The 56,335-nt window shown below is 69.1% G+C and carries 52 protein-coding genes, 4 tRNA genes and 1 pseudogene (1 of these 57 cut by a window edge); 34 read left to right on the top strand and 23 right to left on the bottom strand.

The genetic code is table 11. The annotated features are described in order from the left end of the window. The 10 genes and pseudogenes from E1J50_RS03685 to E1J50_RS03640 form a co-directional block, all read right to left on the bottom strand. Window positions 1–69, bottom strand: partial view of an MFS transporter gene (locus tag E1J50_RS03685; protein ID WP_132250516.1) — the start only. Its footprint begins 1,104 nt before the window's first position; 69 of the gene's 1,173 nt are visible here — the first part of the coding sequence; the start codon lies at window positions 67–69; its stop codon lies off the left edge, out of view. 93 nt (window positions 70–162) lie between these two features. Then, window positions 163–918: an NUDIX hydrolase gene (locus tag E1J50_RS03680; protein ID WP_132250514.1), complete on the bottom strand. Its 756-nt coding sequence runs from the start codon at window positions 916–918 to the stop codon at window positions 163–165. Then, window positions 863–1,345: a DUF983 domain-containing protein gene (locus E1J50_RS03675; protein ID WP_132250512.1), complete on the bottom strand. Its 483-nt coding sequence runs from the start codon at window positions 1,343–1,345 to the stop codon at window positions 863–865. The genes E1J50_RS03680 and E1J50_RS03675 overlap by 56 nt, the downstream gene beginning before the upstream one ends. A 134-nt stretch (window positions 1,346–1,479) precedes the next feature. Further along, window positions 1,480–3,783, bottom strand: a complete 2,304-nt coding sequence (gene rnr, locus E1J50_RS03670) for a ribonuclease R (RefSeq protein WP_132250510.1) — start codon at window positions 3,781–3,783, stop codon at window positions 1,480–1,482. A 136-nt stretch (window positions 3,784–3,919) separates the two neighbouring features. Next, window positions 3,920–4,267 (bottom strand): hypothetical protein, encoded by a 348-nt coding sequence (locus E1J50_RS03665; protein ID WP_245516414.1) that lies wholly within the window; start codon window positions 4,265–4,267, stop codon window positions 3,920–3,922. Window positions 4,268–4,331: 64 nt separating this feature from the next. After that, window positions 4,332–4,910 carry an NADPH-dependent FMN reductase gene (locus E1J50_RS03660; RefSeq protein ID WP_132250508.1) on the bottom strand — a complete coding sequence of 193 codons (579 nt, stop codon included), beginning with the start codon at window positions 4,908–4,910 and terminating at the stop codon, window positions 4,332–4,334. Window positions 4,911–5,386: 476 nt separating this feature from the next. Next, on the bottom strand, window positions 5,387–6,079 hold the full coding sequence (locus E1J50_RS03655; RefSeq protein ID WP_132250506.1) for an alpha/beta hydrolase family protein: 693 nt from the start codon (window positions 6,077–6,079) through the stop codon (window positions 5,387–5,389). 27 nt (window positions 6,080–6,106) lie between these two features. Continuing rightward, window positions 6,107–6,340, bottom strand: coding sequence for a hypothetical protein (locus tag E1J50_RS03650; RefSeq protein ID WP_132250504.1), 234 nt, complete (start codon window positions 6,338–6,340; stop codon window positions 6,107–6,109). A gap of 240 nt (window positions 6,341–6,580) precedes the next feature. Next, window positions 6,581–7,993, bottom strand: a pseudogene (glnA, locus tag E1J50_RS03645) (type I glutamate--ammonia ligase). A gap of 119 nt (window positions 7,994–8,112) precedes the next feature. Beyond that, on the bottom strand, window positions 8,113–8,451 hold the full coding sequence (locus E1J50_RS03640) for a P-II family nitrogen regulator (protein WP_132250502.1): 339 nt from the start codon (window positions 8,449–8,451) through the stop codon (window positions 8,113–8,115). Window positions 8,452–8,652: 201 nt separating this feature from the next. Here E1J50_RS03640 and E1J50_RS03635 point away from each other — a divergent pair, with 201 nt between their 5' ends. Further along, window positions 8,653–10,167, top strand: coding sequence for an NAD(P)H-hydrate dehydratase (locus E1J50_RS03635; protein WP_132250500.1), 1,515 nt, complete (start codon window positions 8,653–8,655; stop codon window positions 10,165–10,167). Here the strand turns inward: E1J50_RS03635 and E1J50_RS03630 are convergent. Beyond that, a complete protein-coding gene (locus tag E1J50_RS03630; protein ID WP_132250498.1) occupies window positions 10,160–11,632 on the bottom strand; it encodes a multicopper oxidase family protein in 1,473 nt (490 codons plus the stop codon). The two genes, E1J50_RS03635 and E1J50_RS03630, sit on opposite strands and share 8 nt — an antisense overlap. A 210-nt stretch (window positions 11,633–11,842) precedes the next feature. Here E1J50_RS03630 and E1J50_RS03625 point away from each other — a divergent pair. The 9 genes from E1J50_RS03625 to E1J50_RS03585 all read left to right on the top strand — a co-directional run bounded on the left by E1J50_RS03625 (window position 11,843) and on the right by E1J50_RS03585 (window position 23,510). Then, window positions 11,843–11,927 (top strand) — tRNA-Leu (locus E1J50_RS03625). Window positions 11,928–12,121: 194 nt separating this feature from the next. After that, complete coding sequence (gene tig / locus E1J50_RS03620; RefSeq protein ID WP_132250496.1) at window positions 12,122–13,513, top strand: trigger factor; 1,392 nt, start codon at window positions 12,122–12,124, stop codon at window positions 13,511–13,513. Between the two features lie 127 nt (window positions 13,514–13,640). Beyond that, complete coding sequence (locus E1J50_RS03615; RefSeq protein WP_109896380.1) at window positions 13,641–14,267, top strand: ATP-dependent Clp protease proteolytic subunit; 627 nt, start codon at window positions 13,641–13,643, stop codon at window positions 14,265–14,267. A gap of 243 nt (window positions 14,268–14,510) precedes the next feature. Beyond that, window positions 14,511–15,782 carry an ATP-dependent Clp protease ATP-binding subunit ClpX gene (gene clpX, locus E1J50_RS03610; RefSeq protein WP_132250494.1) on the top strand — a complete coding sequence of 424 codons (1,272 nt, stop codon included), beginning with the start codon at window positions 14,511–14,513 and terminating at the stop codon, window positions 15,780–15,782. A gap of 280 nt (window positions 15,783–16,062) precedes the next feature. Next, complete coding sequence (gene lon / locus E1J50_RS03605; RefSeq protein WP_132250492.1) at window positions 16,063–18,486, top strand: endopeptidase La; 2,424 nt, start codon at window positions 16,063–16,065, stop codon at window positions 18,484–18,486. A 141-nt stretch (window positions 18,487–18,627) separates the two neighbouring features. Further along, window positions 18,628–18,703: transfer RNA gene (locus E1J50_RS03600), tRNA-Val, on the top strand. A gap of 379 nt (window positions 18,704–19,082) precedes the next feature. Continuing rightward, window positions 19,083–21,338: an ATP-binding protein gene (locus E1J50_RS03595; RefSeq protein WP_132250490.1), complete on the top strand. Its 2,256-nt coding sequence runs from the start codon at window positions 19,083–19,085 to the stop codon at window positions 21,336–21,338. 1 nt (window position 21,339) lies between these two features. Beyond that, window positions 21,340–21,801: a response regulator gene (locus E1J50_RS03590; protein ID WP_132250488.1), complete on the top strand. Its 462-nt coding sequence runs from the start codon at window positions 21,340–21,342 to the stop codon at window positions 21,799–21,801. After that, a complete protein-coding gene (locus E1J50_RS03585; RefSeq protein ID WP_132250486.1) occupies window positions 21,801–23,510 on the top strand; it encodes a hybrid sensor histidine kinase/response regulator in 1,710 nt (569 codons plus the stop codon). Before E1J50_RS03590 ends, E1J50_RS03585 begins: the two co-directional genes overlap by 1 nt. A gap of 459 nt (window positions 23,511–23,969) precedes the next feature. On the opposite strand, the gene E1J50_RS03575 is transcribed toward E1J50_RS03585, so the two are convergent. Together E1J50_RS03575 and E1J50_RS03570 are read right to left on the bottom strand one after the other, a co-directional pair. After that, the gene (locus tag E1J50_RS03575; protein WP_132250483.1) at window positions 23,970–26,057 is read right to left on the bottom strand and encodes an ATP-binding protein; all 2,088 of its coding nucleotides are present in this window, start codon (window positions 26,055–26,057) and stop codon (window positions 23,970–23,972) included. Then, the gene (locus E1J50_RS03570; protein ID WP_132250481.1) at window positions 26,054–26,239 is read right to left on the bottom strand and encodes a type II toxin-antitoxin system ParD family antitoxin; all 186 of its coding nucleotides are present in this window, start codon (window positions 26,237–26,239) and stop codon (window positions 26,054–26,056) included. Before E1J50_RS03570 ends, E1J50_RS03575 begins: the two co-directional genes overlap by 4 nt. Before the next feature lie 530 nt (window positions 26,240–26,769). Here E1J50_RS03570 and E1J50_RS03565 point away from each other — a divergent pair. Genes E1J50_RS03565 through E1J50_RS03560 form a run of 3 tightly spaced genes read left to right on the top strand, consistent with a single transcriptional unit; the run spans window position 26,770 to window position 28,207 of the window. Further along, complete coding sequence (locus tag E1J50_RS03565; protein ID WP_132250479.1) at window positions 26,770–26,988, top strand: hypothetical protein; 219 nt, start codon at window positions 26,770–26,772, stop codon at window positions 26,986–26,988. Then, window positions 26,985–27,242 (top strand): hypothetical protein, encoded by a 258-nt coding sequence (locus E1J50_RS27110; protein WP_165937769.1) that lies wholly within the window; start codon window positions 26,985–26,987, stop codon window positions 27,240–27,242. The genes E1J50_RS03565 and E1J50_RS27110 overlap by 4 nt, the downstream gene beginning before the upstream one ends. Beyond that, entirely contained in the window at window positions 27,239–28,207 is a 969-nt protein-coding gene (locus tag E1J50_RS03560) for a site-specific integrase (RefSeq protein ID WP_165937768.1), read from the top strand. The genes E1J50_RS27110 and E1J50_RS03560 overlap by 4 nt, the downstream gene beginning before the upstream one ends. 252 nt (window positions 28,208–28,459) lie before the next feature. Here E1J50_RS03560 and E1J50_RS03555 read toward each other — a convergent pair whose 3' ends face one another. The 3 genes from E1J50_RS03555 to E1J50_RS03545 form a co-directional block, all read right to left on the bottom strand. Beyond that, window positions 28,460–29,350, bottom strand: coding sequence for a hypothetical protein (locus tag E1J50_RS03555; protein ID WP_132250475.1), 891 nt, complete (start codon window positions 29,348–29,350; stop codon window positions 28,460–28,462). A gap of 208 nt (window positions 29,351–29,558) precedes the next feature. Then, the gene (locus tag E1J50_RS28470; RefSeq protein WP_132250473.1) at window positions 29,559–29,831 is read right to left on the bottom strand and encodes a helix-turn-helix transcriptional regulator; all 273 of its coding nucleotides are present in this window, start codon (window positions 29,829–29,831) and stop codon (window positions 29,559–29,561) included. A gap of 60 nt (window positions 29,832–29,891) precedes the next feature. Then, window positions 29,892–31,067, bottom strand: coding sequence for a tyrosine-type recombinase/integrase (locus tag E1J50_RS03545; RefSeq protein WP_165937767.1), 1,176 nt, complete (start codon window positions 31,065–31,067; stop codon window positions 29,892–29,894). 112 nt (window positions 31,068–31,179) lie between these two features. Here E1J50_RS03545 and E1J50_RS03540 point away from each other — a divergent pair. Next, window positions 31,180–31,281 (top strand) — tRNA-Val (locus tag E1J50_RS03540). Window positions 31,282–31,534: 253 nt separating this feature from the next. Here the strand turns inward: E1J50_RS03540 and E1J50_RS03535 are convergent. Then, complete coding sequence (locus E1J50_RS03535) at window positions 31,535–32,401, bottom strand: phosphatase PAP2 family protein (protein WP_165937766.1); 867 nt, start codon at window positions 32,399–32,401, stop codon at window positions 31,535–31,537. A gap of 1,060 nt (window positions 32,402–33,461) precedes the next feature. On the opposite strand from E1J50_RS03535, the gene E1J50_RS03530 reads away from it, so the two are divergent. Beyond that, entirely contained in the window at window positions 33,462–34,940 is a 1,479-nt protein-coding gene (locus E1J50_RS03530; protein WP_132250574.1) for a protein adenylyltransferase SelO, read from the top strand. Window positions 34,941–34,988: 48 nt separating this feature from the next. Here E1J50_RS03530 and E1J50_RS03525 read toward each other — a convergent pair whose 3' ends face one another. After that, on the bottom strand, window positions 34,989–35,642 hold the full coding sequence (locus E1J50_RS03525; RefSeq protein ID WP_132250467.1) for a response regulator: 654 nt from the start codon (window positions 35,640–35,642) through the stop codon (window positions 34,989–34,991). 300 nt (window positions 35,643–35,942) lie between these two features. On the opposite strand from E1J50_RS03525, the gene E1J50_RS03520 reads away from it, so the two are divergent. The 9 genes from E1J50_RS03520 to E1J50_RS03485 all read left to right on the top strand — a co-directional run bounded on the left by E1J50_RS03520 (window position 35,943) and on the right by E1J50_RS03485 (window position 42,725). Then, entirely contained in the window at window positions 35,943–37,826 is a 1,884-nt protein-coding gene (locus tag E1J50_RS03520) for a PQQ-dependent methanol/ethanol family dehydrogenase (RefSeq protein ID WP_132250465.1), read from the top strand. 102 nt (window positions 37,827–37,928) lie between these two features. Continuing rightward, entirely contained in the window at window positions 37,929–38,609 is a 681-nt protein-coding gene (locus E1J50_RS03515; protein ID WP_132250463.1) for a pentapeptide repeat-containing protein, read from the top strand. Beyond that, window positions 38,606–39,031 (top strand): hypothetical protein, encoded by a 426-nt coding sequence (locus E1J50_RS03510; protein WP_245516413.1) that lies wholly within the window; start codon window positions 38,606–38,608, stop codon window positions 39,029–39,031. Before E1J50_RS03515 ends, E1J50_RS03510 begins: the two co-directional genes overlap by 4 nt. Window positions 39,032–39,065: 34 nt before the next feature. Further along, on the top strand, window positions 39,066–39,491 hold the full coding sequence (gene pedF, locus E1J50_RS03505) for a cytochrome c-550 PedF (protein WP_132250461.1): 426 nt from the start codon (window positions 39,066–39,068) through the stop codon (window positions 39,489–39,491). A 7-nt stretch (window positions 39,492–39,498) separates the two neighbouring features. Beyond that, window positions 39,499–39,792, top strand: a complete 294-nt coding sequence (locus E1J50_RS27105; RefSeq protein WP_165937765.1) for a hypothetical protein — start codon at window positions 39,499–39,501, stop codon at window positions 39,790–39,792. Beyond that, window positions 39,789–40,349, top strand: a complete 561-nt coding sequence (locus E1J50_RS03500; protein WP_165937764.1) for a cytochrome b — start codon at window positions 39,789–39,791, stop codon at window positions 40,347–40,349. The genes E1J50_RS27105 and E1J50_RS03500 overlap by 4 nt, the downstream gene beginning before the upstream one ends. Continuing rightward, window positions 40,346–40,966 carry a rhodanese-like domain-containing protein gene (locus E1J50_RS03495; protein ID WP_245516412.1) on the top strand — a complete coding sequence of 207 codons (621 nt, stop codon included), beginning with the start codon at window positions 40,346–40,348 and terminating at the stop codon, window positions 40,964–40,966. The genes E1J50_RS03500 and E1J50_RS03495 overlap by 4 nt, the downstream gene beginning before the upstream one ends. 11 nt (window positions 40,967–40,977) lie before the next feature. Beyond that, window positions 40,978–41,748: a quinoprotein dehydrogenase-associated SoxYZ-like carrier gene (locus tag E1J50_RS03490; RefSeq protein ID WP_132250457.1), complete on the top strand. Its 771-nt coding sequence runs from the start codon at window positions 40,978–40,980 to the stop codon at window positions 41,746–41,748. Next, a complete protein-coding gene (locus E1J50_RS03485) occupies window positions 41,748–42,725 on the top strand; it encodes a quinoprotein relay system zinc metallohydrolase 1 (RefSeq protein WP_132250455.1) in 978 nt (325 codons plus the stop codon). The genes E1J50_RS03490 and E1J50_RS03485 overlap by 1 nt, the downstream gene beginning before the upstream one ends. A gap of 18 nt (window positions 42,726–42,743) precedes the next feature. Here the strand turns inward: E1J50_RS03485 and E1J50_RS03480 are convergent, their stop codons facing one another. After that, a complete protein-coding gene (locus E1J50_RS03480) occupies window positions 42,744–43,208 on the bottom strand; it encodes an NUDIX hydrolase (RefSeq protein ID WP_132250453.1) in 465 nt (154 codons plus the stop codon). A 170-nt stretch (window positions 43,209–43,378) separates the two neighbouring features. Between E1J50_RS03480 and E1J50_RS03475 the strand changes: the two genes are divergently transcribed. Then, window positions 43,379–43,852 (top strand): CYTH domain-containing protein, encoded by a 474-nt coding sequence (locus tag E1J50_RS03475; protein ID WP_132250451.1) that lies wholly within the window; start codon window positions 43,379–43,381, stop codon window positions 43,850–43,852. Between the two features lie 46 nt (window positions 43,853–43,898). On the opposite strand, the gene E1J50_RS03470 is transcribed toward E1J50_RS03475, so the two are convergent. After that, window positions 43,899–46,388, bottom strand: coding sequence for a PAS domain-containing protein (locus E1J50_RS03470; RefSeq protein WP_132250449.1), 2,490 nt, complete (start codon window positions 46,386–46,388; stop codon window positions 43,899–43,901). 10 nt (window positions 46,389–46,398) lie between these two features. Continuing rightward, window positions 46,399–47,319 (bottom strand): NAD(P)H-dependent oxidoreductase, encoded by a 921-nt coding sequence (locus tag E1J50_RS03465; protein WP_132250447.1) that lies wholly within the window; start codon window positions 47,317–47,319, stop codon window positions 46,399–46,401. 381 nt (window positions 47,320–47,700) lie between these two features. On the opposite strand from E1J50_RS03465, the gene E1J50_RS03460 reads away from it, so the two are divergent. Further along, complete coding sequence (locus E1J50_RS03460) at window positions 47,701–47,964, top strand: hypothetical protein (RefSeq protein WP_132250445.1); 264 nt, start codon at window positions 47,701–47,703, stop codon at window positions 47,962–47,964. Window positions 47,965–47,968: 4 nt separating this feature from the next. On the opposite strand, the gene E1J50_RS03455 is transcribed toward E1J50_RS03460, so the two are convergent. Then, window positions 47,969–48,469 (bottom strand): CAP domain-containing protein, encoded by a 501-nt coding sequence (locus tag E1J50_RS03455; protein ID WP_132250443.1) that lies wholly within the window; start codon window positions 48,467–48,469, stop codon window positions 47,969–47,971. A gap of 350 nt (window positions 48,470–48,819) precedes the next feature. Here E1J50_RS03455 and E1J50_RS03450 point away from each other — a divergent pair, with 350 nt between their 5' ends. Beyond that, complete coding sequence (locus E1J50_RS03450; protein ID WP_132250441.1) at window positions 48,820–49,803, top strand: catalase family peroxidase; 984 nt, start codon at window positions 48,820–48,822, stop codon at window positions 49,801–49,803. Between the two features lie 231 nt (window positions 49,804–50,034). On the opposite strand, the gene E1J50_RS03445 is transcribed toward E1J50_RS03450, so the two are convergent. Further along, window positions 50,035–50,111, bottom strand: a tRNA-Asp gene (locus tag E1J50_RS03445). A gap of 342 nt (window positions 50,112–50,453) precedes the next feature. Here E1J50_RS03445 and E1J50_RS03440 point away from each other — a divergent pair. From E1J50_RS03440 to E1J50_RS03410, 7 genes are all read left to right on the top strand, one after another. Beyond that, entirely contained in the window at window positions 50,454–50,819 is a 366-nt protein-coding gene (locus E1J50_RS03440; RefSeq protein WP_109890497.1) for an NADH-quinone oxidoreductase subunit A, read from the top strand. 46 nt (window positions 50,820–50,865) lie between these two features. Then, window positions 50,866–51,453, top strand: a complete 588-nt coding sequence (locus tag E1J50_RS03435) for a NuoB/complex I 20 kDa subunit family protein (RefSeq protein ID WP_132250438.1) — start codon at window positions 50,866–50,868, stop codon at window positions 51,451–51,453. Window positions 51,454–51,465: 12 nt separating this feature from the next. After that, window positions 51,466–52,113, top strand: coding sequence for an NADH-quinone oxidoreductase subunit C (locus tag E1J50_RS03430; protein ID WP_132250436.1), 648 nt, complete (start codon window positions 51,466–51,468; stop codon window positions 52,111–52,113). Window positions 52,114–52,123: 10 nt separating this feature from the next. Continuing rightward, complete coding sequence (locus E1J50_RS03425; protein WP_132250434.1) at window positions 52,124–53,314, top strand: NADH-quinone oxidoreductase subunit D; 1,191 nt, start codon at window positions 52,124–52,126, stop codon at window positions 53,312–53,314. A 14-nt stretch (window positions 53,315–53,328) separates the two neighbouring features. Then, on the top strand, window positions 53,329–54,675 hold the full coding sequence (nuoE, locus tag E1J50_RS03420) for an NADH-quinone oxidoreductase subunit NuoE (protein WP_132250432.1): 1,347 nt from the start codon (window positions 53,329–53,331) through the stop codon (window positions 54,673–54,675). 17 nt (window positions 54,676–54,692) lie between these two features. Beyond that, window positions 54,693–55,994, top strand: a complete 1,302-nt coding sequence (gene nuoF, locus E1J50_RS03415) for an NADH-quinone oxidoreductase subunit NuoF (protein ID WP_132250430.1) — start codon at window positions 54,693–54,695, stop codon at window positions 55,992–55,994. A 40-nt stretch (window positions 55,995–56,034) separates the two neighbouring features. Further along, on the top strand, window positions 56,035–56,335 hold a 301-nt coding region (locus tag E1J50_RS03410), incomplete at its 3' end, for a 2Fe-2S iron-sulfur cluster-binding protein (RefSeq protein ID WP_132250428.1).

Below are 56,335 nucleotides of genomic sequence, written 5' to 3'. Positions count from 1 at the left end.
GGTGATGGCCGCGCCGATGGCGGTCAGGCGGGTGCGGTCGGCGTCGAGGCTGGGACGTCTGTCGAGCATCGTGTCGTCGGCGCGCCCGGGAGGCGGCGATCCGGAGGGAGGGGCGGATGGGCGGGATGCGGGACCGGAGCGGCCCGGATGGCTCCGGACTCCTCAGAGCAGCGTCCGCACCCGCTTGCCGTGACGCATCGTGTGGAAGGGGATCGCCCGATGGGGCGCGAAATCGAGCTTCAGCTGCTCCTCGAGCTCGTCGAGGATCAGGGTGGTGATGAAGGGCAGGTCGAGCTTGCGCGCATCCGTCAGGCGTACCCAGGCGAGTTCGACGAGCTCCGCCGCCTCGCCGACGATGCCGGGCTCCTCCGCTGCCACGGACGTCCGGTCGACGGCGAAGAAGCGGGTGTCGAAGCGGCGCGGGCGTCCCGGCGGGGTGATGGCGCGGGCGACGAGGTTGAGGGCCTCGAGATCCGGCATCACGCCGTGGCGGCCGAAGGCTTCCCAGGCTCCCTCGGGCACCCGCTCCGGCGGCCCGTATTCGCGGGTGCCGAGGAGAAGGCCCGTCTCCTCGTAGGTCTCCCGGATCGCGGCGAGCGCCAGCACGCGCCCGAGATGGCGCGGTGGCCGCGTGACGCGCGCCTCGAGCGCCGCCTCGTCGCGGGCGCCGAGCGCGCCGGCGACGGGCATGTGCCGGTCGCCCCCCTCGATGCGGCCTCCGGGAAACACGAACTTGCCCGGCATGAAGACGAGGCCGGGGTTGCGCCGGCCCATCAGGACCTTCGGCGCGCGCCCGCGCCGGTCGAGGACGATCAGCGTGGCCGCGTCGCGCGGGCGCAGCGCGGCCGCCTTGCGGGCGGGCTCAGGCCCGGCCGAGTCCGGCTCGCGCGTCGGGGGCTCGTTCGTCCGCTGGTCCAAAACGCGACTCCTCCGGCCCCTCGCTGGCCGCGCTCGGTAGCTTGGCGAAGCCGTGCATGCCAAGGGCATATTGCAGCCCGACGACCGCGCCCTTGACGGGCTGGAGCAGGGCGAGCGCCATCCCGAGCGTCGCCAGCGGCCAGAAGGTGAACTGGAACCAGAGGGGCACGTCGTAGCCCATCTCCAGCTCCAGGATCAGGTAGCCGACGACGTGGGCGACCAGGAAGATCACGACGTAGGGCGGCAGGTCGTCGGCGCGGTGGTGGTGCAGTTCCAGGCCGCACCGCTCGCATTCGGGCCGCACCTTGAGGAAGCGGCCGAAGATCCGGCCCTCCCCGCAATGCGGGCAGCGGCCGAGAAAGCCGCGGGCCATCGAGCGGATCAGGCCGGTGCGTGAGGCGGATGTCTGCGGAGGCGGGTGATCCATTCTGAAAACCTCAGCCGGCGGAGGGCTGGTGCGGGCCGGCCTCGTGCGGGACCCCTACCACAGGTTCGCTCCCACCACCGAAGGGTGATCGTCGCACCTGCAGCAGGCGGCCCCGAGAAGCGGGGTCCGAAATGTCAGCGCCGCGAGCCACGGTGCCGCGTCCCGCCCGTCTTGATGCCGGCGGGGCGCCCCCGCGGGCCCGGCTTGCGGCCGCGCATCGGGCCCTTGGCGCCGCCGCGGCCCGCGCTGCGCCCCTCCGAGAGCAGCTCGAAGCGCAGCGCGCCGGCCACGGCCGCGGCTTCCACGAGCTTCACCTCGACGCGGTCCCCGAGGCGGTAGGTCTCGCCGCTACGCTCGCCGACGAGGGCGTGGCGGGCCTCCTCGTGACGGTAATAGTCGGCCCCGATGGTCGAGACCGGCACGAAGCCGTCGGCCCCCGTCTCGTCGAGCTTCACGAACAGGCCGGCGCGGGTCACGCCCGCGATCTGTCCGGCGAAGGTGGCGCCGACATGCGCGGCGAGATGGTGCGCGATGAGCCGGTCGATCGTCTCGCGCTCGGCGGCCATGGCGCGGCGCTCGGCCGCCGAGATCTGCTCGCCGATCTGGTTGAGTTCCCCGACCGACACGTCCGGCGAGATCCCGTCCTTGCCCAGCCGGCAGGCCGTGATCAGGGCGCGGTGGACGATGAGATCGGCGTAGCGCCGGATCGGCGAGGTGAAATGCGCGTAGCGGCGCAGGTTCAGCCCGAAATGACCCAGATTCTCCGCCGCGTAGACGGCCTGGGCCTGGCTCCTGAGCACCACCTCGTTGATGAAGGTCGCGTGCTCGGTCTCGGCCACCGCGCCGAGGATACGGTTGAACAGGGCCGGGCGCAGCGCACCCTCCTTCGGGAGCTTGATGCCGACCGAGGCCAGGACCTCGCCGAGCGCGCGCATCTTCTCGAGCGCCGGCTCGTCGTGGACGCGGTAGACGAGGGGCTGGCGCGCGCTCTCCAGCGTCTCGGCCGCGGCGACGTTCGCCTGGATCATGAATTCCTCGATCAGCCGGTGGGCGTCGAGGCGCTCGGGCACGATCACCCGGTCGACCGCGCCCTCCGGCGTCAGCAGCACCTTGCGCTCGGGCAGATCGAGGGCGAGCGGTCCGCGCTTGTCGCGCGCCGTCCTCAGCGCCGCGTAAGCCGCCCAGAGCGGGCGCAGGATCCCGTCGAGGATCGGGCCCGTGCGCTCGTCCGGGTAGCCGTCGATCGCGGCCTGGGCCTGCGCGTAGGCGAGCTTGGCGCGCGAGCGCATCAGGATGCGGTGGAAGCTGTGGCCCCGCTTCGCCCCGTCCGCGTCGATGACGAGGCGCACGGCGAGCGCCGGCCGTTCCTCCCCCTCGCGGAGCGAGCAGAGGTCGTTCGAGATGCGCTCGGGCAGCATCGGCACGACCCGGTCGGGGAAGTAGACCGAGTTGCCGCGCAGGAGCGCCTCGCGGTCGAGGGCGCTGCCGGGCCGGACATAGGCCGCGACGTCCGCGATCGCGACCGTGATGCGGAAGCCGCCCGGATTGCCGGGATCGGGGTCGGCTTCCGCGAACACGGCGTCGTCGTGGTCCTTCGCGTCCGGCGGATCGATGGTGAGGAGGGGCAGGTCCCGCCAATCCTCGCGGCCCTTGAGCGACGCGGGCTCGACCGCGTCGGCCTCGGCCAGGGTCTCGGCCGCGAAGACGTGGGGAATGTTGTGCAGGTGAAGCGCGATGAGGCTCACCGCCTTCTCGGAGCCCAGCGAGCCCAGGCGCTCGCGCACCCGGCCGCGGGGCGGGCCGAAGCGGGTCTCGCGCTCGACGGTGGCGCTGACGAGATCGCCGTCGCGGGCCTCGCCCTCTTCGCCGGGCGGGATCAGGATCTCGCGCCCCTGCGCGCGCTTCTCGACGGGCTCGACGCGGCCGCCCTGCGCGCCGGCGCGGAAGACGCCGACGATCTCGGCCTTGTTCTTGCCGACCACCTTGATGACGCGGCCGGTGTAGCGCCCCGGCGCGCCCGGCTCCGGCTCGACGCGAATCAGGGCGCGGTCGCCGATGCCCGGCATCGGCCGGTTCGGCTTCCGGCCGCCGCGGGGCGCCGTCAGCACGATCGTCGGCGGCTTGCCGGTCCCGGATTCCCAGTTGGCGGGCACCGCCAGGAACTCGCCGTCGCGGTCGCGCGAGCGGATGTCGGCGAGCACCACCGGCGGCAGGCGTCCGGCCGGAGCCAGGCCGCCGCGCCCGCGCTCGATCGCGCCCTCCTCCTCGATCGCGCGCAGCAATTTGCGCAGGGCGACCCGGTCCTGCCCCTTCAGGTTGAAGGCCAGCGCGATCTCGCGCTTTCCGACCTTGACCGCCGATGTTTCGATGAAGGCGAGGATCTGCTCGCGGGTGGGAAGCGGGGCGGGCCCCGTCTGAGGATCGGTACGTCTGGCCAAGAAGCGGGCTCGCGGCGGCGCCCCCTGCGGGGGCGGCGTCCTGAGGGGGGAGGGGCGTTTCGCCCGGTCCCCCCAACATGGTGTGACGCGCGGGTCCCGACAACGCCCGGTCGCGCGTCCTCAACAGGCCGCGCCGTCAGCCCGTCGCAGCGGATTTCCGGATGCGCTCCACGCCCTCGTCGATGTCGAAGCCGGGGGCTGCCAGCTCGTCCAGAGACAACGGGCTCTGAACGGGGAGGGTGAACGAGACCCGCCCCTCGCCCGGGCGCAGGTCCGGCGCCTCGGCCTCCTGCACGGCGAGGCTCCAGAGCCCGTCGATCTTCAACGCGGCGAGGCCCGCCGGCTCCGCCCGCAGGCTCGCCAGCGCCTGCGCCGCCTCCTCGCGCCAGAGGAGGCTCGCGCGGTCCTCCGACATGAGGGCCGCCTTCACGAGGTTCGCCAGAAGCGTGCGAACCGTCCGTCCCGTCCCGTCCTGACCCATCATGTGCTCGTCACTGCCCGTTGTTGCGCTGCCGCCGGGGCAAGGGTGGTGCCAAGCGGCGCGGGGCTCAGTAGGGCGTGCCCGCCTCACGCCGCGCGCGCAGGGCCTCGGCGTACCACGTCAACTCGTCGAGGACCTTGCCGGCATTGCGGGCGAGCCGTTCCTCGGCGGGCCTGCCCTCCTCGTCGAGGGCCTTGTGGATCTGCGGGATCGGCAGCAGCGAGGGGATGCTCGGGGCGCCGAGCTCGGAGAGCATCGCCCGAAGCTGCATCGCGGCGCGCACGCCGCCGAAGCCGCCGGCCGAGTAGCAGCAGATCGCCGAGGGGCGCCAGAAATACTCCTCGAGGAAGTGGTCGAGGGTGTTCGAGAGGGCAGGCGGGATCGAGTGGTTGTACTCGGCCGAGACGATCACGAAGGCGTCGGCCCGCCGCAGGAGCCCCGCCAGATCCTCCAACACCTTCGGCGCCTCGCCCTTCGGGTATTCCTTGTACATCCGGTCGAGGAGCGGCAGCTTCAGCTCGGCCGGGTCGACGAGGGGCGCCTCGTGCCCCCGCGCCTCCAGCGCCCGGGTGACGAAGCGGGCGGCGCGGATGCCCTGCCGGTCCGAGCGGACCGAGCCGAGGATCACGGGGCAGAGGAGGGACATCGCGGCCTCGCTGGATTCGGGAGCCAAGCGGCATCATGGCGCGCGGTCGGGTGCCGGGCAATGCGGCCCGCCCCAGGACAAGCGTTCGAGCACGTGCTGGAACATGATGCGGACACCCGCTCCGCCGCCAAAATCGAGATCGGATTCCGAATTGTGCCAAAGCTGGCCAAGTTCTGCGTCCGAGACGCTGCTTTGTGTTGCTGCTGTCAAGAAAACGCGCAGTCGTTCTCGTTCGTCTTTATCAAGGTGTCTCAATATAAAATCATGCATTCCCTCTTCTGTATCAGCAAAAATATTGATATCTTGGAAAAATACAAAGAAAATCTATTGAATTACGAAGTAACCTTCACTTTATCAAGGTCCATCGTTGTAATATATGCAGCTTGCGCGCGGTAAACACGCGAAGATTGTGCATCGCGAACGATGTAGACGCCAGCGCCGTATTCTCGCGGATATAAGGAGACGCATCCGAGGGTCTATAAGCGTCTCGACCCGTCCGGTGCGGATCCTCCTTTCAGCCAGCGGCCGACCTGCCACAGAAGCTGTGGCTTGAGATCGTGCCCCCCACGCCGCAGCGCGTGGTCGGCTCCGGGCACGATGAGCACGGACACGTCGTTCCGCCCCTCCGCAGCCATCGCCTCCTGCAGGTGTCGCGCGGATTCGACCGGAACGCTCTCGTCCTCCGCGCCGAACAGCACCAGGATCGGCATCCGCGCCCGCCTGTAGAGGGGAAGCGGATCGACGTCGAGGAACGATGACCAGTAGGCGTGGCTGTGCCCGAACACCGTCCTGCTGATCGACGCGGGATCGGCCGCGACCTCGGCGAAGGCGGCCTCGACGTCGATGGGGAGGGTGCCCCGCCGGGCGAGTAGGCGCAGGCTCTCGCGCAGGGGCATTCCGCCGCTGCCGACCACCACCACCCGATCAACGGTCTTCGCGCCGACCTCCGCCGCGAGCGCTACGGCGATGCCACCGCCCTCGGACACGCCGAAGAGCGTGACCGGCCCCGCCTGTGCTCCCTGCTTCAGCCATGCGAGGGCGGTTCGGTTGCGGGCCAGGATGGCTGGAGCCGTCGAGGCGCGATGAAAGGCATCCGAGCACAGGAGGCCGAGGTCGCTGTCCGCCACGCCGGGCTTCTGGACGGCATAGACCGTGTAGGATGTCTCGATGCCGGAGAGGTAGGGGCCGAGGAAGTGCTAGAGGCTCGTGCAGCCCGAGCCGCCGATGAACAGCATGCGTCCGGTCGTGGCGGAGGGCGGCGCCGATCCGAGGCGCACGCTGAACAGCGTCAGTTCGGTGCCGTCCGGAGCCGCAACCCTGATCTGGTCAGGTGGATGACCGGCGCTGGCGACGAGGTAGGTCATACCGGTCACCGCGGAGCAGGCCGCAGCGAGCGCGGCAACGATCAGCACGCCGAAAGCATCCGCCATCCTGCGACGACGCGATCGTGATGGCCGCACCGCTCCCGCTCCCAATATTGGTGCGAACGCGGCCTCGCCTCATCGACGGCCGCTCGAACCATCGCAGAATATGGGACGAGACACCGATGATCAATCCGGAATAGAGTAACTATTCCTAGAGCGCGCGGCGCCGGAGACTCGTGAGAGTCCCCGGCGCCGGGCTTCCTGATCTGCAAGGCGCCGGGCCGCGGATCGCGGCCCGGCCTCGCCTCAGAGCGAGTAGTACTGCACGAACTCGATCGGGTGCGGGGTCATCTCGTAGCGCAGCACCTCGGTCATCTTCAGCTCGATGAAGGAGTCGATCTGATCGTCCGTGAAGACGTTGCCGGCCTTGAGGAAGGCGCGGTCCTTGTCGAGGTTCTGCAGGGCCTCACGCAGCGAGCCGCAGACGGTCGGGATCTTCTTCAACTCGCGCGGGGGCAGGTCGTAGAGATCCTTGTCCATGGCCGGGCCCGGATCGATCTTGTTGATGATGCCGTCGAGGCCGGCCATCAGCAGGGCCGCGAAGGCGAGGTAGGGGTTCGCCATCGGGTCGGGGAAGCGGACCTCGACGCGCTTGGCCTTCGGCGAGGTCGTCCACGGGATGCGGCAGGAGGCGGAGCGGTTGCGGGCCGAGTAGGCCAGCAGCACGGGCGCCTCGTAGCCCGGCACGAGGCGCTTGTAGGAGTTCGTGGACGGGTTGGTGAAGGCGTTGAGCGCCTTGGCGTGCTTGATGATGCCGCCGATGTACCAGAGGCATTCCTGGGAGAGATCGGCGTATTTGTCGCCCGCGAAGAGCGGCTTGCCGTTCTTCCAGATCGACTGGTGCACGTGCATGCCCGAGCCGTTGTCGCCGTAGACGGGCTTCGGCATGAAGGTCGCGGTCTTGCCGTAGCTCTGCGCCACGTTGTGGATGCAGTACTTGTAGATCTGCATGTGGTCGGCGAGCAGCGTCAGCGTATCGAACTTCATGCCGAGCTCGTGCTGGGCGCTCGCCACCTCGTGGTGGTGCTTCTCGACCTTGACGCCCATCGACTGCATGGCGGCCAGCATCTCGCCGCGCATGTCCTGCGCCGAATCCTGCGGCGGCACGGGGAAGTAGCCGCCCTTCATCTGCACGCGGTGGCCGAGATTGCCGCCCTCGTACTCGGTGAAGCCGTTGATCGGCAGTTCCGTCGAGTCGAGCTTGAAGCCGGTCTGGTAGGGGTCGGCGGCGAACTTCACGTCGTCGAACACGAAGAACTCGGCTTCCGGACCGACATAGATCGTGTCGCCGATGCCGGACGACTTCAGGAACGCCTCGGCGAGCTTGGCCGTGCCGCGCGGGTCGCGGGACTAGGGAGCGCCCGTCGAGGGCTCGAGCACGTCGCAGACGATCGACATGGTCGAGGCCGAGAAGAACGGGTCCATGCAGGCGGTGGCGGGATCGGGCATCAGCAGCATGTCGGACTCGTTGATCGCCTTCCAGCCGGCGATCGAGGAGCCGTCGAACATCGTGCCCTCGGAGAAGATCTCCTCGTCGACGAGGGAGACGTCGAAGGTGACGTGCTGCCACTTGCCGCGCGGGTCGGTGAAGCGGAAATCGACGTACTTGACGTCGTTGTCCTTGATCTCCTTCAGGACTTCGGTCGCTGTCTTTGCCATCCCGGGTGTTCTCCTCATCTGGCGGCACGTAGCCGTGGTTGTTCCGCGGACCGAGTACAGGCCGCGGTTCTTTTGATTCCGTCAGGCTCTTGGGAGTACAGCGGCCGCCCGGTCCGGCGCTAGATGGCGTCGGCGCCCGTCTCGCCGGTGCGGATGCGGATCGCCTCTTCGATGGTGGACACGAAGATCTTGCCGTCGCCGATGCGGCCGGTCTGGGCCGACTTGCGGATCGCCTCGACGGCGCCCTCGACCATAGCGTCGGCGAGCACGATCTCCAGCTTCACCTTGGGCAGGAAGTCGACCACGTAGTCCGCCCCGCGGTAGAGTTCGGTGTGGCCCTTCTGACGGCCGAAACCCTTCGCCTCGATCACGGTGATGCCCTGAAGGCCGACCTCCTGGAGAGCCTCCTTCACCTCGTCGAGCTTGAAGGGCTTGATGATCGCTTCGATCTTCTTCATGCCGAACGGGCCTGACCTGTGCTGCACTGAGCCGTTTTCTAACATCCCGGTCCGGGCTCCGCCACGCCGATTTCTCGGGGAAGACGCCGAAACTGCCTCGTCAATGTGCATCATCTGCACATCGTTTAGGCATTTTCCGGTCAGGGAGTCTTAATCGGGGCAGGGCATGTCCGGCCTTCGGGCAGTTCGACGGAGGCGGCGATGGGACGGGGACGGCTGCTCACGGTTGAGGCGATGCGGCGGGTCGATGCCGCGGCGATCGCTGCGGGCACGCCCGGCATCGCGCTGATGCGCGCGGCCGGCGCCGCAGTGGCGGAGCGCGCCCGCTCCCTCCTGCCGGAGGGCGGCTCGGTCCTCGTGCTCTGCGGGCCGGGCAACAACGGCGGCGACGGCTTCGTCGCGGCACGCATCCTCGCGGAGGCGGGACACCCGGTCGAGATCCGCCTGCTCGGGCAGCGCGCCGCGCTCTCGGGCGACGCGGCGCTCGCGGCCGCCGAATGGCGGGGAGACCTGACCGAAGGCATCGGCGGGGACGATCTCGCCCGGTTCGGTCTCGTGATCGACGCGCTCTTCGGCGCCGGGCTCTCGCGCGATCTCGACGGCGAGGCCCGTGGCCTCGTGGAGCGCGTGAACGCGGCGGGCCGGCCGGTGCTCGCGGTGGACGTGCCGAGCGGCATCGACGGGAATACAGGCGCGGTGCGCGGCGCCGCGATCCGCGCTCGCGAGACCGTCACCTTCGTCGCCCTGAAGCCCGGGCACCTGCTCCTGCCGGGCCGTGCCCATTGCGGGGTGCTCCACGTCGCCGAGATCGGGACGGGCGCGGCGGCCCTGGCCGAGGGGTTCGCGGCCTGCGAGCCGCCTCTCCACGCCAACGGGCCGGACCTCTGGGGCGCGGCCTTCCCGCGCCACGAAGCGGAGAGCCACAAGTACACGCGGGGTCACGCCCTCGTCCTGTCGGGGCCGGCCTATCGCACGGGGGCGGCGCGCCTCGCCGCGCGCGGGGCGCTGCGAGTCGGGGCCGGCCTCGTCACCCTGGCCTCGCCCGCGTCGGCGCTTGCCGAGAACGCGGCCCACCTCACCGCGATCATGCTGCGCGCCTGCGAGAGCGCGGACGATCTCGACGACCTCCTCGTGGACGAGCGCCTCAACGTGGTGCTCGCCGGACCCGGCCTCGGCATGGGCCAGCCCACCCGCGACCTCGTCGCGGTGGCCGCCTCGGCCGGCCGCGCCCTCGTCCTCGATGCCGACGCGCTGACGAGCTTCAAGGGCGAGGCGGCGGCGCTGGCCCGCCACCTCGCCGAGGGCGGCGCGACGGCCGTCCTGACGCCCCATGCCGGCGAGTTCGCACGGCTCTTCGGCGGCACGCACGCGGTGGAGGAGGGGCTCGGCAAGGTGGAGCGCGCCCGACGGGCGGCGGCCCTCTCGGGCGCCGTCGTCGTGCTCAAGGGCGCCGACACGGTGATCGCGGATCCCGACGGGCGCGCCGCCATCAACGACCACGGCACGCCGCATCTCGGCACGGCGGGCTCGGGCGACGTGCTCGCCGGGCTGATCGCCGGCCTCCTGGCGCAGGGCATGCCGCCCTTCGAGGCCGCGTCGGCCGGAGTCTGGATCCACGGGGATGCCGGGTGCCGCCACGGCCCGGGCCTGATCGCGGAGGACCTGCCCGAAGGGATGCCGCGGGTGCTCGGGGCTTTGGAAGCCCGGCTCAGGTGACCTCGAACGAGGTCCAGAGCCCGGTGTCGAAGCGCTCCAGGACCGTCGAGCTGAGCAGCCAGCGGCCCGGGTTGTCGGCGAGGAAGGCGATGCGGGCGGTGCGGCCCTCGAGGAGCTGGAACGTGTCGAGCCAGTAGGGCTCCCAGCCGTCGTCGAGGGGGTGGAGCAGGCGGAAGGCGTGGCCGTGCAGGTGCAGCGCCTGCGGGAAGGCCGTGTCGTTCTTGATCGCCAGCACAACCACCTGGCCGCGCTTGACCGAGAAGAGCGGCGCGACGCCGGCCATGCCGTTGGCGCCGTTGACGGCCCAGATCCGGGCCGGGTCGCCCTTGAAGACGGGCTCGGCGTCCGGCTTCTCCTTGTCGAGGGTGGCGCCCCCCGTGATCGTGATGTCGCGGCGCACCGCGTTCTGCAGCTTGACCTCGGCGGGCAGGAGCTTGTTGTCGCCGATCGGCGCGATGGGCGGGCGCTTGTCGGTGACCGGCTCTCCCTCCGCGACGAGGTTCGCGAGGACGAGGCCGCCGCCGACGAGGGCCGTGACGCTGCCCTTGGCCCCTGCTTCCCCGGGCATGTCGAGGAGGAGGTCGTAGCGGGTGCCGGGCGGGACGGGGAGGGTGGCGCGCAGGGGCTCGAACGTGTCGGTCGGCTGCCCGTCCACGGCCGCGACGTAGACCTTCACCCCGTCGAAGCGGATGCGGGTCGCCCGGGCGTTGCAGGCATTGCCGAGGCGCAGGCGCAGGCGCGATCCGGGGCGCGCAGCGATCACCTCCGGGACCGGTCGGCCGTTGATCGCGATCATGTTGCCGAGCCGCCCGTTCGAGGCCGCGAACAGGGTCTGGCCGAAGGGCAGGAGGCTCGCATCGTCCTGCAGGCGCCAGTCCTGCATCAGGAGCGGGAGGTCGCGCTCGACGGCGGGCGGGGCCTTCTCCTCGACGACGAGGAAGCCCGCGATCCCGCGGCCGGACGGCTCGCTCGAGCCGCCGACGACGAGGGGGCGGATCAGGAAGGTGCCGGCATCGGGCGGCGTGAAGACGTAGGTGAAGCTCGCCCCCGGCTGGATCGGCGGCTGCGTCACGCCGCCGACGCCGTCCATCGGGTTCTGGTTGCGCACGCCGTGCCAGTGCAGCGAGAGCGGGCGCTCGGTCCGGTTCTCGACCTTGAGCCGGACCGTCTCGCCGAGCTTCACCCGCAGCGCCGGCGGCACGCCCTTGCCGTCGAGGCACCAGACCTGCGTCTCGGGCGCGGGCTCCGGGCGCAGGCGGACCTTCGCCGCCTCCGCCGGCAGCGGCCGCGCTTCGGGCTGCGGGCCGGCAGGCGCGGAATCGGGCTTCGAGCCCTGCGCCGCCGCGGCCCCGGGCATCAGGCCGAGGAGGGCGGCGCCGCCGAGGAGGGAGCGGCGCGAGGGGCGGCCGGGCGAATCGGCGGCCGAGGCGGGGGCGGCTTCGGGCGCGAAATCGTCTTGCGGCATGGCTCCTCGGGCGGATCGGGGGGCTGGTGGGAGGGCGCGGGCGGACGGCCGCTTGTAGCGGCGCCACCCGGCCGAGGCTACTGCCCGTGCCTCGCCGTGCCTCGCCGCGCCTGCGCCCCCGGAGGGGCTGAAGTTTTTTGCTGCGGCCCCGGCCCCGCATGCTATAGAGCCGCCCTCCGGCGGCCGGAAGCGCGCCGGGTGACGGCGCTCGCGGGCGTGGCGGAACTGGTAGACGCGCTGGATTTAGGTTCCAGTGTCGCAAGACGTGGGGGTTCGAGCCCCTCCGCCCGCACCAGTGCCGCCGACGGGAACGGAATGGCTCCCCCATCGGAAGGCCGGCCCGCCCAGCCGCTCTGAGCCGGCCGGCGATCGGCCTTCGGGCCGGCCCAACCGCGCTTCCCCGCACCGGCCCACGGGACCGCCGCGAGGCCGGTCCGCGCGGGCCTTCGCAGTTTTTGACGACACGGACTTGAGAGCGGAAACACGACGATGCAGGTGACCGAGACACACTCCGAGGGGCTGAAGCGCGAGTTTCAGGTGCTCCTCGCCGCCCAGGAGCTCGAGGATCGCCTGACGAACGAGCTCTCCGGCCTCAAGGACAAGGTGCAGCTCAAGGGCTTCCGGCCCGGCAAGGTGCCGGTGGCGCACCTGCGCAAGGTCTACGGCCGCTCCGTGATGGCCGACGTGCTGCAGAACGCCGTCAACGAGGCCAACCAGAAGATCGTCGCGGATAACGGCCTGAAGCTCGCGCTCGAGCCCCGCGTCGAGTTCCCCGAGGACAAGGCGGTGGTCGACAAGGCCCTCGACGCCAAGGCCGACCTCGCCTTCAAGGTCGCGGTCGAGGTGCTGCCGAGCTTCGAGCTCGCCGACCTCTCGGATGTGAGCCTCAAGAAGCTCGTGGCCAAGCCCTCGGATGCCGAGATCGACGAGGCCCTGCAGCGCATGGCCGGCCAGAACCGGCCCTTCGCCGAGAAGGAGGAGGGCGCCGAGGCCCAGAACGGCGACCGCGTCACCATCGACTTCGTGGGCCGCATCGACGGCACCGAGTTCGAGGGCGGCAAGGGCGAAGGCATCGACCTCGAGCTCGGCTCGGGCAGCTTCATCCCGGGCTTCGAGGACCAGCTCGTCGGCGCCAAGGTCGGCGAGAGCCGCCTCGTCAAGACGACCTTCCCGGAGGCCTACGGCGCCGAGCAGCTCGCCGGCAAGGATGCCGAGTTCGACGTGACGGTGCAGAAGATCCAGGCGCCCGGCGAGGCCAAGGTCGACGACGAGTTCGCCAAGGGCCTCGGCCTCGAATCGCTGGAGAAGCTGCGCGAGGCCGTCTCCACCGCGATCGGCGGCGACTACGAGGCGGCCTCGCGCCGCAAGCTCAAGAAGGAGCTCCTCGACGCGCTGGACGGCAAGTACGCCTTCGACCTGCCCCCGAGCCTCGTCCACCAGGAGTTCGCTTCCGTCTGGGCGCAGGTCGAGCAGGACCTGAAGACCCGCGGCAAGACCTTCGCGGACGAGGACACCACGGAGGAGAAGGCGCAGGCCGAGTACCGCAAGATCGCCGAGCGCCGCGTTCGCCTCGGGCTGGTGCTTGCGCAGGTCGGCGAGAGCGCCGATATCAAGGTCTCCGACGAGGAGGTGAACCAGGCCCTCATCGCCCGGGTCCGGCAGTTCCCGGGCCAGGAGCAGCAGGTCTGGGACTTCTACCGCAAGAACGCGCAGGCGCTCGCCGAGCTCCGGGCGCCGCTGTTCGAGGAGAAGGTGGTTGACCACGTCCTCGCGCAGGTCAAACTGGTCGAGGAGCCCGTCTCGAAAGAGGCGCTGTTCTCCGACGAGGACGGTGAGCCCGAGGCCGACGAGAAGCCGGCCACCGACCAGAAGGCCGAGTGAGCCGCCTCTCCTTCAAGGGACGGCGGCCACCGGTGAGGCGGCGTTAAGCGCCGCCGGTGTTCGCTGAATTTCGCCCGGCCAAGCCTGATTCGCTCGGCCGGGCCCCTTGAAGCCCTGGGGCACGATGATGAGAGATCCGGTCGATTATTATAACAGCGCGCTCGTGCCCATGGTGGTCGAGCAGTCGAGCCGCGGCGAGCGCGCCTTCGACATCTACTCGCGCCTGCTACGCGAGCGGATCATCTTCCTCACCGGCCCGGTCGAGGATTACGGCGCGTCGCTCATCGTCGCGCAGCTCCTGTTCCTCGAGGCCGAGAACCCGAAGAAGGAAATCTCCTTCTACATCAACTCGCCCGGCGGCGTGGTGACCTCGGGCCTGTCGATCTACGACACGATGCAGTTCATCCGCTGCCCGGTGACGACGCTCTGCGTCGGCCAGGCCGCCTCGATGGGCTCGCTGCTGCTGACGGCCGGCGAGCCCGGCCATCGCTTCGCGCTGCCCAATGCCCGCATCATGGTCCACCAGCCCTCCGGCGGCTTCCAGGGCCAGGCCACCGACATCCTGATCCACGCGCGCGAGATCGAGGCCCTCAAGAAGCGCCTCAACGAGATCTACGTGAAGCACACGGGCCGCGACTACGACACGATCCACCAGGCGCTCGAGCGCGACAATTTCATGACCGCGGACGCTGCCAAGGAGTTCGGCCTCATCGACGAGGTCATCCAGAAGCGGCCCGAGCCGGCGGCGGCCTGAGGCGTCCGGCCGGGGTAGCTCCGATGCGCCCCGGCCACACCCCGCCCTCCATGCGTCGAAACGGAGGGGTGGGGCGTTGATAGACCGGCTTGATCGCGGGGCGGCCGCGTGTTTGCATCGCGATTCTGGCCAGTCGGCTCGGCAGAAGCGCGCAGGTGACTGTTTCTTTAGGCGGATGTCCTTACGTTTGAACGATGCGCGTGCGCCCCTGGCTGGCACCGCGCGCATGAATCGGAGACCGATATGAGCAAGACTGGCGGCAACGACTCGAAGAGCACGCTGTACTGCTCGTTTTGCGGCAAGAGCCAGCACGAGGTCCGCAAGCTGATCGCGGGCCCGACGGTGTTCATCTGCGACGAGTGCGTCGAGCTGTGCATGGACATCATCCGCGAGGAGTCGAAATCCTCCCTGGTGAAGTCGCGCGACGGCGTGCCCACCCCGAAGGAGATCCGGCGCGTCCTCGACGACTACGTCATCGGCCAGGACTTCGCCAAGAAGGTCCTCTCGGTGGCGGTGCACAACCACTACAAGCGCCTCGCCCACGCCTCGAAGCACAACGACGTCGAGCTGGCGAAGTCCAACATCATGCTGATCGGCCCGACGGGCTCGGGCAAGACGCTGCTCGCGCAGACGCTCGCCCGCATCCTCGACGTGCCCTTCACGATGGCGGACGCGACGACCCTCACGGAAGCCGGCTACGTCGGCGAGGACGTCGAGAACATCATCCTCAAGCTGCTCCAGGCCTCCGACTACAACGTCGAGCGGGCGCAGCGCGGCATCGTCTACATCGACGAGATCGACAAGATCTCCCGCAAGTCGGACAACCCCTCGATCACCCGCGACGTCTCGGGCGAGGGCGTGCAGCAGGCGCTCCTGAAGATCATGGAGGGCACCGTCGCCTCCGTGCCTCCGCAGGGCGGCCGCAAGCACCCGCAGCAGGAGTTCCTGCAGGTCGACACCACGAACATCCTGTTCATCTGCGGCGGCGCCTTCGCGGGGCTGGAGCGGATCATCTCCCAACGCGGCAAGGGTACCTCGATCGGCTTCGGCGCGAGCGTGCAGGCCCCCGACGACCGCCGCACCGGCGAGATCTTCCGCTCGGTGGAGCCCGAGGATCTCCTGAAGTTCGGCCTCATCCCCGAATTCGTCGGCCGCCTTCCGGTGCTGGCGACGCTGGAGGACCTCGACGAGGCCGCCCTGAAGCGGATCCTGCAGGAGCCGAAGAACGCGCTCGTCAAGCAGTACCAGCGCCTGTTCGAGATGGAGAACGTCGACCTCACCTTCCAGGAGGAGGCCCTCTCCCTCGTCGCCCGCAAGGCGATCGAGCGGAAGACCGGCGCCCGCGGCCTGCGCTCCATCCTGGAGACCATCCTCCTCGACACGATGTACGACCTGCCGGGTCTCGACTCGGTGGAGCAGGTCGTGATCGGTCCGGAGGTGGTCGAGGGCAAGTCGCGCCCGCTCTTCATCCACGGCGACCGCAACAAGGACGCCCCCGCCAGCGTGAGTGCGTGAGCGCACGTTTGAACCTGCGCTAAGTCGCTGGTCGGGCATGCGGAATTCGCAGGCCCGGCCGGCACGAGGGCCCCGGGGCGCCGCTTGAAACAGGCGCTTCCGAGGACCAATTGAGGGACAGCGCAGTGGCCGTACGCTCCCTTCGAGGTGCGGTGCCGCGCCACCAGCCGCAAAGTCCCCAGACATTTCCGACCCTCGCGGCCCGGTCGGCCCCTGGCAGGATGCTTGCTCCTGACGACGGAGGAGCGACTGCCCGGCGTCCATGATGAGGAAGTCAGCCATGACTCAGTCGAAATCGCGTCAGCCGGTCGTTCCGGGCTCGACGGGCGCTTACGCCGTCCTGCCGCTGCGCGACATCGTCGTGTTCCCGCATATGATCGTGCCGCTCTTCGTCGGCCGCGAGAAGTCGATCCGCGCCCTTGAGGAGGCGGTCCGCACCGACCGGCACATCCTGCTCGCCACGCAGATCAACGCGGGCGACGACGACCCGGCCACCGACGCGATCTACACGATCGGCACGCTCGCGAGCGTCCTGCAGCTCCTGAAGCTGCCCGACGGCACCGTGAAGGTGCTGGTCGAGGGCGCCGGCCGCGCCAAGATCCTCGGCTTCGAATCGTCCGAGGAGTTCTACGAGGCGCGCGCCCAGACGCTGACCGACGATCTCGGCGACCGCGTCGAGGCGGAGGCGCTCGCGCGCTCGGTCGTGTCCGAGTTCGAGAACTACGTGAAGCTCAACAAGAAGATCTCGCCCGAGGTCGTCTCCGCCGTCACGCAGATCGACGAGCCCTCCAAGCTCGCCGACACGGTCGGCTCGCACCTCGCCGTCAAGATCGCCGACAAGCAGGCGATCCTGGAGATCCCCACGGTGGCGCAGCGCCTGGAGCGCGTGCTGTCGCTGATGGAGAGCGAGATCTCCGTGCTCCAGGTGGAGAAGCGCATCCGGACCCGCGTCAAGCGGCAGATGGAGAAGACCCAGCGCGAGTACTACCTCAACGAGCAGATGAAGGCGATCCAGAAGGAGCTCGGCGACGAGGATGGCCGCGACGAGCTGGCCGAGCTCGAGGACAAGATCGAGAAGACGAAGCTCTCCAAGGAGGCCCGCGAGAAGGCGACGGCCGAGCTGAAGAAGCTGCGCCAGATGTCGCCGATGTCGGCCGAGGCCACGGTCGTGCGCAACTACCTCGACTGGATGCTCGGCATCCCGTGGGGCAAGCGCTCGAAGATCAAGAAGGACCTGCTCGGCGCCCAGGTGCTCCTCGACGAGGACCATTTCGGCCTCGACAAGGTGAAGGAGCGCATCGTCGAGTATCTCGCCGTGCAGCAGCGCGCCAACAAGCTCACGGGCCCGATCCTGTGCCTCGTCGGCCCTCCGGGCGTCGGCAAGACCTCGCTCGGCAAGTCGATCGCCAAGGCCACGGGGCGCGAGTTCGTGCGCATGTCGCTCGGCGGCGTGCGGGACGAGGCCGAGATCCGCGGTCACCGCAGGACCTATATCGGCTCGATGCCGGGCAAGATCGTGCAGTCCATGCGCAAGGCCAAGACCTCGAACCCGCTCATCCTGCTCGACGAGATCGACAAGATGGGCATGGATTTCCGGGGTGACCCGTCGGCCGCGCTCCTCGAGGTTCTCGACCCCGAGCAGAACGCGACCTTCAACGACCATTACCTCGAGGTCGATTACGACCTGTCGAACGTGATGTTCGTGACGACGGCCAACACGCTGAACATCCCGGCCCCGCTCATGGACCGGATGGAGGTGATCCGCATCGCCGGCTACACCGAAGAGGAGAAGCTGGAGATCGCCCGCCGCCACCTGATCCCGGGCGCCACGAAGAAGCACGGGCTCGACGCGAAGGAATGGTCGGTCTCGGACGAGGGCCTGCTCATGCTCATCCGCCGCTACACGCGGGAGGCGGGCGTGCGCAACCTGGAGCGGGAGATCTCGAACCTGATCCGCAAGGCGGTGAAGGAGATCCTGATCACCAAGGTGAAGGCCGTCGCGGTGACGCCCGACACCCTGCCCGAGTTCCTGGGGCCGCCGAAGTTCCGCTACGGCGAGATCGACCCGGACGATCAGGTCGGCGTCGTCACGGGTCTCGCCTGGACCGAGGTCGGCGGCGAGCTCCTGACGATCGAGGGCGTCATGATGCCCGGCAAGGGCAAGATGACGGTCACGGGCAACCTGCGCGACGTGATGAAGGAGTCGATCTCGGCGGCGGCGAGCTACGTCCGCTCCCGGGCCATCGATTTCGGCATCGAGCCGCCGCTGTTCGAGCGCCGGGACATCCACGTCCACGTGCCGGAGGGGGCGACCCCGAAGGACGGGCCCTCGGCCGGCATCGCGATGGCGACCGCCATCATCTCGACGCTCACCGGCATCCCGGTGCGCCGCGAGGTGGCCATGACGGGCGAGGTGACGCTGCGCGGCCGGGTGCTGCCGATCGGTGGCCTGAAGGAGAAGCTGCTCGCCGCGCTCCGCGGCGGCATCAAGACGGTGCTGATCCCCGAGGAGAACGCCAAGGACATCGCCGAGGTGCCCGACAGCGTGAAGAACGGCCTCGAGATCGTGCCCGTCTCGCGGATGGATCAGGTTCTGGCCCGCGCTCTCGTGCGCCAGCCCGAGCCGATCGAGTGGGACGAGCCGATCCCCGCGGCCAAGCCCGCACGGTCCGACGACGACGGGGCGAGCCTCGTCGCACACTGACCGGATCGAACCCGCACACTGAACGGACGGCCCCCGGAAGCCTCGGCTCCCGGGGGCCGTTCCCGTTTCAGAGGGCCGCAGGCGGGCCGCGCGCACGAAGTGCTTGCGCGGCCGGGGCAGCTTGCTTAACCCGTGCGGCGCGGGCGGTTAGCTCAGTTGGTAGAGCGTCTCCTTTACACGGAGAGGGTCGGGGGTTCGAGTCCCTCACCGCCCACCATAATATCCAATCGCTTAGATCTGCGTCATTTCTGTTTGCACCCCAGATTTTCATTGTTGGGGTGCATTCGGGGTGCAACTAGCTGACCTGAGCGCTGCAGTGGCAGGATCTGGCGTGATCGACCTGCTGCGAGGTCGGGAGCCTCAATTAGGCCACCCATAAGATGTGGTTGCCAGCCTGCTCGCGGTCCTCGCTCGCAGCAACTCGGCCGCGCCCCGATCACGACCCAGCTGCTGATTTCTGTCGGGATGTGACCTTTCGGCCCAGGGGCGGGATGCGCCTGCGAACACACGTCATAGGCAGGCGAACCGTCCGATGTTAAACAATTGGTGATTGTCGAGCTCGCAAGGGCCGCAGCCTTCGCGAGGGAGATCATCGGTTGGATCTACGGAGCGCCGTCACGCCGAGACTTGACCTCACGGCCTGCGATCGCGAACCCATCCATATCGTCGGCAGCGTACAGCCCCACGGGTTCCTGCTCACCCTCGAAGCCGCGAGCCTCGCCATCGTGCAGGCCAGCGCGAACGCGCCGGCCGCGGCGACCGTCGGCGCGAGTCTCGACGCCGTCCTGCCCGAGTTGGCTGCGCTCGTGCGGCACTACCTCGACGACCCGCCCAACGAGGACGGCGCGCTCTACCTGCGGACCGTGATTCTCGAAAGCGGCGCGGCCTCCCAGGCCTACGAGGTCGCGGCGCACCGGGTCGGCGGCCTCGTCGTGCTGGAGCTGGAGGAGATCGCGGATGCCGCGGCCGCTGCCGGGCTCGACGCGCTCACCCCACGGCTGCGCGCCTTCGTGCAGCGCCTGCGCCTCGCCCGGTCCGTCGAGGACCTTTGCGAAATCGTGGCCGCTGACATCCGGCACGTCACCGGCTTCGACCGCGTGCTGGTCTACCGGTTCGACCGGGATTGGCACGGCACGGTGCTCGCCGAGGACGGCAACGGGGTGCTGCCCTCCTACCTCGACCTGCGCTTTCCCGCCTCGGACATCCCGGTCCAGGCGCGCGAGCTCTACCGGCGCAACCGCCTGCGCATCATCCCGGACGCCGGATACGAGCCGGTGCCGATCCGGCCGAGCCTCACGCCCGAGGGCAAGCCGCTCGACCTCAGCCAGTCGGTGCTGCGCAGCGTCTCGCCGGTGCACGTCGAGTACATGCGCAACATGGGTACCGGGGCGTCAATGTCCGTCTCGATCCTAGTCGACGACGTCCTCTGGGGCCTGGTCTCCTGCCACAACCGCGAGCCGCACCGCGTGCCGCTCCAGGCCCGCAACGCCTGCGACATCCTCACCCAGATCTTCGCCCTGCAACTCTCCGCCCGCGAGCGGGGCGCCCAGGCCGAGCAGCGCCTCGCGCTGGGGGCCGTGCAGGCCCGGCTGCTCGGCTTCATGGCCGAAGAGGACAGCTTCGTCGACGGCCTGCTCAATCACCCCGACGACGTCATGGCGCTGGTGAACGCGGCGGGCGCGGCCATCGTCACGGGCGACCGCTGCCGCCTGATCGGGACCACGCCCTCCGAGCAGGAGGTCCGTCTCCTCCACGACTGGCTCTCGGCGCAGGACGAGGCCGCCGAGGTCTTCGCGACCGAGACGCTGTCGGAGCTCCTGCCGGCGGCGGATGCCTTCGCCGACAGGGCCAGCGGGTTGCTCGCCATCTCGGTCTCGAAGAAGTACGCGAGCTACATCCTCTGGTTCAGGCCGGAGGTGGTGCGGACTGTTAAGTGGGGCGGCAATCCGGTCAAGCCGGCCCAGCCTGACCCGGAAGGCGGCCCTGACCGACTTCACCCGCGTAAGTCCTTCGAGACCTGGAAGGAGACGGTGAAGGGCCGCTCACTGCCCTGGTCCGTCCCAGAAGTCGAGGCGGCCAAGGACCTGCGCTCCTCGGTGCTCGGCATCGTGCTGCGCCGGGCCGAGGAGCTCGCGGCGATGAGCGAGGAGCTGCAGCGCTCGAACAAGGAGCTGGAGGCGTTCTCCTACTCGGTCAGCCACGACCTGCGGGCGCCGTTCCGGCACATCGTCGGCTACTCGAACCTCCTCAAGAACCGCGAGGGGGCGAACCTCTCCGACAAGGGCCGGCACTACGTCGAGACGATCATCGAGGCGGCCTTTTCCGCCGGCACCCTCGTCGACAACCTCCTCACCTTCTCGCAGATGGGCCGCCACGCCCTGAACCGTGTCGCCGGCGACATGAACGCCCTGGTCGAGGAGGTCCGGCGCAAGGCGATGCGCGACGTCCTTCCCGAGCGCACGATCCGATGGGAGATCGGCCCCCTCGGTCGAGCCTACGCCGACCCGTTCATGCTGCGCCTCGTGCTTGAGAACCTGCTCTCGAACGCGCTGAAATACACCCGCGACCGCCCCGAGGCGGTCATCGCGGTCGGGCGCCTTCCACCATCGGACGGCGAAGCCGTCTTCTTCGTGCGCGACAACGGCGTCGGCTTCGACATGGCCTACGTCGACAAGCTGTTCGGGGTGTTCCAGCGCCTCCATCGTGTCGAAGAGTTCGAGGGGACCGGCATTGGACTCGCGAACGTGCGTCGCATCGTCGAGCGGCACGGCGGCCGGACCTGGGCCGAGGGCAAGCTCGGTGAGGGCGCGACCTTCCATTTCACGCTGCCCTTGAGGGGGGAAGGACACTGAGATGGCGAAGCTGAAACCCATCCTCCTCGTCGAGGACAACCCGAACGACATCGAGCTCACGCTCGCGGCGCTGGAGGCGGGTCAGCTCGCCAACGAGATCGTCATCTGCCGCGACGGGGCGGAGGCGCTGGACTTCATCTACCGCCGCGGCCCCCATGAGGGGCGCCAAGTCCAGGACCCGGCCGTGATCCTGCTCGACCTGAAGCTGCCCAAGGTCGACGGGCTGGAGGTGTTGGCGAAGGTGAAGGGCGACCCGCAGACCCGGGCCATCCCGGTCGTGATGCTGACCTCTTCGCGCGAGGAGACGGACGTGGTCCGCTCCTACGACCTAGGGGTGAACGCCTTCGTGGTGAAGCCCGTGGGCTTCAATGAATTCTTCGCGGCCATCCAGGAGCTCGGCGTGTTCTGGGCGGTCCTCAACGAACCGCCGCCGCACCGGGGAGGCTGGCCATCGAACGCCTGATGGACGCCGACCGCACGATCCGCATCCTCCACTTGGAGGACAGCGACCTCGACGCGGAACTCGTCGAGGCCGTTCTCGACGACGTCGGCCGGCCCTGCCGGATCGAGCGGGTGATGGACCGCCCCGACTTCTCGGCCGCCGCACAGCCGGGCCGGTTCGACCTGATCCTCGCAGACTACGTCCTGCCGACCTTCGACGGCCTCAGCGCGCTCGGCATCGCCCGGGTGCAGTGCCCGGACACGCCGTTCGTCTTCGTCTCCGGGACGCTCGGCGAGGACACGGCGGTCGAGGCACTCAAGAACGGCGCCGTCGACTACGTCACGAAGCAGCGCCTCGATCGCCTCCCTCGCGCGGTCCTGCGGGCGCTCGCGGAGGCGCAAGCCAAGGCCGGCAAACGCGCGGCCGAGGCTGAGGTCCGGGCGCTCAACGAGACGCTGGAACGCCGCATCGCGGAGCGGACGCGCGAGCTTGCGGAATCGAATGCCGAGTTGCGGATGCAGATCGTCGAGCGCGAGCGCGTCGAGGAGGCGTTGCGCCTCGCCCAGCGGCTGGAGGCGGTCGGGCAACTGACAAGCGGCGTCGCGCACGACTTCAACAACCTGCTCACCGTCATCGCGGGCAACCTCGAGTTCTTAGAGCGTGAGGTCTCCAGCGAGCGCGGGCAGCGGCGGCTGGCGATGATGAAGGGCGCAGCCGAGCGCGGGGCCAGCCTCACGGCGCAGCTCCTCGCCTTCTCGCGCCGCCAGAGGCTGGTGCCGATGCCGGTCAGCCTCAACCACACCGTCGCCTCGATGCGCGACCTGCTACAGAGCTCCATCGGCGGCGCGGTGCGCATCGAGACGACGCTGCAGCCGGACCTCTGGCCGGCGCTCGTCGACGCGACCCAGATCGAGCTCGTCATCCTGAACCTCGCCATCAACGCGCGCGACGCCATGGCGGTGGGCGGCTGCCTCACCATCGAGACCGCGAACGTCACGGTCACCGGACCCCAGACACGTCCCGAACAGCCGGTCCCTGGCGAGTACGTGATGGTGGCGGTCAGCGACACCGGGACGGGCATGCGCCCCGAGGTGGTCAAGCGCGCCTTCGAGCCGTTCTTCACCACCAAGGAGGTCGGCAAGGGGTCCGGCCTCGGGCTGGCGCAGGCCTACGGCTTCGTGAAGCAGTCCGGGGGCGGCATCCGCATCGACACCGTCGTCGGGGAAGGCACCTCGATCAAGGTCTATCTGCCCCGTGCCGAGGGCGCGGTCGAGGAAGGCCCCCAGACTCCGCGCACAGTCGATTGCGGGCCGGGCCACGCCTCTGGCGGCAAACCGGTCGTGCTGGTCGTCGACGACGACTCCGCGGTCCGCGAGGTCACCACCACCCGTCTCGCTGAGGCCGGCCACGAGGTGCGCGAGGCGGCCTCCGGACTGGCGGCTCTGGCGTCGCTGGAGGCGGACCCTTGCGTCGACCTCTTGGTCCTCGACTTCGCGATGCCCGGCATGAACGGGGCGGAGGTGGCGACCGAAATCCGCAAGCGCTGGCCCGGCCTGCCGGTCCTGTACGTCACCGGCTACGCCGACACCGCCGCCCTGATGAAGGGCGGGGCGGTCGGTGCCGACGGCATTGTCCTGAAGCCGTTCCGAGACGGCGAACTAGAGAGCAAGGCCGCCGAGGCAATCGCGAAGCGGCCTCCGTCCGGCGTGCGCTTGGTCTCCGGTGGCTAATCCGTGTCCTGATGTTCCAACGGTAGCAAGGTTGTAAGTCCAGCCTCCTTGAGGCTGGCTACACCATCGAAATCGAGCTTTCAAAATGGAGTAGCAGGCAAGCGTAGCGGCAAAAGCCCCGAGATTCGGGCTGAGGGGCCCACAGGCGGCCACGGAGGGGCTCTCGCTACCCATGCAGCCAAAAGTCATTCGCGGCCGCCCTGAGCCGATTTAGAAGCTCCCGGCCCACAAGGGATCGACCTCAATTTCCCGATTTCAAGGCTTTTTATAATGCACAAGGTGCCAAGCGACAGACGCTCATCGTGAATGGGCTGCAGCGCCTCGCACTCGACTGCCGCATCGGGACCCGCTACCGCTTTACGAACCCGACGTCGGCAGTCACTACCTTGAGCCAGTCGGGATCCCGCTTTTTGCGCTCGTTGGAGTGGTCCACGAGATGGTCGGCGCGCTTGCGGGTGATCAGCGCATGATGATCCGGCTGAGGATGCGGCCGAGCTGGTGGGCTGAGTACGGCTTGTGGAGCAACTCGAAGCCGTGCGCCCCATCCTGAGCCAACACATGGCTGTAGCCCGAGGTCAGCAGCACTGGCAGGTGGGGTAGGCTCCGTTGGAGGATCTTGGCCAGCTCAATCCCGCCCATGCCCGGCATCATCACGTCGGAGAACACCGCGTCGAACCCGGACCCGTCCGGACCGAGCTTTTCTAGTGCTTCCTCGGCATTCGCCGTCCAGGCCGTGCGGTAGCCAAAATCCTCGAGGATCTGCGTGGCGAAGCGACCGACCTCGACGTTGTCCTCCACGACTAGCACGCGCTGACCGTCACCCGTCGGGAAGACCTCACTTTCGTGCGTGGTCGCCGGTTCCCGACGCGACTCGGCCTCGATCTCCGGCAGGTAGAGGGTGAAGGTGGTGCCTCGCCCGATCGTACTCTCGACCGCAATGTCGCCGCCCGACTGCTTGGCGAAGCCGAAGACTTGGGACAAGCCGAGGCCGGTGCCCTTACCGATCTCCTTCGTCGTGAAGAACGGCTCGAAGATCCGCACGAGCTGCTCGGGGGTGATGCCGCTCCCGGTATCGCTGAGCGCTACGGCCGCGAAGGGACCGGGCGCCCCTGCGTGTCCCCGGATCGGCGGCAGGGCACCGGAACAGACCAGTCGCAGCGTCAGCGTCCCCTCGCCGTTCATGGCGTCGCGGGCGTTGACCGCCATGTTCACGAGCGCAGTCTCGAACTGGCTCAAATCGGCCTTCACGAAGCAGGGCGTGTCCGGCACTTCGGCGACGACGCGGATGCGAGCGCCGGTCACGGTATCGAGCATGTCAGCCACGGCGTGCAACTGCGTGCCGACCTCGAACACCTCGGGCTTGAGTGCCTGCCGCCGGGCGAAGGCGAGGAGCTGGCCCGTCAGCTTGGCGGCCCGGTCGACAGTATCGGAGACCGCGTCCATGTAGCGGGCGCGGCGCTCCTCCGATAGGTCCGGCCGGCGCAGGAAGTCGACCGACGAGCGGATGATGGTCAGCAGGTTGTTGAAGTCGTGCGCTACGCCCCCCGTGAGCTGGCCGACCGCCTCCAACTTCTGCGACTGGCGCAGCGCCTCCTCGGCCTGTTCGAGCTGCAGCGTCCGATCGCGCTGCTCGGTCACGTCGCGGGCGACGCAGTAGAGAAGGCCTTCCGCCGGCACTGCTCGCCACGACAGCGTCCGGTAGCCGCCAGCCCGGGTGCGGAAGCGGTTCTCGAACACGAGCGTGCTATGCCCGGCAGCTAAGCGAGCGACCTCGGCTCGTGTCTTCTCGCGGTCGTTGGGATGCTCCAGCCACTCGGAGGTGCGTCCGACGATATCCTTGGCCTCCCAACCCAGGATCATAGTCCAGGCTGGGTTGATGCTGAGCCAGATCCCGTCGCTGTCGGCGACCCCAAGCATGTCGTGACTGACCTGCCAGATCTGATCACGCTCCTGAGTGCGGGCCTCGATATGTGCGGCGAGGGTGGTGTTCAGGGCTTCCAGCGCGGCGCTGCTGGCTTCCCTACTCCGCTCGACGGCCGCGCTGGAGGCGAGGCGGGCATGAGCGTCGAGGTGAAAGGCGATGAGGTCGGCGAACATCTTGAACATGCCCACCACTTCCGGCCGGTCGAGTTGCGCTGGCTTCGGATCGATGGCGCAGAGCGTGCCGAAGAAGGTGCCGTCCGGCAGCACGATCGGTATCGAGATGTAGCTCTGGAAGCCATACATCGCGGGCGTCGGGTGGCCGCAATAGGCTTGGTCCTCGGCCACATGGTTGATGACCACAGCCATGCCGCTCTGGCGGATCTCGTGGCAGATGGTGGTTTCGACCTTCAGCTCGCCATCAGGCTGGAGACCGAACGCGATGTCGTCTTTGACCTGGCAGGCCACCCAGCGGTCCTCAGTGACGCGAGCGACCGCGGCAAAGCCCATGCCGGTGGTGCGGCAGACGACATCCAGGATCGTAGGCACGGCCGGGATGTTCTCGACAGCGAGGATGTCGGACTGGAACCCGTGCGCTGCGGACGGGTAGCTCTCGGGCGTGCTCACCGTGCGGACGGGCGCTTCGTTGCTATTGTGCGCAGCATGGTCTGGTCACGCTCCATCAGGAGACGCAACCCGGCGCGAACAACCTCGCTGGCGTTCGAGTAGTGGCCGGTGGCGACCTGCGAGCGGATGTAGCCCTCGAGTTCCGTGGTCAGGGAGATGTTGCGAGTTGGCGTGCTGGACATGCTGGGACCCTGGCATGCTTCAGCCAGACCGTCAAAGATTGCCAACCCTGAAGCAGCCCCTGGGGCAGCGGTCTTCATTGCTGAAAATAGGTCTTTTGCAGGTTGCGCAAATAAGTGCCCCAACCAATAGGCGGGAGGTATAGGAATAAAAAAATGACATCCATCAAATTATGTATTTCTACAAATTGGATATTATGTCACCTCTTGCGAGAAGCTTGACGGGCGGGGCCGGCCGCGGGCATTCTGACCTCGGATAATGGTTGTGTATCCGGGGTCAGGACCCATAGGCTTGTGGGGCCAGCGCCCTATGGGGAAACGGTCCCGTTGGTTCGGGAAGCAGGGCCCGAGACGAGCATCTCCTTGGTAACGAGATGCTCGGACGAACTCCTCATTCGTAGGGAGGTGCTCGGTGCCAGCGTCGAGACCCCTGGCTCGGCCGCTGACGTGCGGAGGCACAGACGCACCGAAGGACTGACGTACTGACGTACTGACGTACGTGCTGAAGGGCTGCTGGCCGAGGAGCGCGGGCGGTGACCGAGTTGAACGAGACGCCCCTCGAGATGGCGCGCCGGCACGTCGTCGAGGGCGAGGCCCGCTGCGCCCGGCAGGCGGCGCTGGTGGACCGGCTTCGGGCACACGGCCACGACACGGCAGTGGCCGAAGACCTTCTCGCCGAGCTTGAGGCCACCCTCGTGGACATGCGCGAGCACCGGCGTCGCCTGGAGAACGATCAGGGGGATGGCCGATGACCGTGCAGAACGAGCGGGAATTCATGGTCGCGGCTCTCGCTCTGGTCGAGCAGGGCATCGGCCGGACGGAGCAAGCCTGCACGACGATGGTCGTCTGCATCGAGCGAATGCGGGCGGCCGGCCAGGACGCCCGCTACGCCGAGCTGGACCTGCTCCGGTTCGATCAGACGCTCACCCGCCTTCGGAAGACGCGAGGCACTTTCCTGCGCCAACTCCTCCACCGAGACCGCTTTCAAGCCGAGGAGACCCTGTGATCATCTTGCCCGTTCCCGCCGACGCGATCGTCCCCGGTCCCGCCCTCGATCTCGAGGGGCTCGCCGCCCGCGCCGCCGGACTGGCCGAGGGGGCGCGGGCCCAGAACACCCGCAAGGCCTACCGCTCGGACTGGGCGCACTTCACGACCTGGTGTACCGCGCACAGCCTGGAGCTCCTGCCGGCCGCGCCCGCGACGGTCGGGCTCTACCTCGCCGCCCACGAGACCGCGCTCTCGGTGGCGACCCTGACCCGGCGGCTGTCGGCGATCGCCGTGGCCCACCGCATGGCCGGCCATCCGATGGACACCCGCCACCCTGCGATCCGCGACGTGATGCGGGGCCTGCGCCGGGCCAAGGGCGTCGCCCAAGATCACGCCGAGGCCCTGACCGTGCCGCTGCTGCGCCGGCTGCTCGCCACCTGCAGCGACCGCCTGATCGACGTGCGCGACCGGGCGCTGTTGCTGGTGGGGTTCGGGGCGGCGCTCCGGCGCTCCGAGCTGGTCGGGCTTGAGCACGCCGACGTTGCCATCGTGCCGGAGGGCTTACGGGTGACGATCCGGCGCTCGAAGGGCGACCAGGAGGGCGAGGGCGCGGTGATCGCGGTCGGGCGCACCGGCTCCGAGACCTGCCCGGCCGCCGCCTATGCCGGCTGGATCGCGGCCGCGGGGATTTCGGACGGGGCGGTGTTCCGGGGCGTGACCCGGCACGGGCACCTCGGCCCGAGACTCTCGACCGACGCCGTCGCCGAGATCGTGCAGCGCCGAGCCGCCGCGGCCGGGCTCGACCCAGCGTCCTTCTCGGGGCACTCGATGCGGGCCGGGTTCGCGACCTCGGCGGCGCTGGTCGGGATCGAGGAACGCCTGATCATGCGCCAGACCCGACACCGCTCGGCCCAGACCGTGCGCCGCTACATCCGCGAGGGCGAGCTCTTTGCCCGCAATCTCACCGCCGAGGTCGGCTTGTAGCGCATCAAGCGGGGCTCCGCCTCTAGAGCTGTTCCGCTGGCGCAGATCGCATTATCCTCTCCCTGCCAGCCCGCTAGACGGAAGCCGCCCTGCGTGCAGGGGGTCTCTTACCCGGAAGGATGGAGGCGCGCGGGCTGGCCGCTTTCCCTCCCGCTGGAGTGTGGTTCAAGGCGAACGGGCTAATCTTGCCTCGTGGGTTTTCCACCCTGAAGGACTGGCAGGATGCACGGCTGGGAGTAGCCTCCCTGCCGGTCAGCCGGATCGAGGCGGAGGGTAGCGTGAGGAGGCACACGCGGCTTCGCGCCAGATCTTCGGGGGCCGACCAACCCGGCCTTTCGAGGGCTTCGGCTTGGGGACGCGGAAGAGCGGGCGCACTGGGTTCAGGTTCGTGGACCAGAAGACTCGCGCTCCGTAGACTGGGCCGCTGAAGCGGTGCGGGAAGCCGTACTTGTGGGCGTAGCGGGCCGAGACCGCCTTCAGGCTGTAGGTGCTGGCGTCGCCGATTTCGCCACCAGGGAGGCGAACCCGGTCTGGACTGGCTACCTTCACCTTCGCCTCGATCGTCGTGTAGCGGCCGTGCAAGTAGCTCTTCAGCCTCGACCGCCCGCGCTTGGTACCGCAGTGGATCAAGAGATGGATGTGCTCGGAGATCCCGGCCTCGTCGCCGTAGTCGGCCTCCCGCGTCATCAGGTAGGCCAGCTCGGGCATGTCGTCGTTGGCGGCGTAGAAGGATCGGGTCCGCTTCAGGAAGAGGGCGGTCTGCCGATCGCGCTCCTCGGGCGTCATCGTCCTGAAGGCCGCCGGCCGCAGCGTCACCGCAGTGTCGAGGCCTAGGCCGATCTCCCAGGAGCGGTTGAAGGCGATCCGGGCCTGCTCGTAGTCGAGCGGGTGGATGCTGGTGAGCGTGGTCTTGCAGCGGAGATCCGCCTCCCGGGGCTTGTGGCGCTCGTATGTGCGCTTGACCGGGACCGATCCCTCAAGGTCATCGTTCGCGGTCTGCGGAAAGCTGAAGTGGCTTATACCAAGGGGCGCCCGCGCGCCTGCGCGCGAGGGAGATCGGACCTCGCACCTACCAAGGTGTTGATCTTCTACAGCAATATTGATCGGGTGGTGGACCTCGTCGGCCCTGGATGCGTCAGACACCGGATTTCGATTTTCTCGTGCTCGAAATGCCCAAAAGCCCACGACGATTGTCGGCACATCTCCGACCATCGTCGAACACATGTTGCGGCCTGAGCGAATCGCGGGCGCTCCCGCTGTGCTACGTGAAAGCACGAGCTCACCCGGATCAGGAGCGCGCACGGTGGCGCGTCCACGACGCGGGATAAGCTCTGCTGATGACCGGCCCTAGTTAGGTGCCCTTGGGATGGTTGTCGTTCTTCGCCCGTGAAGCCTTGAACTCGTGCCACGGCAAGTCAGCCTCTCGGCTGTCGAGCCAGTCGAGGAGGTCACCGACTCTCCAGCCGAGTTTGCGTTCAGAGAGCCGCAAAGGAGCAGGGATCGCCTGCTTTTTCCTCATGCGGCGAAGGGTAGGCACAGACACACCGCACAGGTCGGCAGCGTCTTTCGTGCCGAGGACGCGATGGCGGAGGAGTTCGGGAAGAAGGTGCGCAGGAGGGGGCATCGGCCTTAAGGATTTATTAACGATGCCAATACGGATGATATCAGGCTAGTTAATTAAGCATCACGGAGTCGGCTCCGGATCGCCAGCTGCGACGATCCTGCTCACTTCGGCAGCCCACCGCTCGAGAGCATCGCGCTTCTCGGTGCGATAGACGGCGCGGTTGTAGATCCCGGCCACCCCCGCCTTGTGGCCAGATACGTGACTGAGCACCGCCTCGATCACATGCGGGAGCACACCGATGTCGGCCATGCCGGTTGCTGTCGAGCGCCGCAAATCGTGGATGCGCCATGGCAGCAGGGACACCTGTCGATCAAGGGCGGCTTTGCATTTCGAGAACCCGGCAAAGCCGCCGCTACCAGTCCCAAAGACTAGGTCGCGGCCGACTCGGCTGGGGATCGCGCGCAGAATCTCGAGGGCTGGATCCGGTAGCGGCACTTCATGTTTCTGCTTGTTCTTCATCCGGATCGGCGGCAGCAGCCAAGTGCCTTCCTCCAAATTCAATTCGCTCCACCTCATCGCGGCCACTTCGTCTCTGCGTTGGCCGGTCAGGATCAGCAACTTGATGATCCGGCCAAAGTCGTTGTTGGCCAGCGTCCGCCAGACTGCCGCCAGCTCGGCTGCTGATAGTACGCGGTCTCGACGAACTTCGTGAGCAGGCGCCTTTGTGCCCACTACAGGGTTTGCATCGACGATGCCCTCGGCGATGGCCCAGGCATATGCCGACGAAAGGCACCTTCGGGCACGAACGGCAGCTTGAGGGCCCGACTCCTGAACGATTTCATGCAGTCGCGCGGCAACATCGACGCGCCGTAAGTCTCCCAACGGTCGTTCGTGCAACGGCTTCCAGTGGGTGTTGATGTGCGTCTTCAGGTTCGCGAGAGTCGAGTGCCGTGCGTGGCGCTCCTGATGCTTCTGGTACCGCGCGAGCGCATTTCCCAGCGTGATGACCGGCTGAGTACGTTGTTCGCGTCTGGCTAAGCCTGGATCTTCACCGAGGGCGGCCTTCGCGAGCCGTTCTCGAGCCGCTTTTCGGGCCTCTGCGATGTCGACGACATCGGCGGCGGCGATTGTGAACAGCGACGACTTTCCGCCTGCTCGAGGGGGGCGGATCACCCACGTCCTGCGTCCGCCGCGGATTCGGTATCCGAAGCCGGGGAGTTCGCTGTCCCAAACGACGCGCTCGCTCTGCCCAGGTTTGAGCTCGATGGTGGCAATGGCCGCCTTGGTGAGCTTCATGACGTTCTCTTCAGATGCTCGACGTCCCATCCAGGCAAGCTCGGGGTGCAAATGGGGTGCAATGGTATGAGTAGATCTGATCACTCCTGGCACGTATGTGAGAGGGTCTCAAGAGCGATTTCAGCTTGGGGTGCACCAAAGATCGCAAATGATACTACAGCAACTCTCCTTTACACGGAGAGGGTCGGGGGTTCGAGTCCCTCACCGCCCACCATATTTTGCAAGGACTGAGCCGAAAGTGCTGTCGAACTTCGCCCCGGGCGGCTTCCGCCAGCCGAGATGAACGCCGTCGAGGCCCTCGTCCACATCCGCGCGCGGTCCGAGACTGAGCTACGCCGACGGCGAGAAGCCCGTTGACGCGATCTTCGACATGATCCGCGTCCTGGTCGGCAAGGTGCTCGAGTGCCCGAACGCAGCGCGGGCTGCTCGTGGAAGCCGCGGGAGAGCCGTCGCTGCGATCGGCCGGCCTAGCGGCCCGCGAGCCCGCTCCGCATGCCCGGCGCCCCCTCAGCCGCTCCTGCGTTTGTGATCGCCACTGCCACGATGGGTGAACGGACCGCGTAGAGGGCGTTGGTGAGGACGATCGCGATCCAGGCCACGAGGCCGCCGGCAAGGCAATCCAGGATGTAGTGGTCACCATTCGGAATCGCCGTGAGCATGAAAATCACGCCGGCAGGACCCAGCACAGGGCGCGCCCACCAAATGCGCCGGGTCCAGTAGACGATCAGCAGACCGAGGCCGACATGCAGCGACGGGCAGGTGATCAGGCCGCCCATTCGCTCCGGCATCACCCTGATCAGGCCCTCGCGAACCGCGAAGAACTGGTCGAGGGGCGTGGCGCCCGTCGCCATCTTGGCCATTTCCGGGTCGAGGAGTGTGACTGCGCTGGTCGCGGGGACGAGTCCTCCGATGAGGCAGGTGATCATCACGGTGATCAGGAGCGAGGCGAGATAGCGCTCGCCGATCCGCTCTGAGCGGCGCGCCAGGAGGCCCACCACGAAGGTCGCGAGGGTCGCCTCTCCCAACAGACCGTAGACCCAGGTGAGGGCTCCGTAGACGGCCGGGAAGCCCGTATACCAGTGCATGAAGGCCACGTAATCGAAGCCGAGCAAGCGGTCGAAGGCCAGGAAAACGTCATCCTGCAATGGCCACGCGAAAGCATTCATGGCGAATTGCAGCCGACCGCCCATGCGCTGGCAAAGAAAAACGATCACCCAAGCCTCGTAGATGCGGCCCGGCATCAGGAGCAGCGGGTAGCGCCGCGCCACGACGGGCAGCCGATAGGCGAGGCTGAACAGAAGCGGCACGGCATCGACTTCATTCCAGCCGATCATTTCGAAACCGCTCGCCAGACAAGCAGCGTCGCTCACGAGAGCGAAGACGATTAGTACAATGTAGAATTGCAAAAGCATCGTATATTACCCGAAATCTGGGAAAATATAAGGCTCAGCATTTAAGGAAGTGGGATGTACTGGCCGACGAACTCGCCGCATTGGGCGCGATTGCTGTTCAATGCGGCCTGCCGACGCGCGAGCGCGCCGAGAGGGCCGCGCGCATCTGCGCGGCGCCGGCGCGGTGCGGATGGACGGGGGGTGGGACAAAGCCGCTGCCGAAGTGGCGGCGGGCTCCCGAAACGACGAAAGCGCCCCCGCCGAAGCCGGGGGCGCCTGAGGGTGTGGACGGGTGTGGAGAAGCTGTGGATCAGCGGTTGGCCGTGATCGCCTTCAGCGCGGCCTCGCGCATCTCGCTGTGCACGCCAGACACCCTTATCGTCGAGCCGAACGTCGGAGAGACCGGCCGATGGGCCGACCCGCCACACGCAAACCCGGCTTCGACGATGCCCGGATCGGCGAGGGTCGGGCCGCCGCCCGGATAGGGGGCCGCCAGTCAGGCGCCGGATCGCGTATCGCAGCCAAACCGCTCAGAGGCCGCCCAGCCTTCGTGCGCCGGCCGCCGGGGCGTGACGGTCAGGGGGCTGCCGTCGCAGCCGCGAAGTCGACGAGGCCGGCGTCGGTGAGATTGACCCGTCCGGGGGCGCGGCGCGCAGGATCTCGCGGACGGTCGTTCACGCCCAGCGATGATTGATCAGCCGGCACACGCGCTCGAGCCGCCGCGCGGCCCGATCCGGCGGCCGACTGCTACAGGAGGGCTCCAAAGGGCCTCTCGCAGCGGCGAAGGCAGAGGATGACCCAGTAACGCCAATCCTTTACAGGGAGAGGGTCGGGGTTCGAGTCCCTCACCGCCCACCATCGGGATGGGCTCCTGGATCAGGCTTCCCGCGGGGGGCCGAAGCGGGTCCGGCGCGGGCCCGAGAGGCTCCGCGCCGCGTTGGCCCCTATCCGACATCCCGGACCCGTTCGCCGGATCGGGCCGCAGCAGGACCCGTACGTGCCGATGCAGCCGCCGTTTCCCTTCGACAACAGCTATGCCCGCCTGCCCGCCCGCTTCTTCGCGCGGCTCCCTCCGACGCCAGTCTCAGGGCCGAGTCTGATCCGCGTGAACGGGCCGCTCGCCCGCGACCTCGCCCTCGATCCCGCTTGGCTTGCGAGCGGGGAGGGCGTCGCCGTGCTGGCCGGCAACCGCGTCCCCGAGGGGGCGGAGCCGATCGCGACGGCCTATGCGGGGCACCAGTTCGGGCATTTCGTGCCGCAGCTCGGCGACGGGCGCGCCCTCCTGCTCGGCGAGGTCGTCGGCCGGGACGGAGCGCGGCGCGACATCCAGCTCAAGGGCGCGGGCCCGACGCCCTTCTCCCGCGCCGGCGACGGGCGGGCTGCCCTCGGGCCGGTTCTGCGCGAGTATCTCGTCAGCGAGGCGATGGCGGCCCTGGGGATCCCGACGACCCGGGCGCTCGCCGCCGTCGCGACGGGCGAGCGCGTCATCCGGGAGACCGTGCTGCCCGGTGCGGTGCTCACCCGGGTCGCGGCGAGCCATATCCGGGTCGGCACGTTCCAGTTCTTCGCGGCTCGTGGCGACACCGAGGGCCTGCGCGCCCTCGCCGACCACGTCATCACCCGGCACGACCCGGAGGCGGGTGCGGCGGAGGCGCCCTACCGCACCCTCCTCGACGGCGTGATCGCGCGCCAAGCGGACCTCGTCGCGCGCTGGCTGCTCGTCGGCTTCGTGCATGGGGTGATGAACACGGACAACATGTCGGTCGCGGGCGAGACGATCGATTACGGCCCCTGCGCCTTCCTGGACACCTACGATCCGAAGACCGCCTTCAGCTCGATCGACCGCCACGGGCGCTACGCCTACGGAAACCAGCCGCGGATCGCCCTGTGGAACCTGACGCGCCTCGCCGAAGCCCTTCTGCCGCTCCTGGCCGACGACGAGGCGGCGGCGGTCGCCGAGGCGGAGGCCGCGCTCGGCGGCTTCGCGCCCCGCTTCGAGGCCGCCTACCACGAGGGCCTCAACCGCAAGCTCGGCCTAGCGACCCAGCGCGAGGGCGATTCGGATCTCGCGAGCGATCTCCTGGCGCTGATGGCCGAGAATCAGGCGGATTTCACGCTGACGTTCCGGCGCCTCTGCGAGGCCGCGGCCGACCCGGGCGCGGACGAGCCCGTCCGCAGCCTCTTCGTCGATCCGACGGCCTTCGACGGCTGGGCCCTCCGGTGGCGCGAGCGGCTGGCCCCCGAGGCGCGGGATCCGTCCGCGACCGCGGCCGCGATGCGGGCCGCGAACCCGGCCTTCATTCCGCGCAACCACCGGGTGGAGGAGATGATCGAGGCGGCGGTCGAGCGGAGCGACTTCGCTCCGTTCGAGAACCTTCTGCGGGTCCTCTCGCGGCCCTACGACGACCAGCCGGCCGAGGCGCGCTACGCCGAGGCGCCGGAGGGCGGCGGGGCCGGATACCGGACCTTCTGCGGAACCTGAGCGGGGCGCAGCGAGGCCCGGGAACGTCCTGGACCGACCGTGTGGATCCTAGCCACGGTGCGAGACGCCCCGGTCGAAATCGAGGGAGGCGGCGCACAGGGCGACCTGCGTGCGATTGCGGACGCCGAGCTTGCGCATGATCTCGGAGACGTGGGCCTTCACCATCGAATCGCCGATGCCGAGTTCGAAGGCGATCTGCTTGTTGATCAGCCCGCGCCGGATCAGGGTCAGCACGTTCATCTGGGCCGGCGTCAGCGAGGCGATCCTCCGCGCGGCGGGGTCGGGGCTCTCGTCGGCCGCGAGCGGCCGCCCCTCGATCGCGGAGGGCACGAAGATGTCGCCGCTCATCACGCGCTCGACGGCCTGCAGGTAGGTCGCCCGCCCCGACGATTTCGGCACGAAGCCCGCCGCGCCGAGCTGCAGGGCTTCCCGGATGATGCGGGGCTCGTCGAGCGCCGAGCAGACCAGGATCGGCACCCGCGGGAAGCGCCCGCGCAGGCCGATCAGGCCCTCGAAGCCGGCGACGCCCTTCATCGAGAGGTCGAGCACGATCAGGTCCATGCCGGGCCGCGCCGCGAGGATCGTCTGCGCCGTCTCGATCGATTCCGCCTCCTCGATCCGGGCTGCGGGAATCCCGAGCCTCACCATGCTGCGCAGGGCTTCACGGACCAGGGGGTGGTCGTCGACGAGGATGATGTGCACGGCAAGCTCCCGGATTCCTGCTGCACCGGCTCGGGACTTGATCGATGGAAGTAAAGCGCGTCAAGACGCGCGGATCAAATATAAATCTTATGATAAAATCCCGAGATCGATTGCCGGTTGTGGCAATATAAGCGCGTAAAATACCCTTATAATAAGAAATTAATATGCGACATATACGAAAGTTAGGATGCCGGGCCGCGTTTTTCCTTCCATAACAAGTTGAGAGGTCGTTCGGTCAGGAGGCCGGAGCACCTCGAACAAGACGGCCCGCGGGCAAGCGGGACCGCTAGGGAGAGACGCATGGCTTATCCGACCGCGAGGACCTCGCCGCGCAGGCTGCTGCTGGCGACCGCATCGTCCCTGATCGCCACCACGCTGGCCCTGTCCGGCCCCTCCCAGGCCAAGGATGCCAAGGAGGCCAAGCCGGTCACGTGGGAGGACATCCTCAACGACCAGCAGAGCAACGACAACGTCCTGATGTACGGCATGGGCATTAAGGCCCAGCGCTACTCGAACCTCGAGAAGATCAACGTCAACAACGTCGGCCAGCTGCGGCCGAAATGGTCGTTCTCCTTCGGCGACGAGAAGCAGCGCGGCCAGGAGGGCCAGGCCCTGGTCCATGACGGGATCGTCTACATCACCGCGTCCTACTCGCGCATCTTCGCGCTCGACATGAAGACCGGCAAGAAGCTCTGGTCCTACGCCCACCGCCTGCCCGACGACATCCGCCCCTGCTGCGACGTGGTGAGCCGCGGCGCGGCGATCTACGGCGACAAGATCTTCTTCGGCACCCTCGATGCCTCGATGGTCGCGCTCGACGCCAAGACCGGCAAGGTGGTCTGGAACAAGAAGTTCGACGATCACGGCGCCGGCTACGCCTATACGGGCGCGCCGAACATCATCAAGGACAAGACCACCGGCAAGGTGCTCCTCATCCACGGCAACTCGGGCGACGAATTCGGCGCGCTGGGCAAGCTCTACGCCCGCGATCCGGAAACGGGCGAGGAGATCTGGATGCGGCCGATGGTGGAGGGCCATATGGGGCGCCTTAACGGCAAGGATTCGACGCCCACCGGCGACGCCAAGGCCCCGTCCTGGCCCGACAAGGACGGCAAGAAGGTCGAAGCCTGGAACCACGGCGGCGGCGCCCCCTGGCAGACCGGCGTCTACGACGAGAAGACCAACACCTTCGTCATCGGCACCGGCAACCCCGCGCCCTGGAACCACCATTACCGCTCGCCCGGCGACAGCCTGTTCACCTCGGGCCAAGTCTACATCGACCCCTCGAACGGCGAGCCGGTGGGCTTCTTCCAGCACACGCCGAACGACGCCTGGGACTATTCGGGCAACAACGAGATCATCCTCTTCGACCTCGAGAAGGACGGCAAGAAGATCCGCGCCGGCGCGCACGCCGACCGGAACGGCTTCTTCATCCTGACCGACACCGACAAGCTCACCGCCCGCGACGGCAAGATCAACAAGCCCGAGGCGCTGATCGCCGCCTATCCCTTCGTGAAGGACATCACCTGGGCCAAGGGCTACGACCTCAAGACCGGCCGGCCGATCGAGGTCGAGGGCCAGCGCCCGCCCGCGCCGGAGGCCGGCCAGGCGAAGGGCAAGTCCATCGTCGTGACGCCGAACTTCCTCGGCGGCAAGAACTGGAGCCCGATGTCCTACAGCCAGCAGACCGGGCTGTTCTACATCCCATCGAACGACTGGACCGAGGATTACTGGACCGAGAACGTCACCTACAAGGCGGGCTCGGCCTATCTCGGCCAGGGCTTCCGGATCCACCGCAAGTTCGACACCCATGTCGGCGCGCTGCGGGCCCTCGACCCGAAGACCGGCAAGATCGTCTGGGAGCACCTGGAGAACATGCCGCTCTGGGGCGGCAGCATGACGACGAAGGGCGGCCTCGTCTTCCAGGGCACGTCGGACGGCTTCGTGAAGGCCTTCGACGCCAAGACCGGCAAGGAGCTCTGGGCCTTCCAGACCGGCTCGGGCGTGGTCTCCGTTCCCATGACCTGGGAGGACGGCGGCAAGCAGTACATCGGCATCGCCTCGGGCTACGGCGGCGCGGTCCCGCTCTGGGGCGGCGACATGGCCGACCAGACGAAGCTCGTCTCGCAGGGCGGCTCGTTCTGGGTGTTCGAGCTGCCGACCACCACGGCCTCGGCCGAGTGACGATGCGGGCCTGAAGGCCCCGCGACCCCGGGTCCCGGAAGCCCGCTTCCGGGACCCGATCCTCCCGTTCCTCCTCTCGCGGACATGTCCGGAGCCGAACCGATGACGCTGCCCGTCCCGCGCTCGCTCGTCCTCGCGGGCCTCTGCCTGGCGGCCCTGGCCCCAGGAGCTGCCGCGCAGACGGCGGTCCAGAACCGCGACGAGCGGCCGGATCCGTGGGTGGTCAACGGCTGCACGGTCGGCCCGCGGGCGGTGTGCCCGGGGGCGGATCTCCGCCACGCCGACCTGAGGAACGCCGATCTCGGCGGCGCCGACCTGACCGGCGCCAACCTCGCCCGCGCCGACCTGCGCGGCTCGAACCTGCGGGGCGCCAAGCTCGACGGCGCCAACCTCTCCGGCGCGAAGCTGCAGATCGCCTTCATGCAGGGCCTGAAGGCGCGCAGGGCCTCCTTCGTCGGCGCGAATCTCGACCATGCCCGCGCCTCGGGCGCCGATTTCAGCGGCGCGGATTTCACGGTCGCGGATCTGGAGATGGTCCAGGCCAAGCGCGCGCAGTTCGTCGGCGCGACCTTCGTGAACACCGACCTGCAGGAGGCGAAGTTCTACGAGGCCAACCTCGCCAACGCGGTGATGGAGGGCGTGAAGATCCGCTTCGCGATCTTCCAGGATGCCTGGATGAAGGATTGCCGCGGCTGCCCCGACCATTGGCAGCACGGCAAGCCTGTCTGGGAGACCTATCCGGAAGCCTCCGCCCCGGCACCCGACCCGCAGGCGGACCCGTGAGGGGCTCCGCGATGCTGGCGCTCGCGACACTCGGCTTCGGCGCGGTGCCCGCGCCGGCCCTCGACCCAGGCGCGGAACCGGGCCTGCGCGCGGCCTTCGCCCGGTGCCGCGCCGTCGAGGAGGAGCAGGAGCGGCTGCGCTGCTACGACCGCCTCGCCGCCCGTCTCGCGCCGCCCCGGTTCCAGGGCCGCCTGACCCAGCAGACGGACTCCTTCGCGATCACCGCCCCGACCGTGCTGCGCTACGAGAGCGATGGCCCGATCTTCGTCATGTACCTCAAGGACGCGCAGGGCGGCGTCGTCCAGAACCTGCACATCGGCGGCGGCGGCAGCGCCACCTACCTCATCGACACGCCCGGCACCTACTCGCTGCAGATCAGCGGCTCCGAATCCTGGCGCGTCTGGCTCCTCCCGCAGCGCTGAACCCCGCCTGCGGCGACCGAACATCGAGGCTCCCATGATCCCCCAAGCCCTGCGGGCGCTCGCCCTCGGACTGCCCCTCGTGCTGGCGGCGCCGGGCCTCGCCCGCGCCCACGGCGATGCGGCACCCCAGCCCATCGACACGACCGGTCTGCCGCCCCTCGGCGACGATGTCCGCACCGCGAACCCCTACGCGGGCAACGCGCTCGCCGTGCAGATCGGCGCCGGCGGCTACAATCAGAACTGCGCGCGCTGCCACGGGCTCGACGCGAAATCGGGCGGCATGGCGCCCGACCTGCGCGAGGTCGAATCCGGCGAGGCGGGCGACGGCTGGTTCATCACCCGCGTGCTCCACGGCGCCAAGAAGGACGACCGCTACCGCATGCCTCCCTTCGAGGGGATCCTCAGCCAGGAGGCGATCTGGGCGATCCGGACCTATGTCGAGGCCCAGCCGAAGAACTGAGCGGCCGGTGCGCCCGATCCTCGCCTCGCTCCTCCTCCTCGCCGCCGCCGCGATCCCGGCCCGCGCGGAGGTCAAGGAGTACCAGATCCGGCGGATGCTCATGCTCAGGACGGAGTGTCAGGTCAGCGGGCTCGACAGCGAGCAGAGGGGAACGGTGAGCCGGTTCCGGGCGGAATGCGAGAACCTCAGCCATTATCCGGACGGCGTCGAGATCCTGTGTCCCGACACCGAGGACGAGCGCGACTGCCGCATCGCCACGGCGAAGCGCGACTTCCCTCATCTGCGGGCCCTGCAGCGGTGACCGCGCGGACGGATATCCCGCTTCCCGCTCCCCTGAGCCTGCCGACGCGCCTGCTCCACTGGGGCGTCGCCCTCGGCATCCTCGTCATGCTGGCCTACGGGCTCGCCCTGCAATGGGTGCCCTCGGGACCGGCGAGAACCGCGTCCGTGCAGGTCCACAAGTCGCTCGGCCTCCTCGTGCTCGCTCTCGCCGCGGCGCGCCTCCTCTGGCGCTGGCGCGAGGGCTTCCCGCCTCCGGGGCCGGCGCGGGGCGCCTGGGAGCGGCGCGCCGCGCGCGGGGTCCACGCCGCGCTGATTGCGGCGAGCCTGCTGATGCCGCTCTCCGGCATCGTCCGCTCCCTCGCCTATGCCCGGCCGGTCGCCCTGTTCGGCCTGCCGGTCATCCCGCAGATCTTCGCCGAGAAGCAGGAGCGCCTCTACGCACTCGCCGCCGGCCTGCACGACGGGCTGGCCTGGGTGCTCGCCGGCCTCGTCGCCCTCCACGGCGCGGCCGCGCTCAAGCACCATTGCCTCGACCGTGACGGGACGCTGCGGCGCATGCTGGGCCTCGGGCGATGAGGGCGGACCGCCGGATCAGCCTCGCGGCCGGGATGCTGGCGGCCGCGCTGCTGGCCGCCGCGCCGAGCCGGGCGCAGGGCAGCGAGCCCGACATCGACGCCGCCACGGGCTACCGGGTCCGGAACTACCGGGCCCCGGTCAACCTGCCGGTCCGCGGCGGCACCCGCGTCGGCCTCGCGGAGGTGGACCGTCTGCGCGGCGAGGGCGCGGCGATGATCGACGTGATGCCCCAGCGCGGCGGCTACGATCCCGAGACCGGCGCCTGGCGGATCGTCGACCGCCGGGACACAATCCCGGGCGCCGTCTGGCTGCCCGAGACCGGGCGGGGGACGATCGAGCCGCGGCTCTCGGCCTATCTGGCGGCCTGGCTCTCGCGGCTGAGCGGCGGCGATCCCGGGCGCCCGCTCGTGTTCTTCTGCAGGGCCGATTGCTGGATGTCCTGGAACGCCGTGCGGCGGGCGGCCGATCTCGGCTACCGCCGCGTCTACTGGTTCGCGGAGGGCACGGACGGCTGGAGCGAGGCCGAGAGGCCGCTGGAGCGTGCCAGCCCGCCCCCGGTCCCGCTCGCCGCCGACAGGCCGGGCGAGCGCCCCGCCGAACCCTCCGATGGACCTTGAGGCGCGCCCGCATGCCCGCATCCCCCCTCGCTCCGAACGCCAGCACCATCCGTGACCCCCTCGACTCGCCGCTCTGGCCCTCGCTGGCCGAGCGCCATCTCGGCGGCCGCCCGGCCCTGTTCGACGATCGCGTCGCGGTCATGCTGCCCCCCGTCACCGAGGATCAGACCCAGGTGCCCGTCACCGTCGACGCCCGCCCGCTCGGCGCCGTCGACGAACTCCTCGTCATCGCCGACCTCAACCCGTTCCCGCTGACCCTGAGGCTCCGGCCCGGCGCGGCCCAGCCCTTTGTCGGCCTGCGCATGAAGATCGAGCAGGGCACGCCGATCCGCGCCGCCGCCCGCTGCGGGGATCTCTGGCACGTCGGCGGGCGCTACCTCGATGCCGCGGGCGGCGGCTGCTCGGTGCCGCCGGTGATCGAGAAGACGGTCGACTGGAAGAACCTCGGGGCCCTGCGCGCCCGGGCGTGGCGCGAGGAGGAGGGCGTGCGCCTGCGCCTGCGCATGACCCACCCCCTGGACAACGGCATGATCGCGAACGTGCCGCTGTTCATCGTCGAGACCCTGCGGGTCTCGGACGCGTCGGGGCGCCTCCTCGCCGAGGTGAGCCTGTCCGAGGCGGTGGCCGACAACCCGACCCTGACGCTGATCCTCGACCGGACCGGGAGCGACGCGCTGATCCTCGCCGCGCGCAACAGCGCGGGCAGCGACTTCCGGGCCCGCCTGCCGATTCCCGCCCCCGGTCCCGCCGCACGGGCCGGGAGCCAGCCGGAGAGCCCGTGATGCGAGCCGCCGACCTCCTCCCGGCCGGGGCGACCCGGCGGCGCTGCCTCGCGCTCGGGCTCGGCGCCGCCGCGGCGATCCTGCCGGCCGCGAGCCGCGCCGCGCCCCGGCGCTACGCCCTCGAGCCCGTTCCCGTGGCGGAGGGCGCCTGGACGATCTACGGCGCCGCGGAGCCGATCACGGCGCAGAACGGCGGGGCGATCGCCAATGTCTCGATCCTCGACACGCGCGAGGGCGCCGTGCTGATCGATGCCGGCCCCTCGCACCGCTACGGCGAGGCGCTCGAAGCGCTGGCGCGCAGCCTCACGGGCAAGCCCGTGGCCCACGTCTTCCTCACACATCTCCACGCCGACCACAGCCTCGGCGCATCCGCCTTCGCGCCCGAGACCGTCTGGGCGGGGGCGGGGCTCCGGTCGGATCTGAAGCGCTTCGGCAACGACCTCGCCAGCGGCATGTACCGCGTCGCGGGCGACTGGATGCGCGGCACCGGCGTGCCCGCTCCCGCCCGGGAGGCCCGCGAGGGCGTCGAGGAGGTCGGCGAGCGCCGCTTCCGCCTCCTGCGCCTCGCGGGCCACACGGCCGAGGACCTCTGCCTGTTCGAGGAACGGTCCGGGCTGCTGTTTGCCGGCGACCTCGTCTTCCTCGACCGCGCGCCGACGACGCCCGACGCCGACCTGCCGCGCTGGCGAGCCGCGCTCGACACGCTCGCCGGGATCGGCCACGGCCGCCTCGTCCCGGGTCACGGGCCCACCGAGGCCGGGCGGCGCGGCATCGACCAGACGCTCGCCTGGCTCGACATGATCGACGGGCGGATCGCGTCGGGCTTCGAGCAGGGCCTCGACGTGACCGAGACGATGGCCCTGCCGCTGCCGGGCTGGACGGAGGGCGTCGCGGTCGCGCGCTACGAGTACGCCCGCTCGGTGATGCACCTGCTGCCGCGGATCGAGGGCGAGCGCCTGCCGCTGCTCGACGCCTGACGGATCCGCGGTCCGGCCTCAGCCCCTGCCCACGCTCGTGCCGAAGCTCAGCAGAAGCTCCTGCAGATCGGTCTCGTTGACGAGGCCGGCCGCCTCGGCCGGCGCGTACCAGCGCCGCCGCCGCTGCTTCTTCTCCGGCCAGCGCCTCCGCTCGTCGGACACCTGCAACGGGTAGACCGTGACCGCGCAAGCCACCGTGCTGCCGTCGCCGAGCCTCTTGTCGTAGCGGTACTGGCCGACCGCCTTCTTGGCGATCTGCCCCTTCAGGCCCGCCTCCTCGTACGCCTCGCGCTCCGCCGCCCGATGGTCCTTGCGGCCCGCCATCGGCCAGCCCTTCGGGATCACCCAGCGCTTCGTCTCCCGCGACGTGACCAGGAGAATCTCGGGCTTGCCCTTCGCCGCGAGCCGGAACGGCAGGGCGGCAACCTGGGAGCGCGGGGAGCGGCGCTTCTTCTTCAGTTCGGCCTCCTCGGCGGTGCGCATCGTGTTTCGGCATCCCTCGACTGCAACCAATGGCGATGCATTCACCTTGGTTAGGAGGCCGAAGGCTCCCCGTCTCGGCACGAGGTGTGGACAACGCGCGGCGCGCCCTGGAGTGCCCGCGTCGTCCGGTGCGTAACGAAGACCGTCCCGCAACAGCGTCTGGCTCCCGGATGGCCCTTGAGATCGAGCGCAGGTTCCTCGCCACCCCGGCCGTGCTGGAGCATTGCCGGTTCGGGCTGAACATCCTTCAGGGATATCTCCACACGGATTCCGAGAACACCGTCCGCGTGCGCCGGGCGGGGGGCCGGACGTTCTTCACGTGGAAGGGCCGGCGGCGCGGTGCCAGCCGCGAGGAGGTGGAGCAGGAGGTCCCGACCGAGACCGGCGAGGCGATGTTTCTCGGGCTCAGACCCGATGCCTGCCTGAGCAAGGTCCGCTACCGGATCGAGCATGCCGGTCTGGGGTGGGACGTCGACGTGTTCGAGGGCTCCCTGGCGGGCCTGATCCTGGCCGAGGTCGAACTGACCTACGAAGCCCAGCCCGTGATCCTGCCGCCCTGGGTCGCCCGCGAGGTCACGCTCGACGAGCGCTACCGGAATTCGCGCCTCGCACGGGCCCGTCTGCCGATCGAGCGCGCGGCCTGAACCCGCAGCGACCGGACACCCGCGAGCCTGCCATCCTCGGCCGCGATCACGGGGTCCGGGCGATCAGGTCCTTGATGCGGGAGGCGAGCGCCTCCATCACGAAGGGCTTGGTCAGCACCGCCATGCCGGGCTCGAGATGGCCGTTGCCCACGACGGCGTTCTCCGCGTAGCCCGTGATGAACAGGACCTTCAGATCGGGCCGGCTGACGCGGCCGGCATCGGCCATCTGCCGCCCGTTCATGCCGCCGGGCAGGCCGACATCGGTGACCAGCAGATCGATGCGCACGTCCGATTGCAGGACCCTCAGGCCGGCGACGGCATCGGCGGCCTCGATGGCCGTGTAGCCGAGATCCTCCAGCACCTCCGTGACCAGCATCCTCACGGTCGGCTCGTCGTCGACGATCAGCACCGTCTCGCCCTGCTCGGCGCGGGGCGCGCCGGCAAGGTCCGGCACGGCGTCCGCCCCTTCCGCCTCGCCGTAATGGCGCGGCAGGTAGAGGCACATGGTCGTGCCCTCGCCGACCTCCGAGTAGATGCGCACCTGCCCGCCGGACTGGCGGGCGAACCCGTAGATCATGCTCAGCCCGAGCCCCGTGCCGGCGCCGATCGGCTTCGTGGTGAAGAACGGGTCGAAGGCGCGGGCGATCACGTCGGGCGTCATGCCGGTGCCGGTGTCGGTCACGCAGAGCGACAGATATTGCCCGGGAGCGAGGTCGCGCTCGCGCGCGGCCCGTTCGTCGAGCCACTTGTTGGCGGTCTCGATGGTGATGCGTCCGCCCTCCGGCATGGCGTCGCGGGCGGTGATGCAGAGGTTGAGGAGGGCGTTCTCCAGTTGGTTCGGGTCGACCAGGGCCGGCCAGAGCCCGGCGGCCCCCACCACCTCGATGGCGACGGCCGGCCCGACGGTGCGCCGGATCAGCTCCTCCCTGCCGCCCACGAGGGCGTTCACGTCGGTGGGCTTCGGGTCGAGGGTCTGGCGGCGGGAGAAGGCGAGCAGCCGGTGGGTCAGCGCGGCGGCCCGCCGCGACGCGCCCTGGGCGGCGTTGATGTAGCGGTCGATGTCCGTCAGCCTTCCCTGGCTGATCCGGGTCTGCATCAGCTCCAGCGAGCCGGAGATGCCGGCCAGCAGATTGTTGAAATCGTGCGCCAGCCCGCCGGTGAGCTGGCCCACCGCCTCCATCTTCTGGGCTTGGCGCAGGGCCGCCTCGGTTCGGGCGAGCTGCTCCTCGTTGCGGAGGCGCTCGGTCACGTCCTGGGCGTACTGGAAGGCGCCGATCTGCCGCCCCTCGGTGTCCCGCAGGGTCGTGAACCGCAATTCGTAGCAGGTCCGGCGCCGATCCTGATTGCCGAAGGCCTCGACGAGGGTGAATTCCTCTCCCGAAAGTGCGCGGCTCCAGGTACGCCGAGCGGCGGCCTGATGCTCCGGCCAGGGAGCCAGCAAGGCGAGCAGGTCGTCGCCGATATGCGGCCGCACGCCGTAGATGCTCTCGAACTCGACGGCGTAGGCGCGGTTCACGGCGAGCACCCGGAACTCGTGGTCGAGCGCTCCGACGAGGGCGTCGGTGGTCTCGAACACGTCGGCCCAGAGCTTGCGCTGGCGCAGCGCCTCGTCGACCCGCCGCTCGAGCGTCTCGGTCAGCGCGCGCAGGGCCCGCTGGGTCTGGAAGCGCTCGGTCTCGTCGCGGGCGATCTTGATGAAGCCGCGCTGCCGCCCCTGGGCATCCGGAGGCAGGGGATGGGTCGAGCCGTTCATGAAGACGCGCTGACCCGCCTTCGTCAGGTGCCAGCGCTCGTCGTTGGCGTATCCCCTGGCCGCGGCGGTCGCGAGCTCGCGCCGGTCGGCCCCGTCGGCCCGGTCCTCGGGCGTGAAGATGATGGATCCCGCCCGGCCCACGGCCTCGTCCGCCCTCCAGCCGAGGATCGCCTCCGCTCCCGCCGACCAGCTCGTGATGGTGCCGCCCGGATCCGTGGTGAAGATCGCGTGGTCCTTGGCGCTCTCGATCACGAGGCGCAGCTGCTCCTCGCTCTCGCGCCGAGCCTTGTCGCCGAGCACGCGCGCCGTGGTCTCGTTCGTGACGATGAACAGGCCCGCCACCGCGCCCTGGGCGTCGAGCACGCGCGAGTAGGAGAAGCTCCACCACGTGTCGGCCGCGCCGCGATCCGTGCCGAGCTTCCACGGCAGATCCTCGAAGCGCCGGCTCCGCCCGGCAAACGCATCGAGGATGATCGGCTCGGCCTGGTCCCAGGCCTCGGCCCAGACCACGTCAAACCGTTCTCCCGTAGCCCAGGCGGCGCGCGGGCCGAGAAGCGGAATGTAGGTGTCGTTGAAGAAGTGCAGCTCCGGCCCCCAGGCGAGGATCATGCTCTCGGGCGAGTTGAGCACAAGGCTCAGCGCCACCTTCAGCTCGCCGGACCAGCACTCCGGGCTGCCGAGCGGATGATCCGACCAGTCGCGTGCGCGGATCAGGCGCGCGGCCTCGCCGCCCCCGTCCAGGAAGGAGGGCGGGGTGCTGCCATCGGCGGAGTTGGTCACCATGAGGGGCCGGCTACTCGGTGGTCGGCTGTGCTCCGCGCTCAGCCTCGGTGGTGCCGGGCACAGGCCCCTTGCCCGCGACGTGAGCGACGAAGGCCTCCACCCACGCGTCGAAGCAGGCCATGGCCCCGGCTTCCTGTACCATATCGTCTGCCTGGTCGTCCGCATACGGGCGGCCCAGCCCCATCGAGGCGTGGCGCCACAGCCGATCGGGCACCTCGATGCCGCTGTAGCGGCACTGCCAGACGAGGCCCTGGTAGGCGTTCCGCTCGTCGCCCCGATAGGGCTCCTGATCCGGGTCGAACCAGGCCTTGTGCCGCAGGACGCGCGGGCGGCGGTCGTCGTCGAGCTCGTTTCCGCCTTCGTTGCCGTAGCAGAAGAACGCAGCGGTGCGGCCTTCGAGGTGGTTCTTCGTCAACTCCTTCCAGAGCGGCGAGGTCTCCAGCGCCTGCGCCTTCAGGGTGCTCTTCTTGTCGATGAGATCGGGGCGGGGGTTGCCCCCGCTCATGCAGACGAGGCGGTCGAACATCGCCTTCAGGTTGGTGCTCGGCCCGTACCACCAGACGGGGCCGATGATCGCCCACGCATCGGCCCGCGCGAGGCGCTGGTAGAGCTTCTCGGTCCACATCAGGTCGGGCTGGTGGTCGCTGTCCGGTCCGTAGCAGTTGCAGGGCCACACGCAGAGCGCCATCGAGGTGCCGACGCAGCCGTTGCAACCCTGGATTTTCGGCTTGCCGTGCTCGTTGCCGATGTCGACATGGTCGATCTGCCAGCCGGCAGGAAGGCGGCCGAGCATCCGGTGCATGAGCGCGCGCGCCTTCCCGTCGAGCCCCGGGCAGCCATCGAGCCTCCGGGCCGATCCGGCGATCAGCAGCACCTGCAGCGGCCGCTCCTCCAGCGGAAGAACCTCGGCCTCAGCGTTCAGGATATCCAACGGAACAGTATTCCCGTCTCGAGCGACAGTGGAGAGCGAACGCTCGGAGGGAAGTTCAACAGGCCTTCATCTGGAATGTTCCTCGCGCCGATCGAGGCAGCACGCTGCCGGAGGCGAGGAGGACGATCGAAGCGCGCGCCGGTGCGATGGTGGGCCGAGCCACAGGCTCGGCTGCGGCTTCCTGCGGCCGCGCTCATGCCGGGCGTTCCGCCCCTCGCTCCGACGCGGGGCGTCTCGACCAAGACGATCACCGGCGCGGGAGGGCAGGGAGGGCACTACGCAGTTTCCGCGCATCCCGGGGCAGAGGGGCGCGCCCTATTCATAAAACCTCCGATTGAATCAGCCGGACCGGTACGCGCGGTCTCGGAGCGGGCGGTCCGTGTGAACGACAACGACTCGATCGAGGCGCTGATAGCGCGCAACCGGCGGCTGGAGCAGGTCATCGCGCTGCTGACGGAGCACGTCGCCCCGCGTTCGGCGCGGCCTCCAGTCCTGACGATGCGCGTGCTTCGGGCGCTGGAGGCGGCTGCGCTCAGCGAGGGGGATCCGGCCTCCACCCGCGCGACGCTTCGGCGCGCCGCCGCGGCGCTGGCGGGCGAGGGTCGCACGGCCCGGTCCGGCGCCTCGCCGTCCCGACCCGCCTGACGGATCAGCCGCCCATCACGAGCGCCCAGTAGCGGCGATACCGGGTCGTCGGCGCGTCGGCGCGGGCGACGCCGACGCGCTTGATCTGCGGGATCAGCATGTTGCGATTGTGCTCGGGCGAAGCCTTCCAGCGCGCGAAGACCTCGTCGAACGTCTCGGAACCGGCGGACAGGTTCTCCGCGGCGTGGGCGCGTCCGAGGCCGGCCTGGGACATGCGCGAGGTGAAGGTACCGCCGAGATCGTGGCTGAGGCGGCCGGCCCGCGCATTCGCGGAGGCCTGATAGGAGGCCGCCGTCACGAGGCCCGCATCGACGGTGACGGGGCCGAGCCCGTGCTGGGCCCGGTAGCGGGAGATCGCGGCAGCCGCCGCCTGCTCGTCGAGGATCACGAGGCTCGTCGGTGCGTCCGCCCCGGGCAGGATCGCGGGTGAGCCGCAGCCGGCGAGCGACAGGAGGACGGCGGCGACGATCGCCGTGCGGGAGCGGACGGGAGAGGGGAGGGGCATCGGCTCGGCGGAGGCTCGTGTGAAGCTGCGCTCCGCCTTTCGGGCCCGATGCGGCGAAAGCTGGGCATGCGGGCCGCCCGCAGCCCTCGGCGTCCCACCTGTTGCCGGGGAAGCACGGCGGCCGGCCTGCCCGGGAGCGCCGACCGTCGCTTCGAGCGCGCAGCCTCGGGAAACCTCTCGCGCAGGTGAAAGGGCCGCGCGCCGTCCCCGGGCGGAGCCGCTCCACATTTTCTGTCCCCAAGAGGCTTGCGTGAAAGATCGCGCGCAATCTAAAATCGTTTTACGATTCGGCTGCGCCGTGCGTCCGGCTCGAAGCGGGCCGGTTTCGAGGCCAATTCGGGGTGTCTTCCATGCTGCGGTCCCTCCTTCTCGGCGCGACGCTCCTCGTCGGGTGCTCCCTGGCCGGGGAGGCTCCGGCGGAGGAGGCGGATCCCGGTGCGATCGTGAACGCCCTGGTGGCGGCTGGCGGCAACCAGCCCACGGTGCGGGCGAGCGGGGCCAAGGGTGTCTGCGTCAAGGGCAGCTTCACGCCGGCCGCCGAGGCACAGACCCTCTCGAAGGCGCCGCACTTCGCCAGGACGGTCCCGGTGACGGCGCGGTTCTCGATGGGCGGCAGCAACCCCAAAGTGTCCGACAAGGCCAAGCCGGTCACCCGCGGGTTCGCTATGCGCCTCGCCGATCCGTCCGGCGATCTCGTGTTCGTGATCATCTCGGCGCCCGTCTTCTCGACGAGAACGCCGCAGCAGCTCCTCGACTTCGCGACGGTGCGCGCGCCCGGACCCGATGGGAAGCCGGACGCGGAGAAGATCAAGGCCTTCGGGGCCGCCAATCCGGAGACGACGCGGCAGGCGGCCTGGCTCAACGCCCGGCCCGTTCCCGCGAGCTTCGCGGGCGTCGATTACTGGGGCGTGCATGCCTACACGCTGACCAACGCGAAGGGCGACGCGACGGTCGCGAAGCTGAAATGGGTCGCAGCGGCCGGCCAGCTCGGCCTGAGCGAGGACGAGCTCAAGGCGAAGCCCGACAGCTTCTACGCCGACGAGTTGAAGGAGCGCCTGTCGAAGGGGCCGGCGAGCTTCGACCTCGTCGCGGTGCTGGCGGAGTCGAACGACCCGACCAATGACCCGACCGCGATGTGGCCCGAGGAGAGCCGGAAGTCGGTGAAGCTCGGGACCGTGGCGATCACCGCGCTGGAGCCGGATGCGACCTGCGATGCGGCGACCTTCGATCCGGTCGCGGATCTGCCCGACGGCATCGCCGGGCCGGCGAACGATCCGATGTTCGCGATCCGCTCTCCGGCCTACGCGATCTCCCTGTCCCGCCGGACGAATTGAGGGCGGCGGGCGATCGATCGGGCGTGACGGAGACGGACCGTCCGCCATGGGACGGAGACCCCGCGCGGGTGCTCGCTGCTCCGCATCGGCCCTGATCCGGCCGATTCGGGCATGGCCCTGAATCCGGACGTCGTTCCGCACCGCCCGTGCGGGCGGCGTGTCCGGCAGCGCACGCGAATTCACCTGCCCTGAGGCAGGAAGCGTGCTGGCGATGAAGGGATTTGAGAGACGTGGCGCGGGCGACGGGGCTCGAACCCGCGACCTCCGGCGTGACAGGCCGGCACTCTAACCAACTGAGCTACGCCCGCGTGGCGTGGCCGCCTCAAGCGGCGACGGCCGGGGTTTAGGTGCGCGGCCGGGGGCTGTCAAGCAGCCGTCATCAGAATCGCGGGACGGCCGCGGGAGGCGGAGGATCCGGCGGCCGAAAGCCGTCGCCCGAGCTGCGCGGCCCCTGCGCCGATCTGCCGTCTCGCGCCGCGTTTCCTGGTATACCATCTCTCGGAAGCAGGGCGTTGTGCGACGCGCAACGCTCTTGTTTCACCCGGACCGCTCGTCTAAGCCTCGCGCCGTGCGCTCTCTGGCATTGGAGGAATTCCACATGCCGGCATGAGGGGCGCCCCGCGGTCCCACACGAGCACGAGAGGCCTCGCATGACCGGCCTGTTGGCGGATTATCTTCCGCTCATCGTTTTCATCGGCGTGTCGCTGTTCATCGCGGTGGCGCTGCTCGTGGCGCCATTCCTCGTGGCCTACAACAGCCCGGACCCGGAAAAGCTCTCGGCCTACGAGTGCGGCTTCAACGCCTTCGACGACGCGCGCATGAAGTTCGACGTGCGCTTCTACCTCGTGGCCATCCTGTTCATCATCTTCGACCTCGAGGTGGCCTTCCTGTTCCCGTGGGCCATCACCTTCGGGGAACTCGGCTGGTACGGGTTCTGGTCGATGATGGTCTTCCTCGGTGTGCTGACGGTCGGCTTCGTCTACGAGTGGCGCAAGGGCGCCCTCGAGTGGGACTGAGACCGACCGCAGACCGCACCCGAGCCGCATCCCTTCCGAGGCATTCATGGCCCTCACCACCGACTTCTCCCGCGCTCCCACGATCGCGCCGCAGCCGAAGGGCATCATCGACCCCGCCACGGGCCGGCCGATCGGCGCGAACGATCCGACCTTCCTGTCGATCAACAGCGAGCTCGCCGACCGCGGCTTCCTCGTCACCTCGGCGGACGAGCTGATCAACTGGGCCCGCACCGGCTCTCTAATGTGGATGACCTTCGGGCTCGCCTGCTGCGCCGTCGAGATGATGCAGATGTCGATGCCGCGCTACGATTGCGAGCGCTTCGGCTTCGCGCCCCGCGGCTCGCCGCGCCAGTCCGACGTGATGATCGTGGCCGGCACCCTGACCAACAAGATGGCGCCCGCGCTCCGCAAGGTCTACGACCAGATGCCGGAGCCCCGCTACGTCATCTCGATGGGCTCCTGCGCCAATGGTGGCGGCTACTATCACTATTCCTACTCGGTGGTCCGCGGCTGCGACCGCGTCGTGCCGGTCGACATCTACGTGCCCGGCTGTCCCCCGACCGCGGAGGCGCTCCTCTACGGCGTCCTGCTGCTGCAGCGGAAGATCCGCCGCACCGGCACGATCGAGCGCTGAGGCACGGGCGCGATGACGAACGGAATCTCGATCCTTCCCCACACCCAGCCGGAGAGCGGTGCAGCCGCGCTCCAGGCGCTGAGCGACCGCGTCGCGGCCGCTCTCGGCCCCGCGATCGTCGAGCGTCGCATCGCCTTCGGCGAACTGACCCTGATCGTGCAGGCGAGCGACATCGTCTACGCGCTGACCTATCTGCGCGACGACCCGGCCTGCGCCTTCCGCTGCTTCATCGACATCTGCGGCGCCGATTACCCGGCCCGCGAGAAGCGCTTCGACGTCGTCTATCACCTGCTCTCGCTCCGGCATAACAGCCGCATCCGCGTGAAGGTTCAGACCGACGAGACGACGCCGGTCCCCTCCGTCATCGAGGTCTTCCCGGCCGCCAACTGGTACGAGCGCGAAACCTACGACCTCTACGGCATCCTGTTCTCGGGCCACCCGGACCTGCGCCGCCTGCTGACCGATTACGGCTTCGAAGGGCACCCCTTGCGCAAGGACTTCCCGCTGACCGGCTTCGTCGAGGTCCGCTACGATCAGGACGAGGCGCGCGTCGTCTACGAGCCCGTCAAGCTCACCCAGGAATTCCGCAACTTCGACTTCCTGTCGCCGTGGGAGGGCACGGACTACGTGCTTCCGGGCGACGAGAAGAAGTCGGTCTGAGGAGATCCGGATGACCGAGCACAACATCCGCAACTTCGCGATCAACTTCGGGCCGCAGCACCCGGCCGCGCACGGGGTGCTGCGCCTCGTGCTGGAACTCGACGGCGAGATCGTCGAGCGCGTCGACCCGCATATCGGGCTCCTCCACCGGGGCACCGAGAAGCTGATCGAGTACAAGACCTACCTGCAGGCGACGCCCTATTTCGACCGGCTCGACTACGTCGCGCCGATGAACCAGGAGCACGCCTTCTGCCTCGCCATCGAGAAGCTCCTCGGTCTTGAGGTGCCGCGGCGGGCGAAGCTCATCCGGACGCTGTTCTGCGAGATCGGGCGGCTTCTCTCCCACCTCCTCAACGTCACGACGCAGGCGATGGACGTCGGCGCGCTGACGCCCCCGCTCTGGGGTTTCGAGGAGCGCGAGAAGCTGATGATCTTCTACGAGCGGGCCTCCGGCGCCCGGCTCCACGCCAATTACTTCCGGCCGGGCGGCGTGCACCAGGATCTGCCGCCGAAGCTCATCGACGACATCGAGGCCTTCTGCGAGACCTTCCCGCAGGTCGTGGACGACCTCGACAACCTCGTCATGGCGAACCGCATCTTCAAGCAGCGCAACGTCGACATCGGCATCGTGTCGGTCGACGAGGCGATGGAATGGGGCTTCTCCGGCGTGATGGTGCGCGGCTCCGGCATCCCGTGGGACCTGCGCAAGTCGCAGCCCTACGAGGCCTACGAGGAGATGGAGTTCGACATCCCCGTGGGGAAGAACGGCGACACCTACGATCGCCAGGTGATCCGCATGGAGGAGATGCGCGAATCCGTGCGCATCATGAAGCAGTGCATCGCCAAGCTGCGCGAGCCGGCGGGCCAGGGCCCGATCGCGGCGCTCGACGGCAAGGTGGCGCCGCCGCCGCGGCGCGAGATGAAGCGCTCGATGGAGGCGCTCATCCACCACTTCAAGCTCTACACGGAAGGCTTCCACGTGCCCGAGGGCGAGGTCTACGCGGCTGTCGAGGCGCCGAAGGGCGAGTTCGGCGTCTACCTGGTCTCGGACGGCACCAACAAGCCCTACCGCTGCAAGATCCGCGCGCCGGGCTTCGCCCACTTGCAGGCGATGGACTGGATGTGCCGCGGCCACATGCTGGCCGACGTCTCCTGCGTGCTCGGCACGCTCGACATCGTGTTCGGCGAAGTGGACCGCTGAAGGCTTCTTGAGACATGGCAAACCGCAGACTCGCCCCCGCTGCCGAGCAGCCCGAGAGCTTCGCGTTCACCCCTGACAACGCCGAGTGGGCGCAGGGGCAGATCGCGAAGTACCCGGAGGGCCGGCAGGCCTCCGCCGTGATCCCGCTCCTCTGGAAGGCGCAGGAGCAGAACGGCGGCTGGCTGCCCCGAGCCGCGATCGAGGCGGTCGCGGACCAGCTCGGCATGCCGCATATCCGCGTGCTCGAGGTCGCGACCTTCTACACGATGTTCGCGCTGGAGCCGGTGGGCCGCTACTGGATCCAGGTCTGCGGCACGGTGCCGTGCGATTCCTGCGGCTCGCGCGAGTTGAAGGCGATGCTGCACGAGCGCCTCGGCCCCCCCGGCCACGTGAGCCCGGACGGCACCTTCTCCTGGCTCGAGGTCGAGTGCCTCGGCGCGTGCTGCAACGCGCCGATGGCGCAGATCAACCACGATTACTTCGAGGACCTGACGCCGGAATCCCTCGGCAGGCTGATGGACGACCTCGCGGCCGGACGCCCCGTGAAGGTCGGCTCGCAGACCGGCCGCACCTCGTCCGAGCCGCAGGGCGCGGTGAACACGCTGCAGGACCCGAGCCTCTTCGACGGATCCCGCATCGGCGCGTGGCGCAAGCGCTTCGAGAACGGCGGCGAGGGTGAGGCGGCCAACGACGAGGCCGCGTCGAGCGAGCAGCGCGCCGCCAGCGACCCGAAGCCGGCCCGGCCCGATGCCGGCCGCGCCGTCGAGCGCCCCGTCACCGACGCGCCGGCCCAGCGTGTCGCCGAGGGCGAGACGCCCGTGAAGCCCGAGGACCGGGCCGATGCGGCCGACGGCGGCCGATCGACGGCCCAGCACGGCGAGGCGCGCCCGACGGTCCGCGCCGAGCCCTCCGAACGCGTCGCGGCGGATGAGCCCGCGGCGGCCGAGGCCGGCGCGCAATCAGCCCTGAAGCGGGACGAGCCCCCGCCCCAGCCCGCCGCTTCCGGCGCGAGCGAGGGCGAGATCGCGGCCGAGGCGGAGGAGAGCCGCATTGAGGCCAAGCTCGCCGAACTGCCGAAGGACGCGAGCCCCGAGCAGAAGGCGGACGCCGTCGGCACGCGGCCCACGGGCCTCGACGCTGCGCGGGCCGGCCAGCCCGACGCGTTGACGCGCATCAAGGGGATCGGCCCGGGCAACGAGCGCCGCCTCCACGCGCTCGGCATCTACCATTTCGACCAGATCGCCGCCTGGACCCGGGACGAAATCGCCTGGGTCGGCACCTACCTCGCCTTCCCCGGTCGGATCGACCGCGAGGATTGGGTGGGGCAGGCCAGGGCGCTGACCAAGTCGCTGAGCCGCTAGGGCAGGGGAACGTCGACATGCTCTCCGATCAGGATCGCATCTTCACCAACCTCTACGGCCTGCACTCGCCGGGCCTGGAGGCTGCCAAGCAGCGCGGCGCTTGGGACGGCACCAAGTTCCTGCTGGAGATGGGCCGCGACTGGATCATCGAGGAGATGAAGACCTCGGGGCTGCGCGGCCGCGGCGGCGCCGGCTTCCCGACGGGCCTCAAATGGTCCTTCATGCCCAAGAAGTCCGACGGGCGCCCGCACTACCTCGTCGTCAACGCCGACGAGTCGGAGCCGGGCACCTGCAAGGACCGGGAGATCATGCGGCACGACCCGCATCTCCTGATCGAGGGCTGCATGCTCGCCTCCTTCGCGATGAACGCGCATGCCTGCTACGTCTACATCCGCGGCGAGTACGTCGCGGAGAAGCACGCGCTGCAGCGCGCCGTCGACGAGGCCTACGAGGCCCGGCTCGTCGGCCAGGACAACGTGCACGGCTTCCCCTTCGACATCTACGTCCACCACGGCGCGGGCGCCTACATCTGCGGCGAGGAGACGGCCCTCATCGAGAGCCTCGAGGGCAAGAAGGGCATGCCGCGCCTGAAGCCTCCGTTCCCGGCCAATATGGGCCTCTACGGCTGCCCGACGACGGTCAACAACGTCGAGTCGATCGCGGTGGCCGGCACCATCCTGCGCCGCGGCGGCGCGTGGTTCGCGGGGCTTGGCGGCAAGAACAACACCGGCACCAAGCTGTTCTGCGTCTCCGGCCACGTGAACAAGCCCTGCAACGTCGAGGAGGAGCTCGGGATCACCTTTCGCGAGCTGATCGACAAGCATTGCGGCGGCATGCGGGGCGGCTGGGACAACCTGCTCTGCTCGATCCCCGGCGGCTCCTCGGTGCCGCTGGTGCCGGCCGAGCAGATCATCGACGCCAAGATGGACTTCGACACCTTGCGCAACCTCGGCTCGGGCCTCGGCACCGCGGCGGTGATCGTCCTCGACAAGTCCACCGACATCGTCCAGGCGATCGCGCGCATCGCCTATTTCTACAAGCACGAGAGCTGCGGCCAGTGCACGCCCTGCCGCGAGGGCACGGGCTGGATGTGGCGCGTGATGCTGCGCATGGCCGAGGGCCGCGCGCAGAAGCGCGAGATCGACATGCTGTTCGACGTCACGAAGCAGATCGAGGGGCACACGATCTGCGCGCTGGGTGACGCGGCGGCCTGGCCGATCCAGGGCCTGATCCGCCACTACCGCCCCGAGATCGAGAAGCGGATCGACCGCTACAGCGCCAACCCGCATTCCGACCCCGTGCCCATGGCGGCGGAGTGAGCCCGCCCGCCGCGATGCAGTTCGAGACCGAGAAGCACGTATGACCAAGATCGTCGTCGACGGCACCGAGGTCGATGTCCCGGCCGAGTACACCCTGCTCCAGGCCTGCGAGGTCGCGGGCGCGGAGATCCCGCGCTTCTGCTTCCACGAGCGCCTGTCGATCGCCGGCAATTGCCGCATGTGCCTCGTGGAGCTGAAGGGCGCGCCGAAGCCCGTCGCCTCCTGCGCCTACGCGGTCAAGGATTGCCGGCCCGGCCCCAACGGCGAGCCGCCGGAGGTGCTGACGCGCTCCGGGCAGACCAAGAAGGCCCGCGAGGGGGTGATGGAGTTCCTCCTCATCA

It is taken from the genome of Methylobacterium segetis, from assembly GCF_004348265.1.
In the GTDB taxonomy this organism is placed as follows: domain Bacteria; phylum Pseudomonadota; class Alphaproteobacteria; order Rhizobiales; family Beijerinckiaceae; genus Methylobacterium; species Methylobacterium segetis.
The sequence above is the reverse complement of the archived record's forward strand: the minus strand, read 5'-3'. Positions and strand labels throughout refer to the sequence as shown.

Bases quoted from the DNA above. Each gene is read 5' to 3' on its own strand.
- lon (WP_132250492.1), top strand. From the start codon at position 16,063: ATGACTCAGTCGAAATCGCGTCAGCCGGTCGTTCCGGGCTCGACGGGC.
- E1J50_RS03470 (WP_132250449.1), bottom strand. From the start codon at position 46,388: ATGGTGACCAACTCCGCCGATGGCAGCACCCCGCCCTCCTTCCTGGAC.
- E1J50_RS28470 (WP_132250473.1), bottom strand. From the start codon at position 29,831: ATGCCCCCTCCTGCGCACCTTCTTCCCGAACTCCTCCGCCATCGCGTC.
- E1J50_RS03520 (WP_132250465.1), top strand. From the start codon at position 35,943: ATGGCTTATCCGACCGCGAGGACCTCGCCGCGCAGGCTGCTGCTGGCG.
- E1J50_RS03485 (WP_132250455.1), top strand. From the start codon at position 41,748: ATGCGAGCCGCCGACCTCCTCCCGGCCGGGGCGACCCGGCGGCGCTGC.
- E1J50_RS27110 (WP_165937769.1), top strand. From the start codon at position 26,985: ATGACCGTGCAGAACGAGCGGGAATTCATGGTCGCGGCTCTCGCTCTG.
- E1J50_RS03490 (WP_132250457.1), top strand. From the start codon at position 40,978: ATGCCCGCATCCCCCCTCGCTCCGAACGCCAGCACCATCCGTGACCCC.
- E1J50_RS03640 (WP_132250502.1), bottom strand. From the start codon at position 8,451: ATGAAGAAGATCGAAGCGATCATCAAGCCCTTCAAGCTCGACGAGGTG.
- E1J50_RS03675 (WP_132250512.1), bottom strand. From the start codon at position 1,345: ATGGATCACCCGCCTCCGCAGACATCCGCCTCACGCACCGGCCTGATC.
- E1J50_RS03430 (WP_132250436.1), top strand. From the start codon at position 51,466: ATGACGAACGGAATCTCGATCCTTCCCCACACCCAGCCGGAGAGCGGT.
- E1J50_RS03630 (WP_132250498.1), bottom strand. From the start codon at position 11,632: ATGCCGCAAGACGATTTCGCGCCCGAAGCCGCCCCCGCCTCGGCCGCC.
- E1J50_RS03475 (WP_132250451.1), top strand. From the start codon at position 43,379: ATGGCCCTTGAGATCGAGCGCAGGTTCCTCGCCACCCCGGCCGTGCTG.
- clpX (WP_132250494.1), top strand. From the start codon at position 14,511: ATGAGCAAGACTGGCGGCAACGACTCGAAGAGCACGCTGTACTGCTCG.
- E1J50_RS03515 (WP_132250463.1), top strand. From the start codon at position 37,929: ATGACGCTGCCCGTCCCGCGCTCGCTCGTCCTCGCGGGCCTCTGCCTG.
- E1J50_RS03435 (WP_132250438.1), top strand. From the start codon at position 50,866: ATGGCCCTCACCACCGACTTCTCCCGCGCTCCCACGATCGCGCCGCAG.
- E1J50_RS03585 (WP_132250486.1), top strand. From the start codon at position 21,801: ATGGACGCCGACCGCACGATCCGCATCCTCCACTTGGAGGACAGCGAC.
- E1J50_RS03590 (WP_132250488.1), top strand. From the start codon at position 21,340: ATGGCGAAGCTGAAACCCATCCTCCTCGTCGAGGACAACCCGAACGAC.
- nuoE (WP_132250432.1), top strand. From the start codon at position 53,329: ATGGCAAACCGCAGACTCGCCCCCGCTGCCGAGCAGCCCGAGAGCTTC.
- E1J50_RS03425 (WP_132250434.1), top strand. From the start codon at position 52,124: ATGACCGAGCACAACATCCGCAACTTCGCGATCAACTTCGGGCCGCAG.
- E1J50_RS03450 (WP_132250441.1), top strand. From the start codon at position 48,820: ATGCTGCGGTCCCTCCTTCTCGGCGCGACGCTCCTCGTCGGGTGCTCC.
- E1J50_RS03650 (WP_132250504.1), bottom strand. From the start codon at position 6,340: ATGGCGGATGCTTTCGGCGTGCTGATCGTTGCCGCGCTCGCTGCGGCC.
- pedF (WP_132250461.1), top strand. From the start codon at position 39,066: ATGATCCCCCAAGCCCTGCGGGCGCTCGCCCTCGGACTGCCCCTCGTG.
- E1J50_RS03535 (WP_165937766.1), bottom strand. From the start codon at position 32,401: ATGATCGGCTGGAATGAAGTCGATGCCGTGCCGCTTCTGTTCAGCCTC.
- tig (WP_132250496.1), top strand. From the start codon at position 12,122: ATGCAGGTGACCGAGACACACTCCGAGGGGCTGAAGCGCGAGTTTCAG.
- E1J50_RS03530 (WP_132250574.1), top strand. From the start codon at position 33,462: ATGCAGCCGCCGTTTCCCTTCGACAACAGCTATGCCCGCCTGCCCGCC.
- E1J50_RS03635 (WP_132250500.1), top strand. From the start codon at position 8,653: ATGGGACGGGGACGGCTGCTCACGGTTGAGGCGATGCGGCGGGTCGAT.
- E1J50_RS03480 (WP_132250453.1), bottom strand. From the start codon at position 43,208: ATGCGCACCGCCGAGGAGGCCGAACTGAAGAAGAAGCGCCGCTCCCCG.
- E1J50_RS03545 (WP_165937767.1), bottom strand. From the start codon at position 31,067: ATGAAGCTCACCAAGGCGGCCATTGCCACCATCGAGCTCAAACCTGGG.
- E1J50_RS03615 (WP_109896380.1), top strand. From the start codon at position 13,641: ATGAGAGATCCGGTCGATTATTATAACAGCGCGCTCGTGCCCATGGTG.
- E1J50_RS03570 (WP_132250481.1), bottom strand. From the start codon at position 26,239: ATGTCCAGCACGCCAACTCGCAACATCTCCCTGACCACGGAACTCGAG.
- nuoF (WP_132250430.1), top strand. From the start codon at position 54,693: ATGCTCTCCGATCAGGATCGCATCTTCACCAACCTCTACGGCCTGCAC.
- E1J50_RS03440 (WP_109890497.1), top strand. From the start codon at position 50,454: ATGACCGGCCTGTTGGCGGATTATCTTCCGCTCATCGTTTTCATCGGC.
- E1J50_RS03455 (WP_132250443.1), bottom strand. From the start codon at position 48,469: ATGCCCCTCCCCTCTCCCGTCCGCTCCCGCACGGCGATCGTCGCCGCC.
- E1J50_RS03495 (WP_245516412.1), top strand. From the start codon at position 40,346: ATGAGGGCGGACCGCCGGATCAGCCTCGCGGCCGGGATGCTGGCGGCC.
- E1J50_RS03660 (WP_132250508.1), bottom strand. From the start codon at position 4,910: ATGTCCCTCCTCTGCCCCGTGATCCTCGGCTCGGTCCGCTCGGACCGG.
- E1J50_RS03665 (WP_245516414.1), bottom strand. From the start codon at position 4,267: ATGATGGGTCAGGACGGGACGGGACGGACGGTTCGCACGCTTCTGGCG.